Below are 57671 nucleotides of genomic sequence, written 5' to 3'. Positions count from 1 at the left end.
GCGCCGTGCAGAGCGGCCGTGAAGCCGGCGATGCCGGAGTCCGGCCGCTCGGCGAGCTTGGTGGCGCCGACCCGCAGGGCGAGTGGCAGGCGGCCGCAGGCATCCACGAACGACGCGGCGGCGCAGGGGTCGTCGCGTACCCGCTTCGCGCCGATGATCGTGGCGAGCAGCGCGACGGCCTCGGACTCGGTCAGCACGTCCAGGTCGAGGCGCTGCGCGCCGTCGCGGGCGAGCAGCCCGGTCAGCCGGTTACGGCTGGTGATGACGGTCAGCGAGCCCGTACCGCCGGCCAGCAGCGGGCGGACCTGATCAGCGCCGGCCGCGTTGTCCAGCAGGACGAGGACCCGCCGGTGGCTCAGCACCGAGCGGTACGTGGCCGCCGCCTCGTCCACGTCCGCCGGGATCCGGGCCGCCGGCACCGAGAGCGCGCGCAGGAATCGGGCGAGCGCCTCCACCGGGGGCAGCGGCCGGATCGTCGAGCAGCCGTGCAGGTCCACATAGAGCTGCCCGTCCGGGAACCGGTCGGCGACCCGCTGGGCCCAGTGCACGGCCAGGGCGGTCTTGCCGACACCGCCGGCGCCGGTGATCACGACGATCGGCGTCGGGCGCCCCGGTACGGCGTCGAGACGGAACAGCTCGGCCGAGCGGCCGGTGAACCCGGGGGTGCCCAGCGGCAGCTCGGCCGGGCGCGGCGGGCGGGCCGCGGGCGCCGCGGAGGGCGGGGTCGCGGCGTCGGCGTGCAGGATCTCGGCGTACCGGCGGCGCAGGTCGGGACCGGGGTCGACGCCGAGCTCGTCGGCGAGGCGACGGCGGATCGACTCGTACCGGGCCAGCGCGTCGGCCCACCGGCCGAGGCGGTAGAGAGCGTCCATGAGCAGTGCGTGCGTAGGTTCCCGGGTGGGGTGCCGCTGCACCGCGTCGGTGAGCGGGCCGATCACCTCGGCGTGCCGCCCGGCGTCGAGCTCGGCCGCCATCAAGTCCTCGAACGCGACCAGCCGGGCCTCCTCGAGGTCCGCGGCCAGGCTGCGCAGATGGTCGGGGAGCCCGGCCAGCGCCGGTCCCCGCCACACCGCCAGTGCCCGCCGCAGCAGCTCGGCGACCTCTTCGCACCGGCCGGCGTCCTGCGCCGCGCCGAGCAGGTCCCGGAAGCGGCGCGCGTCCAGGTGGGCGTCACCGAGCTCCAGCCGGTAGCCACCGGGGGTGGTGGCGATCCGCGCGCCGTACCGCTGCGCGTTCGCCGCCTTCAGGGTGCGCCGCAGCCGGGAGACGTACACCTGGACCGCGCCGCGGTCCCGCGGCGGATCGTCCGGCCACAGCCGGTCGGCGATCTCGGCCGGGCTGACCGGCCGGTCCGCCTCCAGCAACAGGATGGCCAGGACCGCCGCCTGCCGGGCGCCGCCCAGCGGGACCGCACGACCGTCCGATTCGACCTGGACCTCTCCGAGCACGCGGAATTCCACCGAACCTCCCCCGTTCGAACGATCGTTATGGTCTCTCTCCGTAGATCGGTTGTAAACGATTTGTAAGCGCGACTTCGTAGCTTGGGGACGGCCCGCCAGACCGGCGGGCCGGCTACCGGAGAGCGGGATGTCTATGACGAAGCGTGTGAACAGGTGGGCTGACCGGGTCCTCGGTCAGTTCCTCGGTCATGTCGAGGCCGGCGCGTGTGTTCCCGAGATGGGCGACCTCGTCTGGCGTAACGGCTGCGGAACGTGCAGCTGTGTGGAGGGCCGGCGGTACGTCCGCAAGGACTGTGAGTGCCGGATCAACTGCACCGGAACCTGCGTGAACACCGGCCGTACCCGGTGCACCACCACGCAGCAGCTCTGCTGATCGCCGTAGTTCGACGGTCCGGCCGCCACCGGCGGCCGGACCGCTCCACCGGGAAGGACGGATCGTGCCCGAACTCGACATCGCCTGCCGCGCCCTGCTAGTGACGATCTTCGCCGTGGCGGCCGCGGGCAAGCTGCGCGGACCCGCCGCGTTCGCCGAATTCCGTGCCACCGTGCGCGCCATGGGCGTCCGCCGGCCACGGCTCGCCGCCCTCGTCGCCCGGCTGGTGCCGGTCGCCGAGGCCGCCGCCGTGGTCCTTCTGGTGCCGTCCGGCACGGTCCTGATCGGGTACGGCCTAGGCCTTCTCCTCCTGCTCGGCTTCACCGGCGGGATCGCGCTGACCCTGCGCCGCGGCCGGGTGGTCAGGTGCCGCTGCTTCGGCGCCGGCGGCTCACCCGTCTCGGTACGCCACCTCGTGCGCAACACCCTGCTGGCACTGACCGCGGTCGCCGGTGCCGGCGGTCACCTGGCCGCAGGCGGCACCCTGCCGGGCCCGTTGTCGCTGCTGCTCGCCACGGCGGGCGGTGCGCTGGCCGCCACGGCCCTGATCCGCCTCGACGACCTCGTCTATCTCTTCGGCCGCCCGGCCGAAACCACCACCGCCGCCGGCCGATGAGCCGGCGCCGGGCTTACCGAAGGAGCCGACCTTGACATCTCTGCTGGCCGTCGCCGTGGTCCTGGTAGGAGCACTCGGCGCGGTGAACCTCGCCATCGGCTTCGCGATGATCCGCAAGCTCCGCGACCTGGAGACCCGGGTCGCCCAGGCGCCCTCCGCCGAACACGTCCCGCAGGTGGGACACCGGATCGACCCGTTCGTCGCGGCCACCGTGGACGGCGGGATGCTGTCGCAGGCGGACCTCGCCGGATCCGACACGCTGGTGGCGCTGCTCAGCCCGGGGTGCGGCTCGTGCGACGACGTGCTCGCGCAGCTCGCCGCGGACCCCGGTGACCTCAAGCCGGTGATCCTCATCCACACCGGGGAGCCGGAGGACGAGGAGACGGTGGCGCTCGTGGACAAGGCGCGCGAAGTGGGCCGGGTCGCGGTGGTGCCGTTCGGCCCGGTGCCGAAGGCGTTCGGGGTCGACTCGTTCCCGACCGTGCTCCTGGTACGCGACGGGACCATCCGGGCCGCCGGGTACGACCTGCACGAGGTCATGTCCCCGGCGGGACGGCATTGACCGTGGGGATGTACCGGCGGACCGCCGAGGCGGTACGACTCGGTCTGCGCGCCCGGCCCGCCCTGCTGGCGGGCCGGGTCGGGCTCACCCTGCTCGCCGGGGTGCTGCCGGTCGCCGCCTCCTGGCTGACCAAGCTGCTCTTCGACGAACTGGGCGCGGGACAGGCGGGCGACACGGGGCGCGCCGCCACCTACGCTGTCGGCGCCGCGGCCCTGGGCGTGGGCGCCGTCCTCGCCACGCATGGCGGGTCCTACCTGGCGATGGCGCACCAGCGGGCGGTGGGCCTGGCCGTCGAGGACGACCTGTACGCGTCGGTGAACGGCTTCGTCGGCCTGGGCCGCTTCGAGGATCCCGCGTTCCTGGGCCGGCTCCGGCTCGCCGAGGAGGCGGCGTCCGGCGCACCCCAGTCGATCATCGCCTTCGTGCTGGACGCCGTGCAGACCGTCGTGGTCGTGGCGGGCTTCGTGACCGCCCTGGTCACCATCTGGCCGCCGATGACCGGGCTCATCGCCCTGGCCGCCGTGCCGGTCCTGCTGGTGCAGCTCACGCTGGCCCGGCACCGGGCGGCCGTGCAGGAGGTCACCAACGAGACGTTCCGGCGCCGGATGTTCTACCAGTCCCTGCTCACCGACGTACGCGCGGTCAAGGAGGTCCGCCTCTTCGACCTGGGCGGGCTGTTCCGCCGCCGCATGCTCGACACCGCGACCGCCGCCACCGGCCGCCAGCTCGCCGTCGAACGCCGCGCCATCCTGATGAACAGCTCGCTGGCGCTGCTCGCCGCGATGGTCACGGGCGCCGGCACGATCGCGGTGGTCGTCGGCACCGGCGCGGGCCGGCTGTCGATCGGTGACGTCATGCTCTTCCTGGCGGCCGTCACCGCTGTGCAGGGCTCGCTCGCCGGGCTCGCGGGCCAGGTCGGTGAGACCGCCTCCGCCCTGCGGCTCTTCGGGCACTACCTCGACGTCCGGGCGACGCCGCCGGACCAGCCGGCGACCGGGCTGCCGGTGGCGCCGCTGCGGCACGGGATCGAGCTGCGGGACGTGTGGTTCCGCTACTCCCCCCAGTCGCCGTGGGTGCTGCGCGGCGTGAACCTGTTCCTGCCGGCCGGGTCGGCGATCGGCATCGTCGGTGTCAACGGTGCCGGGAAGTCCACGCTGGTCAAACTGCTCTGCCGGTTCTACCGGCCGGACCGGGGCACGATCACCTGGGACGGCGTGGAGATCGGGGAACTCGACGTGGCGCAGCTGCGCCGGCGGATCGGCGCGACATTCCAGGACTTCATGACGTACGACCTGAGCGCGCGGGAGAACATCGGCGTGGGTGACACCGCCCGGATGACGGACCTGCCCGCCGTCCGGCGCGCCGCCGAGCGGGCCGAGGTCGACGCGATGCTGTCGGCGTTGCCGCGCGGGTACGCGACGCTGCTGAGCCGCGTCTATTTCGACGACGAACCCGGCGACGAACCGGCGGTCACCCTCTCCGGCGGCCAGTGGCAGCGGGTGGCGATCGCCCGCGCCCTGCTGCACGACGACGCCGACCTGCTCATCCTCGACGAACCCAGCTCGGGACTGGACGCCGAGGCGGAGCACCGGATCCACGAGGCGCTGAGCGCGTACCGGGAGGGCCGAACGAGCCTGCTGATCTCGCACCGGATGAGCGCCATCCGCTCCGCCGACGTCATCGCGGTCCTCGCCGGCGGGGTGGTCGCCGAGCTCGGCGACCACGAGCGGCTCATGGCGGCCGACTCGCACTACGCCCGGCTCTTCGGCCTCCAGGCGCGCGGCTACCAGGACGGCCGGGTGGCCACGTGAACCTCCTGAAGCTGCTGGCCCGGCGCTACTTCGTCATCACCGTGGTCGGCGACAGCATGAGCCCGACCATGACGGACGGGCAGCGCTGGCTGGCCCGCCGCACGCGCGGCCGGATCCCGCCGCCCGGCGCGCTGCTGGTCTTCGCGAACCCGCCGGACACGGCCGGTGCCGGTCCGCCCTACCTGATCAAGCGGGCCGTCGCGGTGCCCGGCGACCCGGTCCCCGCCGACGTCGCGGCGCGGGTGGGCGCCGGACGCGTCCCGGCGGGCCAGGTGGTGGTACGCGGGGACAACCCGCGCAGCCGGGACTCCCGGCACTTCGGGTACGTGCCGGCGGACGCCGTCCTGGGCGTGGCGGAGCGGCCGGTCCGGGGGTGTTGGGCTCGGACACGTCAACCCCCAAGCGGGATCTCCACGGCACGGTGACCATCGGTGCTGCGCGATCGCGCTACCCGGTGACGTGCGACCCGCGCTGGTAGCCACCCGCGGCCTGCGGGACGTAGTTCTCGGCCAGATGGCGGCGCAGCATGTCGGTGAAGCCGTCGGCGTCGCCGGCGTGCAGCAGGTCGACGAGGATCTCGTGCTCGGCCAGGATCTCCGTGGACCGGGCGAGCAACCGGTCGCCCTTGCTGAACAGCAGGAACCGCTGCCGGTCGGCGAGCCGGTCGTTGAGCTCGAGCAGGATGTCGTTGCCGGCCGCCTCGACGAAGGCGCGGTGGAAGGCCACCGTCAGCTCGATGAACTGCCGCAGGTCGCGGGCCTCGAACGCGGCGCGCTGCTGCTCGATCGACTGGCGCAGGCGGGCGGCGAGCAGGTCCCGGGCGGCGGCGCCGGCCCGGCTCGCCCCGGTCGACTCCAGCATCAGCCGGGCGTCCTCGAGGTCGGCCACCGCGCGCTCGGTGAGGCCCTGCACCAGCGCGCCGCGTTTGGGGTAGATGACGATCCAGCCCTCGTCCTGCAGGCGGGTGAGCGCGGCGCGGACCGGGGTGCGGCTCACCCCGATCTCGGCGGCGAGGGCCTCCTCGCCGAACATGGTCCCGGCCGGGTGCACACCGTTCAGGATGCCGTCACGGATCGCCTGATAGGCGCGTTCCGCCGCGCTCGCGCTGCCTGCCACCGCCGGTTCCATCCCGGAATTATCCCTTCCGGTCGGCGGCCCGGGCAGGGGGCGTCCGCCGTTTCAGCACCCCTCGCCTTTGTAGGATACATGATGTATACATTACGAACTATGACGACCATCGAAGCGCGGGCCGCGCTGCACCAGCGAACCCTGAGCGTCGTCATGGCGTCGCAGGTGTTCAGCGGCGCCGGACTCGCCGCCGGCGTCACGGTCGGCGCCCTGCTCGCCGAGCAGATGCTCGGCACCAGCTCACTGTCCGGCCTGCCCGCGGGCCTCTACACCGGCGGATCCGCCGCCGCTGCGTTCCTGGTCGGCCGGCTGTCCCAGCGGCTCGGCCGGCGCGTCGGCCTCGCCGCCGGATACGCCGCCGGCGCGCTCGGCGGCGCCGGAGTCGTCGTCGCGGCCGGCCTCGGCAGCGTTCCCCTGCTGCTGGTCTCGCTGCTGGTCTACGGCGCGGGCACCGCCACCAACCTGCAGGCTCGGTACGCGGGCGCCGACCTCTCCGAGCCGCGCCGGCGCGGCCGGGCCGTCAGCGCGGTGCTGGTCACCACCACCGTCGGCGCCGTCATCGGGCCGAACCTGGTGGCGTCCACCGGCCGCGCCGCCGAACACTACGGCCTGCCCGCCCTGGCCGGACCGTTCGCCCTGGCCACGATCGCCTACGTGATCGCCGGCGTCATCCTGTTCCTGCTGCTGCGCCCCGACCCCCTGCTGGTCGCGCGCGACCTGCCCGCCCCGGAAGAGCCGGCGCGGGGCACGTCCCCGGCGCCGGCCTCGTCGGGAGTCGTCGCGGGCGCCGTCACGATGGTCCTCACCCAGCTCGTCATGGTCGCGGTGATGACCATGACCCCGGTCCACATGCGGGCCCACGGCCACGACCTCGCCGCGACCGGCCTGGTCATCTCGCTGCACATCGCCGCGATGTACCTGCCGTCACTGGTCACCGGCGTCCTCGTCGACCGGATCGGCCGGGTTCCGGTCGCGGTCGCCTCCGGCGTCACCCTGCTCGCCGCCGGCCTGGTCTCGGCCACCGCCCCGGACGACTCGGTCCCGCTGCTCGCCCTGGCCCTGATCCTGCTCGGCCTCGGCTGGAACCTCGGCCTGGTCTCCGGCACCGCGATGATCACCGATGCCGCGCCGCCCGCGACCCGCGCCCGGATCCAGGGAACCGTCGACCTCTGCATCGCCCTGGCCGGCGCCGGCGGCGGCATCGCCAGCGGCCTGGTCATGACCGCCACCAGCTACGCCGCCCTCTCCATCGCCGGCGGCGTGCTCGCCCTCGGCGTGATCCCGTTCGTCCTGTCCCGCGGCCGGCGGGCCTGACCACCATCGACGAGGAGAAGACCTCATGGGTACGACGGACCGGATGCGCCCCGGGATGGAGGCGCCGCACGGGCCGGGTCACCCCTCGGCTTCAGGTCGGTCGGGGATTCGGGTGTAATCGCGGGCATGTCTCGTGTGTCTTCGCTGGATGATCTGATCGGGCGGTATCTGCCGCCGGCCACCGAGGCGTGCCCGACGTTCGCGGAGAACTCGCCGTTCGAGCCGATCATCGACGGGGTCACGTACTTCACCGAGCTGGCCGGGCACATGGAGGCGCTCGGGCCCGGGGACGCCGTCTGCATCGCCGGGTATCAGGCTGACCCGCAGCTCGATCTGGCCGGGCGCATGCCCGGCGAGGACGGGTATCGGCCGTTCACCGACGTGCTCGCGGAGAAGGCGGCGGACGGCGCCGACGTGCGGATCGTGCTGAGCGCGGCCGAATATCCCGGCGCCGGGCCGTGGCTGCCGTTCGGGCCGTTCCTGGCCAACACGCTCGCGGCCCGGGTGATCCGGACGTGGAAGCCGTCCACCCGGGACAGCGGCCCGACCCTGCAGAACCGGGTGCTGCTGGACTGGTCGGGTCCGGTGCTCGGCTCCAACCACCAGAAGCTGGTCGTGTTCCGGCATGGAGGCGTGCTCACCGCGTACGTCGGAGGTCTTGATCTTTCGCCCTCGCGATTCGATCATTCGCCGCATCGTCGTCTGCGGCTCGGTCGTCATCGGTGGGGCTGGCATGACGCGGCGGCGCGGCTGCACGGACCGGCCGCGGCGCGGGTGTGGGAGACGTTCCAGTTCCGCTGGCAGAACACCGCCGCCCTGCCGCCCCGGTACAGCGCCACGAGCCTGCTGAGCAGCCGGGAGCGGACCGTGCTCAACCCGCCGGACGCGCCGGTCGACCTGCCGCCGGCCCCGGCGCAGCCCGAGCACCCGGCCGAGGGGACCGCCGTGCAGGTGGTGCGCTCCTACCGGCCGTGGAGCCTGTACCGGCACCGCGGGTGGCGGCGGATGCGCCGGGCGAACGTGGTCCGGGCCGGCATCCAGGAGATCTACCACGCGATGGCCACCGCGATCGGCGCGGCCGAGCGCTACATCTACCTCGAGGACCAGTATTTCCACGAGGCGCCGGGCGGCGATCCCCGGTTCCAGCTGTACGGCGGGCTGCGGGCCGCGGCCCGCCGCGGCGTCAAGGTCATCCTGGTCGGCTCCGGCCGCAAGGACCCGGCCGACGGCGGCGACAGCACGGTCCGCCCGGTGATCACGCACGACCTGCGCCGCCGGGTGCTGGACCGGCTGCCGGCCGTCGACCGCCGCAACGTGGTGATGTACCGGGTCGACAACCTGACCGTGCACACCAAGCTGATGCTCGTCGACGACGTGTTCGCCAGCATCGGGTCGGCGAACTTCTTCAGCCGGTCCATGGTCGGCACCGACAGCGAGATCACCTCCACCCTGGTCACCACCGGCGATCTCGTCCGCGACCTGCGCGTCCGGTTGTGGGCCGAGCACCTGCGCACGCCGCTCGACCCCCGGCTCACCCCGGCGCTGACCGACCTCGACACCGCCCTCGGCATCTGGCGCCGCGAATGGCTGCCGGTCGGGCATCCACCGGACACCTGGCGCCGGGCCGGGCTGCCGGCCGGTTTCGTCCCGGCCGAGTGGGCGCTCACGCCGGCCCGCTACTCCCCCGCCGTGCTGCGCCGGGAACGGCGGGCCGGGTCGTATCGATAACCGCCGTGCCGCGTTGGGAATGGCGGGCCGGGTCGTATCGATAACCGCCGTGCTGCGCCGGGAACGGCGGCGCTCCGGAAAGGCCGGACCTACCAGGGCTCGGCCCCGTCCTCGCTGAAGAAGCCGGCGGTCGGGCCCTCTTCGGGCAGGGTCGCGAGCCGGATCGCGGCGATCGCGCCCTGCTCCGGGGTACGCGGGCCGGCGTGCCCGTTCATGTCGGTGGCGCAGTATCCGGGGTCGGCCGCGTTCACCTTGATCGGGGTGTTCCGCAGCTCGTTGGCGTAGGAGACGGTCACCGCGTTGAGCGCGCTCTTCGACGAGTTGTAGGCCAGCAGCGGGAACTGCGCGTACGGATTCTCCGGGTCGCTGGTGATCCCGAGCGAACCCAGCCCGCTGGACATGTTGACGATGCGCCCGGCCGGCGACCGGCGGATCAGCGGCAGCAGCGCGTTCGTCACCGTCACCACGGCGAACACGTTGGTGGCGTACGTGCGCTCCAGCAGCGCCACCGGCATCCGGCTCGGCGCCTGGCCGCGCTCCACCAGGATGCCCGCGTTGTTGACGAGGATGTCCAGCCGGCCGTGCTCGCGGTCGATGCGCGCCGCGGCCGCCGACACCGACACCTCGTCGAGCACGTCGATCTCCACCACCTCCGCGGTGATCCCCTCGGCGGCGAGCTTCCCCGCCGCCGCCGCACCCCGCGCCGCGTCGCGCGCACCGATCAGCACGACCGCGCCGGTGGCCCCGATGCCCCTCGCCACCTCGTACCCAATGCCCTTGTTTGCCCCCGTGACGAGGGCGACCTTCGGCTCACTCATGGCGCTGAGCCTGCCGCCGCGCCGCCGCCCTGTGCAGAGACCGGTTGAACCACGGATCGGCAGTCCCTGGTTGCCGCGGCGCCCGCCGGTGCAGGATGGCCGCATGGATCGCCGCCAATTCGCCGAGTTCCTGCGCAGCCGCCGATCCCGGGTGCAGCCGGGCGACGTGGGGCTGGCGGCCGGCACCCGGCGCCGCACCCCCGGCCTGCGCCGCGAGGAGGTGGCCGGGCTCGCCGGCATCTCGGTGGACTACTACAGCCGGCTGGAACAGGCTCGTGGCCCGCAACCGTCGCGGCAGGTGCTCTCGGCGCTGGCCCGCGCCTTGCGACTGTACGACGCCGAACGCGCCCACCTGTACCACCTGGCCGGCGAGGAACCCGCCGCACCGGAGGGCCCCAGCCCCGACGTGCCGGCCGGTGTCCTGCACCTGCTCGACCGGCTCGACGACACCCCGGCGTACGTCATCGACGCGAAATACCAGATCCTCGCCTGGAACCGGATGGCCGCCGCGCTCATGGGCGACCCGACGCCGTGGCCCGCCCAACGCCGCAACATCATCTGGAACCTGTTCACCGGCGAGCACTCCGCCGCCGCCCTCGCCGACCCGCACACGGCCGCGTTCGCCGCCGAATGCGTCGCCGAACTGCGCGCCGCCGCCGCCCGCTTCCCGCAGGACTCGGGCATCCACCGGCTGATCGCCGATCTGCGCTTGGCCAGCCCCGACTTCGTCCGGCAGTGGGAGCAGCTGCGGGTATGCGTGCGGCGCGGCACCACGGTGAAACACCTGCGCCACCCGGCGGTCGGGGAGCTGACGCTGGAGTGCGAGGTGCTCGACATCGCCGGCCACGGCCAGCGCCTGATCATCTACAGCGCGGCGCCGGGCAGCCCGGCCGCGGAGGCGCTGAAGCTGCTCGGCGTCCTCGGGACACAGTGGTCGGAGGCGGAGGCCGGCGCGGGGCCGCGCTGATTCGGCTATCCGGACAGCGTCAGCAGATCCGAGACCAGCCGCAGCGAAGCCGGCTCGAGCGCTGCCGACCCGCCCGGGCTGCGGGGGCTGCTGACGTCCTCACAGATGGTCGTCCCGCCGTCGGCACGGCCCCAGGGCACCGGGCCGAAACACGCGTTCTCGGAGACGAGCCACTCGACCAGTTCGTCGAGATCGCCCGACGCGCCGGTCGCCTTCAGCGCCTTCCTGACCTGCTTGGCGGCCTTCTTCGACGAAGCTTTCTCGTCGGCCATCATCGGCAGGAAGACCAGCAGCACGTGCGCCCGCCGCAGCGGATCGGGCTGGCGATCGGCCAGCCCGGCCAGTTCGGCCCGTTCGGCCAGCCCGGCCCGTTCGGCCCGCTCGGCCAGCCCGGCCAGTTCGGCCCAGGAGATCCCCGGGCCGACATGGTTCCCACCGACGGTCGCGAGCAGGATGCAGTCCTGCTCGCCGGCCGGGACGATGAGGAAGTCCATCGCCGCGTCCTCGTCGTAGTTGCGCCAGACCGCGGCGAGCCGCGCGCCACCGCCGAGGTCCACGGCGAAGACCGGCCAGGCAGCCGAGGAACTGAGCCGCTGGTAGGTCGCCCGCACCGTGTCCTCGTCGACGCCCCACGCCTCGGCGAGCAGTTCCTCGTCGTCGACCACGTCACCGAGGTGCGCCGGCCAGAAGCCGGGAGTGGTCACGAGGTCCCACGCGTCGAAGGTGAGCGCGTCCACGTCCACGCCCACGAACTCTTCGGAGTAGCCCCGAAGGATCATCACGCCGCCCTTTCCCGGTTCGAGATGCGTGATCATCGTGGACCACCGGTCAGCGGCGCAGGGCGTCGGCCGGTTCGATGCGGGTGGCTCGCCACGCCGGATACAGGCCCGCCAGCAGCCCGGTCAGCGCGCCCACCACCGGCGCCCCGGCGCTGCGTACGCCGTTGAGCGAGGTCAGCAGGCGTTCCGCGTGGTCCAGGAACCAGGCCCTCACTACAGCAGTGCCCGGGCGAAGCGCGCCTCCAGGCCGGCGGCCCAGCGGGTCACGGTGGGCAGCGTCAGCGCGAAGGCGGCGGCGATGACCAGGTACCAGCTGACGATCGTGAGGTAGCCGTCGCCGAAGCCGAGGAGCTCGGGGAGCTCCATGCCGCTCTCCGGCAGCGACCAGCCCCAGAGCGCCCAGCTCACGCCGCCGACGACGGCGGCCCACCAGGAGACGACGACGGAGAAGGCGACCGTGCTCGGGATGATCCGGAAGGTGGTGTGCAGCAGGTCGCGCCAGCTCTGCGGGTCGCGGACGACGGCGACGACGCGGCTCAGGACGGTGTCGGCGGTGGCGCCGCGGTAGGGGAACGGCGTGGTGCCGATGCGCCGGCGTTCGGTCACGGCCAGGCCGCGGGCGAACATCATGGTGGCGACCAGGATGGGTACGCCGATCCAGAGCACCGCGAGACCGGCGCCGAGGGAGACGCCGGTCGTGGCGATGACGGTGCCGGCCAGGGCGATCGGGAAGCCGGTCAGTACGTATCGGGTGTCGGCGGTGAGCCGGGCGAACGTCGACGTGGAGACCAGGGGCGCATCGATTGTCGTCATGCCTCGACGCTAGGCGCGCGCGGGCTCTCAGCCGACCTGGCGGGCACCCCCATCGGAGGTAGGGCTAGCACCACCAAAGGCACCACCAAAGGCACCACCGAGGGTGGCGAGCGACGCCGCCTGCTGTTCGGCGTAGATGTCCTCCGGCACCCGGATGGTCCGCCCGATCACCTCGGACAGCCAGCCGATGTCGCGCGGCGCCCCGCCCTGCGAGGCGTCCATCGCGCCGGCGTCGCTCAGGTTCGAGGCGAAGATCCCGGCAGCGGACTGCGGCAGGAAGTCCTCGTAGACGATCGGTTCCGCGACGACATCGCCGTCTCCCGAGCCCGCTCCGACCCTGCGGAAGGTGAAGAACGCCAGGCCACGACGCGCCAGCTCGGCCTCCGACGACGGCATGCCCTGCCGCCACACGTCAGCGGCGATCTCCTGCCGCGATCCCTCACCGGCCGCCACCCGCCGATCCACCGTCGCCATCAGGTCGTCGTAGAGACCACGCCCGCGAGGCGTGAGTGCGATGCCGCGCGCTTCGACCTCACCGAAACGTACGCGCAACCGCCCCTCGGTGACGGATCCGTCGGCCTCCCGGAACGTCCGCGGCTCGGCCAGCGCCCGGAACGAGGTCTGGCGCAGCAGCACGTCGGGGCCGGCCCAGCGCGGCGGCCCCTGGATCTCGTCGATCATCGCGATGCCGCGGGCCCGCATCCCGGCGTAGAGCTCGTCGATGTCGAGCACGCGCGGGGTCAGGTGGTTGATGTGGGTGCTGGTCACGCCGCCGATGTCGGCGGCGACCCCGGAGATCTTCTCGAGTTCGGCGTACCAGGCGCGGTCGACCGGCTCGGGCGAGAGCGCGAACGCGGCCGCCGCGAGGTCGAGGAAGCGTGCCGCGTCGGCTTCGGACAGCTCGCTCTCGGCGGAGGCCCGGTCGGCGAGCGCCAGCAGCTCGTCCGGGAACAGCCGCCGGCGTCCGAGGAAGTTCCGCAGCCTTTCCTCAAGATCAGGATCGAAAAAACGACGATCTTCGGGTACGAGCATCGAGGTGAACACCCGGAACGGGTTGCGGGCCAGCTCCGCGGGGTCGGTCGGCCGGAACGCCGTGGAGATCACCGGGATCGGCTGCGGACGGGCGTCGCGCAGGTCGTAGAAGCCGGTCGGGTGCATGCCGAGCGCCCCGAAGATCCGGGCCACCTGGGACAGCTCCTCCGGCGTGCCGACCCGGATCGCGCCGTGGCGTTCGGCGGTGACCCGGCCGATCGAGCCGAACCGTTCGGCCGCGGCGCCGTCCCGGTCGAGCACCCGCTGGTTCACCAGGTGGCACTCGTCGACGAGAGTGGTGTAGGCCGGTACCTCCGTCCCGTACAGGTCGGAGAGCCGGCGTGCGAAGCGGGCCCGGAGCTCGGTGGTCCCCACAGCACTCATGGGAGAAATCGTAGTGTCACGATGGCCCGGCAGCCGGACATGGATGAGACGTGAGCTCTGAGGAACGGTTCCGGCGTCTCTACGCCGTCAACTTCGAGGCGCTGCTCGCCTACGCGATGCGCCGCGTCGAGCAGCCCGAGGACGCCTCCGACGTGGTCGCCGAGACGTTCCTGGTGGCCTGGCGGCGCAGCGGTGACCTGCCACCCGACGACGAGGTCCGGCTCTGGCTCTACGGGGTGGCCCGCCGCGTGCTGGCGAACCACCACCGCAGCGGCACCCGCCGGGACCGGCTCGGCGAGCGGCTGCGCCAGCGCCTCGCCGCGGTCACGGCGGCCGACCCCGGCCACGAGGTGCCGCAGCGGCTGGCCGTCCGCGACGCGCTGAAGCGGCTCGGCGAGACCGATCGGGAGATCCTGATGCTGACCGCGTGGGAGGGCCTCGAGCCGCGCGAGGTGGCCGAGGTGATCGGCGAGAACGCGGCGGTGGTGCGTACCCGGCTGTCGCGGGCCCGGAAACGGCTGCGCGAACTCGTCGGTGACGACCGCGGATCACCCGGACATGTACTCGACGTCCTGACCGTTCCCGCCCCGAAGGAGGGCCGATGACCGACGAACTGCTGAAAGACGCGGACCCCTACCGGCGTGACGTCGCGGCGCGGCTCGACGGGGCGGAGCAGCATCTCCTGGAGGAGATCATGTCCACCCCGAAGCTCGACACCGTGCCGCCGCTGCGGCGCACCCTGGCCCGGCGGCTGACCATGGCGGTCGCCGCCGCGGCGGTCCTCGCCGTCGCCGTGACCGCCGCGACGGTGGCCCGCCGCGAGCCCCTCGAGCCGTACCAGGGCGCGCTCGGCGTCACCGAGGCGGGCGGCCCCGCGGTGAACGGCTGGGAGCTGGACCTCAAGGCCGCCGAGAACCTGCCCCGCCTGGTGATCGACGAGCCGGGCTGGAAGCCGACCTCGGTCTACGGGTTCGCCCGGGAGGACGGCAACATCACGTACCAGAACGGCGACCGCGCCGTCTCGATCGACTGGTACGCGGCCAAGCACTACCCGAGCTACTACAAGGACCGCCTGGAGGTCAGCAAGCCGGAGTGGACCACCCTCGCGGGCGTCGAGGCGAGCGTCGTCACCTACACCGCGAGCGACTTCGCGGCGATGCGCAAGCCGCAGGACGGCACGTTCGCCGAGATGCGCGTGCAGGGCGGGGACTGGACGCGCGCCTCGTTCGACGCGCTGCTGACGAAGGTCGTGAAGGTCGACGCCGAGACGTTCCTGAAGTCGCTGCCCGAGGAGATCATCACGCCGGGTGACGTCCGCGCGGAAGCCACGAAGATCCTGGCCGACGTGCCGCTGCCGCCCGGCTTCGACATCGCCTCGCTGGAGAAGGACGGGGCGAACGACCCGTACCAGTTCGGGGCGTTCGTGGCCGGCCAGGTCGCCTGCGGCTGGATCGGCGAGTTCAAGCGGGCCGACGAGGCCGGCGACGACGGCGCGGCGAAGCGGGCCGCCGCGGCGCTCGCCACCAGCCGGCAGTGGAAGGTGCTCAAGGACCTGGACGCCGCGGGCGACTACCCGGAGGCGGTCTGGGACCTCGCCGACAAGGTCGCCGACGGCGAGGTTCCGGACTGGTACAAGGAGGGCCTGGGCTGCTGACGAAGCTGAATCAGCCGGTGGTCACCCGGTAGACCGCTCCCGCATAGTCGTCGCTCACGTAGAGGGCCCCGTCCGGGCCCTCTACGGCCGCGACCGGGCGTCCCCACCGCGAGCCGTCCTCCAGCTGGAAGCCGCCGAGCAGGGTCTGCTGCTCGCCGAGGGTCCCGTCGCGCCAGGCGAAGAAGGACACCTCGGGGGCGCGCGGCGGCTTGCGGTTCCACGAGCCGTGCACGCCGGCCAGGGCGCCCTCACCGTAGGAGCCGGCCGTGCCGAACGCGAGGCCCAGCGGCGCCGAGTGCGCGCCGAAACCCTGCTCGGTCGGGGGCAGCTTCGCGCAGTCGAGCTTGTCGCCGTCCGGGTTCAGCTGGAAGTCGCGCACGAAGGGCCGGTTCGTCCAGGCGAGCGCGCCGGCCTTCAGGTCCGGGTCGGGGTTGCAGTAGGGCCAGCCCAGCTCGCGTCCCGGCGTCAGCTTCGCGAGCTGTTCCATGGGGTACTCGTTGACGTACTCCTGCAGGACCTTGCCCTGGTCGTTCTCGCCGTCGCCGTCGTAGTCGTCGTCGTTCGGATAGGCGACGTTGTCCCGGTGGTTCACCGCGGTCCAGAGCCCGCCGTCCGGATCGATCGCCAAGCCGGTGCCGTTGCGGACACCTCTGGCGTACGTCGCCGGCTCGCCACCGCCCGGCGGCACCCGCAGGACCGACGCCCGCTCGGGGGTCGCCTCGCGATCGTCCACGGACACGTTGCCGGTCGAGCCGATCGAGATGTAGAGCGACCTGTCCTCGCCGACCGCGACGCTCTTCAGCGCGTGGGCGTATTCGCCGCCCAGCTCCGGGCTCTTCGCGTCGGGCAGGTCGCCGGCTACCACCCGCTCGCCGGAGACCCGGCCGCCGGCGTAGGTGAACGCGACCAGCTGATCGCTCTCGGCCACGTAGAGGGTGTCGCCGTCGAAGGCGAGGCCGTGCGGCTGGTTCAGGCCGTCGAGGAGCGTGGCCTGCGCCGGCGCGGCGTCCCCGGAGCCCGGCGTCAGGATCACCACGTCGCCGGCCTTCGGGCGGGAGACCAGCAACTTGCCGTCCGGGGCCCAGGCCAGCAGCCGTGCCTGCGGCACCCGCGCCCAGGCCGTGACGGTCCACCCCTGAGGCGCGTCCACGGCGCGGTCCTGGTCGAAGGGCGCGTCGGCTGCCAGGCCGGCTGCCACGCGTACCGAAGTGGGTTGAAGATCAATCGCCGATGCCGCAGGCGAGGCCGAAGATTGCGGCGTGGCGGCCGACGCGGCCGTCGGTTTCTCTTCCTCCGGCGCGGAACATCCCGCCGTGAAGGTCAAACCGCCCGTCAGCACCGCCGCCACGATCCGCTTCATTCGACCAGCCTATGCCGACACGAGCGGTTTGAGCGCTTCGCCGACCGCAGTGACCACGCCCGGACGGTGGCCGTTGCGGATCAGGTTGATGGTGATCCCGCCGATGCCCGCGCCGATCACCTGCTCGTGCAGCTGTTCGGCGACCTGCGAGGCCGTGCCGAGGAAGGCCCGGTTGCGGCGGTCCTCCGGAATGGACTGGCCGAGTTCCTTGACCTCCTGCTCGTCCTCGCCGACCAGGCCCATGACCAGGTACGACGTGGCGAGCGTGGCCGGGTCGCGACCGATCTCCTCGCACCGCTCGCGCAGCACCGCGACCTTGCGGGGCAGGTCGTCGACGTCGCAGATGATGTTCATGTGGTCGGCGAACCGGGCCGCCAGCCGGAACGTCTTCTGCTCACCCGAGCCGCCGAGCATGACCGGAATCGTCTCCCGGACGCGCGGGTTGTTCATGGCGCCGCGAGCGGTGTACCACTTGCCGTCGAGCACGCCCGGCTCGCCCTTCAACATCGGCGTGATGATCGTCAGGGCCTCCTCGAGCCGCTCGAAGCGCTGCCCGAACGTGCCGAACTCGAAGCCGTAGTCGTGGTGCTCGCGCTCGAACCAGCCGGCCCCGATGCCGAGGACGGCCCGGCCGTGCGAGACCACGTCGAGGGTGGTGACGGTCTTCGCGAGCAGGGCGGGATTGCGGTACGTGTTGCCGGTGACCAGCGTGGAGAGCTGGATCGTCGAGGTCAGCGACGCGAGCGCGCCGAGGGTCGTGTAGGCCTCCAGCATCGCGTTCTCGGGGGCGCCGATGCCCGGCAGCTGATAGAAGTGGTCCATCACCAGGACGGTGTCGAACCCGGCGGTCTCGGCCTCCCGTGCCTGCGCCGCGACGGTGTCGAAGGTGTTCTCGACCGCGCCGGGATAGGTGAAGTTCGGGATCTGGTATCCGAGCCGAATGGTCACGCTGCCTCCAGATGTAAGAGGGCTCTTACTTGGTAATGTAAGAGCCTACTTACACGGTTGCAAGCGGGAGGCGGGAATGCCGCAGAACTATCACCACGGCGACCTGCGCGCCGCGCTGATCTCCGCGAGCTTCGAGGTGCTGGCCTCCTGCGGCCTGCAGAAGTTCTCGGTCGCGGCGGTGGCGCGCCGGCTCGGCGTGAGCTCGGCGGCGCCCTACCGCCATTTCCCGGACCGGCCCCACCTGCTCAGCGCGGTCTCGGCGGTGGCGGCCCACGACCTGCGCGCGCTGATCGCCGACGCCGGTTCCCTGCCCGAGGCCGCCGGGGCATACGTACGCTATGTCGCCCGCACCGGGGCCGGCTTCCACGTCATCTTCGCGGCCGAGCTGTACGACGTCGCCGACGATCAGCGGCGCGAGGATACGCGGGCGTTGATGGACACGCTGATCGGGCTCGGCACCGGCTCCTCGCACTGGGAGGACATGCTGCTCGTCGAGGCCACGATCGCGGTGGCGCACGGATACACCTCGCTCTTCGCGGACGGGTTCTTCGCCCGCAACGACAGCACCGTCGAGGACATCGCGGCCCGCGCCGTGGAAGCGGCGGCGGCACTGACGCCGCGATGAGTTCGCGCGGCTCGCCGAGTCTGCACGGGCATGATGACTTCCCTGGAACCCTCCGCCGCCCGCCGCGCGATCGTCGAGCACACCCGGCGCCTGGCCGACGCCGCCGTCGCCGCCGGGCCGGCCGCCCCCGTCCCGACGACGCCCGGATGGACGATGACCGAACTGGTCGAGCACGTCGGCCAGACGCAGAACTGGGTCGCCGAGATCGTCGAACGGCGGATCGCCGACCCCGCCGCCCTGCCGGCCGCGATGGCCGCGCTCCCCGCCGATCCGGGTGCGTGGCCGGACTGGCTGGCCGCGGCCGCGCGACGGGTCTCCGCCGCGTTCTCCGACGACGCCCTCGAGGCGCCGGTGTTCAACGCGGCCGGCGACGAGCGGACCGGGGGCCGCTTCTGGCTGTCCAGCGTCCTCAACGAGAGCGTCGTGCACGGCGCCGACGCGGCGGGCCGGCCCTACGACGTCGACCCCCTCATCGCGGCTCCCCTGGTCAGCAACCACTTCGCGATGCTCACCTCACCCACCTGGGCGGCGCTGCGGTCCGCGTCCGCCGACGCCGTCCGGGGCACCGGCCAGACCCTGCGGTGGACGGCCACCGACACCGCGGACTCCTGGTTCGTCGAGCGCCGGCCGGACGGGGCGACGTGGCGGCCCGGGACGGGACCGGCCGATGTGACGGTCACCGGACCGGCCGGATCGCTGCTGCTGATCCTGACCCGGCGGCTCCCGCTCACCGGCGCCGAGGGCGACGTCGCGCTCGCCCGGCACTGGCTCGACAACACCGCCCACATCGCTGACTGACCGGAACGGATTCGTCGCCGATCGCATTGAACCTTGTACGTTACGTCGCCGTACCCTCCACGGAGGATCACGGCGAAGGGGCGCGCGTGGAACGCATGAATCACCCTGGGGAGGAACCTCAGCTGCGCATTGCCGGGTACGTTCCCGGTCACGCGGAGGCGGCGATGGGGTCGCCGGAACCTACCGGGGTCACTTTCCCTGATATTTCGGATTATTGGCCGGACTCCCCGAAACGACGCCAGGCGGCCGCCGAAGCGCGGAAGGCCGCCGAACGCCAAGCCGCCGCCCGCATCAAGCCGCCCCTGCCGCCCGCCCGCGTCCCGGCCCCGGTCGCGCCGCCGCCGTCACCGTCGCATCGGGACTGGAACCTGCGCCCGGTCATGCTCGCCGGCGCGCTCGCGCTCGCCATCGTCGGCGGCACGGTCCTGCTGGTCAAACCGCTGATCCACGAGGAGGAAAGGCCCGCCCCGGTCGCCGTCGCCCCGCCCGCCGCCGCGACCTCCGAGGCGGTCACCGAGGCGCCGGTCGAGATCCCGTCCGCGGCGGCGCCGCCGTCGGCCGCCGCTCCGAGCGTTCAGCCGTCCGCGGCGAGCAAGGCCCCGCCCGCCACCACCGCGCCCACCACTCCGCCCTCCGAGATCCCGGCGACCGCCGTCCCGCCGGCCATCACAGCCGCCCGCTTCGAGCTGACCTCCGGCGTCACCGAGCTCGACATCCGGACCGGCGGCATCGACGACGAGTTCCAGGTGCGGGCCGCCGACGACTCCGGACTCGACGTCGATGCCTCGTTCGACGACGGCGTCCTGCGCGTCTCGGCGACCTCGGACGGCAGCGGCTCGGGCAAGCTCACGGTGCGGCTCAGCGACCGGATCGTCTGGCATCTGCGGCTCTCCGCCGGGGTGCGGCTCGGCGCGTTCGACATGGACTCCGGCACGGTGAGCCGGATCGACCTGGACGGCGGCGCCGAGCGCTTCGAGCTGTCGCTGGGCCGGATCGGTCACACGATCCCGATCCGGATGACCGGTGGCGTGTCGGCCTGGCGGATCGAGACGGCGCGGAAGGTCCCGGTGCGCGTGAAGGTCGGCCAGGGCGCCGGCGACGTGACTCTTTACGGGAGGAGCGAAGGGGGCGTCGGAGCTGGGAAGACGATCCGATCCGGCGACCTCGGCGACGAGGCCGGGCTTGACATCGACGCGGATGCGGGGATGGGCTCACTGGAGGTCAGCAGAGACTGACGCCCGGTGACGGAAGGATTCCGACGTGCGTGCTGCTCACTCCCGGCCACTGCGAGTCCGCTCGGGCAGCCGCGTCGGCCCCGTCGACGCGGGCGCCGTGCCCCGCTTCGCCGGACCGGCGACGTTCGCCCGGCTGCCCCGCATCGACGAGGTGTCCGACGTCGACGTCGCGGTGATGGGCGTGCCGTTCGACTCCGGGGTCAGCTACCGGCCGGGGGCACGGTTCGGGCCCGCACACGTCCGGGAGTCGTCGCGCCTGCTCCGCCCGTACAATCCCGCTCTTGATGTCGAACCCTTCGGCAGGTTGCAGGTGGTGGACGCCGGGGACCTCGCGGTGAACCCGTTCTCGCTGGACGGTGCGATCAAGGAGATCGAGTACGGCGCCCACGACATGCTGGAGCGTGCGGACCGGCTGCTCACCGTCGGTGGCGACCACACCATCGCGCTCCCCGTGCTGCGGGCCATGGCGAACCGGCACGGGCCGATCGCCGTCGTGCACTTCGACGCTCATCTGGACACCTGGAACTCGTACTTCGGCGCCGCCTACACGCACGGGACGCCGTTCCGCCGCGCCGCCGAGGAGGGCCTGCTCGACGGCGCGGGCTGCCTGCACGTCGGCACCCGGGGCCCGCTCTACTCCAGCAAGGATCTGACCGACGACGTCGCGCTCGGCTTCCAGATCGTGCACTCCCACGAGATGGACGACATCGGCGCTCGCGGCGTCATCGAGAGGATCGCCGCCAGAGTTCAAGATCGACCCGTGTACGTCTCCGTCGACATCGACGTGCTCGATCCGGCTTTCGCGCCCGGAACCGGGACACCCGAGGCCGGCGGCCTGACCAGCCGGGAACTGCTCGCGATCCTCCGCTCCTTCGCGGCCCTCGACCTGGTCGGCGGCGACATCGTCGAGGTGGCGCCCGCCTACGACCACGCCGAGATCACCGGGATAGCGGCAGCGCACGCGGGATATGAGCTGCTCTCGGCGATGGCGCTGTTCCCCTCCCGATCTTGTTGATTCCCGCGTATGCCGGCGCTGCAGAAGTTCACAAGATCGCCCCGCCCAGCGCCCTCCCTCCCTCGATCTTGTGAAACCACGCAGCACCATTCCCGCAGAACTTCACAAGATCGCCCCGCCCTGGCGCCCTCCCTCCTCGATCTTGTGAAACCACGCAGCACCATCGGCGCAGAGCTTCACAAGATCGAAGAGGAAGCGGTGAGCGAGATGCCCGGAGAAAGCGGTCAGCGGGAAGGGCGGAAGTCCGCCAGCGAGGCCGCCGCTTCCGGCTCCACCCACTCGAAGGTGCCGCGCAGCAGATCGGCCTGCTGATCGACGACGTCGACCGCGGCGGTGAGATCACCCCACGGCATGGTGACGTGCACGAGGAGCCGCTCGATGCCGTAGGGCAGGGACGGCACGTCGGCGCGCATCAGCAGCCCGTCGGTGGAGACGTCCTCGACCCGGCCGGTGATCGCGACCAGCCGGCGGCTCTCGGCGGTCACGATCTGGGCGGTGCCGGCCACCGGGAACGGTCCCGCGTGGCGCACCGCCGTACGCCGCTGCACCACCCCGGCCGGGGCGTCGCCGATCACCCGGAGCTGGTCGTCGCGCATCTCGCCCTCGACCCAGGTGACGCCGGCGCTGGTCACGAGCTCGAGCACGCCGATGCGGCGCACGCCCGGCCCGTCCAGGCTCAGAACCGGGATCGGCGGCAGGTCGGTGATGAACGGCGCGCTCACCTCGGCGAGGGTGACCAGCACGATGGCCTCCGAGCCGGGGCAGCGCAGCGTCAGGCTGCTACCGGCCGGCACGGTTATCGTGTTTATCGCCACAAATCAGACAATACCGGTTTCATTCGGTGAGGATCGGCAACTTCATCCGTACCTGGAATCCGCCCTCGCTCGTCGGTCCGGACTCGAAGCTGCCGTGCAGGATGTCGGCCCGCTCCTGCAGGCCGACGAGACCCTGGCGGGCGCCGGGCAGCGGCAGCGACGGCCGCGACGGCGGCCCGTTCGTGACCGTGACGCCGACGACCTTGCCGTCGTGCCAGACCTCGACGGTCGCCGACGCTCCCGGCGCATGCTTGCGCACGTTGGTGAGAGCTTCCTGCACGGTACGGTACAGCGCCCGCTGGGCGGGCGTACCGACCGGCAGCGCCAGGTCGCCCGACAACTCCACCTCGATGCCGCTGTTGCCCACCAGCGTACGGAGGTCGGCGAGGGTCGGCTGCGGGGTCAGCTCGGTGGTGTCGTCGCCGGAGGACCGCAGCAGCGTCACCATGGTCCGCAGCTCGTCCAGGGTGCCGACGCTGAGCGAGCGGATCGTCCGGGCCGCCTCCCGGGTCTGCGGGTCACCGGCCGCCACCTGCAGCGCGCCGGCCTGCACCGCGATCAGGCTGACCTGGTGCGACACCACGTCGTGCATCTCCCGGGCCAGCTGGCTGCGCTCGCGGGCGAGAATGGCCTGGGCGTGCAGCACCCGCTCGTGCTCCTTGGCGTCCTCGATCTCGACGAGCCGCTGCCGCAACTCCTGCCGGGCCTGCACGAGCTGGCCGAGCACGACCGGGAACGCCGAGGTCGCCACGGTGTACCCGAAGTAGACCAGGCTGCTGACCAGGTCACCGGGATCCTCGTCGAACGGGGACGGCACCGCGCCGACGATCGACGCCACGACGGCGCAGGCGATCAGCAGCCGCCGGTCCCGGGACTGCCGGGCCAGGGTGTACAGGGCCACGGACGGCGCGACCAGGGCGCCCTGCACGAGCGCGGCCGGCAGGGTGAGCGCCACGACGAGCAGCGGGAACCGGCGGCGCAGCGCCAGGGCCGCGCAGGCCAGGACCGCCACCGCCACGCCGGCCGGCGCGTCGGTGAGCGGATTGAAGTAGATGTCGGCGGCGGCGAGGGCGATCAGGCCGGCGTCGATCGCCCGCGCCTTCACGATCGCTCCTTCTCGAGCAGCCCGGCCCGCTGGGCCAGCAGCGCGGCCTGCACCCTCCCGGACACCCGCAGCTTGGTGAGCAGGGCGCTGACGTGGTCCTTCACCGTGCCGGTGCCGAGGTGCAGGCGTACCCCGATCTCGGCGTTCGACAGGCCCTGGGCCAGCAGCACGAGCACGTCGCGCTCCCGGCCGGTGAGCCGCTGCACCCGGTCCAGCTCGCCGTTCGGGGCGGTGCTCCGGGGCAGGCTGCGCAGCAGGGTACGGGACGCCTTCGGCGACATCACCACACCGCCGGCCGCGAGCGTGCGCACGAGCTGGGCCAGGTGTTCCGGCTCGGTGTCCTTCAGCAGGAACCCGGCGGCCCCGCGGTCGAGGGCGGCCAGCACGTACTCGTCGGCGTCGAACGTCGTCAGCATCGCCACGGCCGGCGGCTCGTCGAGCTGCCTGATCCGCCCGAGCACGGTGAGCCCGTCGACGTCCGGCATCCGGATGTCGAGCAGCACCACGTCCGGCCGGTGCTCGAGGACCGCCGCGAGCGCGTCGCCGCCGGTCGCGGTCGCCACCACGTCGATGTCGGCGGCCGCACCGAGGATCAACGCGAATCCGGAACGGACGAGCGCCTCGTCGTCGACCACGATCACGCGGATCAACCGCCCACCGCCGTTCTCCAGCCCCGTGTCTTCAGCAGCCTATTTCACCGGGTTTGACCGGGTGTCCTCACTCCCCCGACCGGCGGTGCCACCCCCGCCGATCGTCCGTACCCTTGTCAGATCCGGTCCTGAGGGGGTTCTCATGCTCGACGCGGCCATCACCGCCTGGCACGACGCCGTCAACGCCCGCGACCTGGACGCCGCCCGGGCAGCGGTCACCGATCCGGTCGAGGTCTCCGGCCCGCGAGGCAGGCAGTCCATCTCGGCGGAGGCCTTCACCGACTGGATCCTGCGCTCCGGAATCCGCCTCCGACCGCTCGCTCACCAGACCTCGGGCGCAGCGGTGGTCGTCGAGCAGGAGGCCACCTGGCCGGAGACGCCGGCGCCGGCTCGCGTGGCGACCGTCTTCCACCTGCGCGACGGCCGGGTCAGCGCGGTCCACCGCTTCGACTCCCTCGAGGAGGCGCTCGCGGCCGCTCGTGGTTGACGCACGGCCGCCCACAACCCGGCTGTACGAGAGAGCGACAATTCGGGCGCGAACACAGCCCTCGCGTACAGCCAGGCAAGGTTGGCTGTACCACAGGGCGACAAATCGGGCGCGAACACAGCCCTCGCGTACAGCCAGGCAAGGTTGGCTGTACCACAGGGCGACAAATCGGGCGCGGAGGCAGCCCTGGCGTACAGCCGGTGGCCGGTGGCTGTCGCCGCCTCCGGTGGGGTGAGACGGCGACCGGCCGGGGCGGGGGTCAGGCCTCGACGCCGAAGCGGTAGATCGTCGTGGAACGGTAGGTCTCGCCCGGCCGCAGGACCGTCGACGGGAAGGACGGGTGGTTCGGCGCGTCCGGGAAGTGCTGGGTCTCCAGTGCGAACCCGTCGCCCTGGCGGTAGGCCAGCCCGCCCGAGCCGGCGAACGTGCCGTCCAGGAAGTTGCCCGAGTAGAACTGCATGCCCGGCTCGGTGGTCAGCACCGTCAGGGTCCGCCCCGACACCGGCTCGACGACCCGGGCCACCTCGCGCAGCCCTTCGCCGCCGAGCACCCAGTTGTGGTCGTAGCCGCCGCCCAGCAGCAGCTGCGCCTCGTCGCTGCGGATCCGCGCGCCGATGGCGACCGGCGAGCGGAAGTCCAGGGCGGTCCCCTCGACCGGGAGGATCTCGCCGGACGGGATCAGCCCGGCGTCGACCTCGAGGAAGCCGTCGGCGTGGATCTGCATGAGGTGCCCGTACACATCGGAGCCGGAACCGACCCCGGTCAGGTTGAAGTAGCTGTGGTTCGTCAGATTCACCACGGTCGGCGCGTCGGTGACGGCCTCGTAGTCGATGCGCAGCTCGTCGTCGTCGGTCAGCGTGTAGGTGACGGTCACCGACAGCTCGCCCGGGAACCCCTCGTCGCCGTCCGGGCTCACAAGGGTCAGGACCACCCCGCCGTCGACGGCCCGGGCGTCCCAGATCTTCCGGTCGAACCCGGAGAGCCCGCCGTGCAGGCTGTTGGGACCGTTGTTCAGCGGCACCGAGTACGACGCCCCGTCCAGCGTGAACCGGCCCTTCGCGATCCGGTTGCCGTACCGCCCGATGATCGCACCGAAGTACGGCCCGGGATGGTCGGCATAGCCCTGGGCGTCGGCGAACCCCAGCGCCACGTTGGCGAGAACACCGTCGCGATCGGGCACCTCGATCGACTGAACGATGCCGCCGTAACTGAGGACCCGGACGCGCAACCCATTCGCGTTGGTCAATTCAAACTGGTCGGAAGACATGAAGCCGGATCTTACCGGCCCGTCACACCAAGCAGTCCCCGCAATCCGAAGCGTGGACACCACTCAGGACGGCGGGGCGTGATAGCGGGTTCGGACGAAGGTGGCGAGGCGGGTGGCGAACTGCTCGATCGTAGCGGCGGCGGCGTGCCGGGAGTCCCAGACCGCGATGAGGCGGATGCTCAGGTGGCGATCTTCCAGGTCCACGGCCAGGGGGATCAGGCCGAAGCGCGGGTCGTCGGTGGCCACCGCTATGCCCCGGCCGGCCGCGGCCAGGGCCTGCGCGACGGTGCCGTTGGCCGCCTCGACGGCGCGGAACTCGCCGGCCATGGAACCGGCCACCGCGGCGTCCAGGGACTGGCGGGCGGTGGACGAGCGGGGCATGACGATCAGCGACTCCCGCAGCAGCTCGGCCAGGGTGACAGTGGCGCGTGAGGCCCACGGGTGGGACGGCGGGACGTACGCCCAGACCGGCAGCACGGCCAGCGGCCGGGAGCGGAAGGGGTCGCCGGCCGCGACCGTGCTGATCGCCAGGTCGGCGCCGAGGCGCAGGGTCTCGGCCGGGGACAGGCCGTCCGCGCCGAGCACGTCGGCGGTCGGGTCGTCGGCGCGCAGGCCCGCGATGAACGGCGCCACCACGTCGGTGAGCGTCACGGTCGGCGCGCCGATGGTGAGGCGTTCGAGGCGGCCCCGCGCGTGGAAGGCGGCGGCGGCCCGCAGCGCGCCGGCCCGGCCCAGCACGTCCCGGGCCAGCGGCAGCAGGGTGCGGCCCGCCGGGGAGAGCAGCAACCGGCGCCCGACCAGGTCGAACAGGTCGACGCCGAGGTCGCGTTCGAGCTGGCGGAGCTGGCGGGAGAGGGAGGGCTGGGTGACGTGCAGGCGGGCCGCGGCGGCGCTGACCGTGCCGGCCTCGGCGATCGCCACGAAGTAGCGGAGGTGCCGCAGTTCCACCTATGCCTCCGAGGCATGAAAAGGCTGCTCAATGAGTCTTGGACGAGCATAGGTCCGGCGTCCGAGACTCCACGGATGAGCACCTTCGCAGTGATCGACCCGGCCACCCTCGAGACCGTCGCCGACGTCGCGGACCAGGGGCTCGACGACGCGCGCCGGGCCGTGGACGCCGCCGGCGCCGCGTTCCGCTCCTGGTCAAGCACGGCTCCCCGGCACAGGTCCGAGATCCTTCACCGTACGTTCGAACTGATGCTCCGGGACCGTGCGGAGCTCGCGGAAATGATCTCCACGGAGAACGGGAAATCGCTCGCCGACGCGGCCGGCGAGGTCACCTACGCGGCCGAGTTCTTCCGCTGGTTCGCCGAGGAGGCGGTCCGGCCCGGCGGCGACTACGGCGAAGCGCCCGCGGGCGGCGCCCGCACCCTGGTGAGCCACCGCCCGGTGGGCGTCGCCGCGCTGGTGACGCCCTGGAACTTCCCGGCCGCCATGATCACCCGCAAGATCGGCCCGGCGCTCGCGGCCGGCTGCACCGCGGTCGTGAAGCCGGCCGCCGAGACCCCGCTCACCGCGCTCGCGATCGCCCGCCTGCTCACCGAGGCCGGCCTGCCGGACGGTGTCGTCACGGTGGTGACCACGACCGACGCGTCCGGCGTGGTCGGCGCCTGGCTCGCCGACGAACGGGTCCGCAAGATCTCGTTCACCGGCAGCACGGCGGTGGGCCGGGTGCTGCTGCGGCAGGCCGCCGACCGGGTCGTGAACTCGTCGATGGAGCTCGGCGGGAACGCGCCGTTCGTGGTGACCGAGGACGCCGACCTGGACGCCGCCGTGGCCGGCGCGATGATCGCCAAGTTCCGCAACGGCGGGCAGGCCTGCACCGCGGCGAACCGGTTCCTCGTGCACGCCGCGGTGGCCGACGCGTTCGTGGCGAAGTTCGGCGCCGCCGTCGAGAAGCTCACGGTCGGCCCGGCCCGCGACGGGTCGGCGATCGGCCCTTTGATCAGCGAAAACGCAGTCCAGCGGGTCACCCGTACAGTGAAGAAGTTGATCGAAGCCGGCGCCCGGATCACTCACCGCGCCCCCGTCCCGGACGCGGCCGGGCACTTCTATCCGCCGACCGTGCTCGTCGACGCGCCCCACCTGACGGAGGAGATCTTCGGGCCGGTCGCGCCGATCAGCACCTGGACCGGCGAGGAGGAGCTTCTCGAGCGGGTCAATGCGACCGAGTACGGGCTGGCCGCCTATGTGTACGCCGGTGACCTGCGGCGCGCCATCCGGCTCGGCGAAGCCGTCGACGCCGGGATGGTCGGGATCAACAGGGGCCTCGTGTCGGATCCGTCCGCACCCTTCGGCGGCGTGAAGCAGAGCGGCCTCGGCCGCGAGGGCGCCCGCGACGGCCTGCGCGAATTCCAGGAGACGCGGTACCTGAGCGTCGACTGGCCCGCCTAGGGCCGGACCGGGACAACCGGGCTGCACCCGCAATGACATCAACACAGTCCTGCTGACGACCGGCCATCAACCGAAAAGGGGGTGACCCGACAACGAACGACCCCCTGGAGAGGCCCTACATGAGAGTCGCCCGCGTCTGTGCCGCGATCCTGGCATCCTCGCTGATGATGGGCACCCTCTGCACGGCCTCCCCGGCCCAGGCCGAGACCGGCGCCGCCGTCACCGCGGCGGCGCCGGCCACCCTGTCCGGCCGGATGGCGCTGGTGACGACGGCGAAGAGCATGAACTACTACCCGTCCGACGCCGGCTGGTCGGCGATGTGGACCGGCTTCGACGCCGCCCGCATCGACCAGGACCTGGCCCGGGTCGCCTCGCTCGGCGCCGACAACGTCCGGGTCATCGTCTTCCCGCAGACTTTCGGCTTCCCGACGCCGACGTCGACCTACACCGAGCGGCTGCGCAAGTTCGTCAGCATCGCGGGCTCGCACGGTCTCACCGTGAAGCTCACCCTCTTCGACTGGTGGGCCGGCTACGGCGACGTCGCGAACAGCATCTCCTGGGCCAAGGCGCTCCTCGCCCCGTACGCGAACGACCCGCAGGTCATCGCCGTCGAGCTCAAGAACGAGTTCCAGATCGCCAACCCCGACGCCGTCACCTGGGTCCGCCAGGTCATCCCGGCGATCCGCGCCGCCGTCCCCACCATGCCGCTCACCCTCTCGGTCGACGGCAGCACCGGCGCCGCCGGCATGGCGAAGATCAAGTCGGCGCTGTCGGCGACGCCGCTCGACTACTACGACTTCCACTTCTACGGCAACTCGGAGCGGTCCCTCGCCGAGATCCGCAAGGCGCAGGCCGCCGTCGCCCCCTCGCCCGTCGTCATCGGCGAGACCGGCGTCAGCTCGCTGACCGGCGAAGGTGAGCAGGCCGCGTACTTCGCCCGGGTCTTCCGGGCCGCGAAGGAAGCCGGCGTCGGCTCGGTGGCGCCGTGGACGCTCAACGACTTCTCCGACAACGCCATCCCCTCCAACTCGACGGTGTCGACGATCCCGGCGCAGTACCGGTTCGGCCTCTACCGGGCGGACGGCACCGCGAAGCTCGCCGCCACCGTGGTGCGGACGGCGTGGACGACCGGGACGATGCCGAACAGCTTCCTGAACCTGAGCTTCGAGGCGCCGGCCGGGGACTCGCCGTGGCGGCAGAACCTCCCGCAGGCGGGCGCTGCCGAGATCAGCACCGACATGCCGCGCAACGGGCGCTTCTCCGCTCGCTTCTCGGACACCACCCGGACCTCCGCGGGGCTGCCCTCGCTCGTCACGTCGCCGATCACGCCGGTGCAGCCGGGCTACCGGTGGCGGGCCGAGGCGTACGCGCGCGGCATCGACGCCACCGGGACCACGGAGATCGCGCTGAGCTGGTTCGACGTCAACGGCAAGTGGCTGAGCCAGGACCTCTCGAACCGCCTCCCGGCCGGCGACACCACCTGGACGAAGCTCGTGGTCGAGACGGTGGCCCCGGCGGACGCGGCGGCGGTCCAGCTGCACCTGAAGTCCGGCGACAACACCGGCACCGTCTGGTTCGACGACGTAGCCATCTCCTGATCCACAGCAATGGGCTGCAGCCGGGTGACGCCGGCAACAACACGCTGCAGCCGGACGACGTGGGCTGCAGCGTGTTGCTGCCGGGACGGTCGGATCAAGGAACGGGTACGGCGGAGGTCAGGGGGCCACGCGGCCGTGCTTCTCGAACGCGGCGTGGGTCAGGGGCATCAGGGTCGCCCACTCCGACTCCATCCGCTCGGCGACCATTTCGATCTCGCGCTGCGGGAAGGAGGGGACCTTCGCGTTCTCCTTCTTCGTGCGCAGCGAGAGGAAGTGCATGAGGGAGCGGGCGTTGCAGGTGGCGTACATCGAGGAGAAGAGGCCCACCGGCAGGACCGCGCGGGCCACCTCGCGGGCGATGCCGGCCTGCAGCATCTCCTGGTAGGACTCGTAGCTCCGGCGGTACGCCGCTTCCATCGCGTACACGGCCTGATGGTGTTGATCCTCGGTGCCCGCACTGAACTCGTATTTGCCGGGGCGGCCGTGCTGCACGAGTTTGCGATCGGGCGCCGGGGTGTAGAAGACCGGCTGGAGCTCGCGGTATCGGCCGCTCTCCTCGTTGTAGGACCAGCCGGCCCGATGCCGGTGGAACTCGCGGAAGACGAAGATCGGCGCCTGCACCAGGAAGGTCATCGAGTTGTGCTCGAAGGGGGTGCCGTGCCGGTCCCGCATCAGATAGTTGATCAGGCCGGTGGACTTCTCCGGGTCCTTCGTGAGCTCGTCGAGCGACGCCTCGCCGGCCGTCGACACCCGCGCCGCGAACAGCACGTCGGCGTCGGTGGCCGCGCTGCGCACCAGGGTCACCGCGATATCGGTACGAAATACCAACTCTGTCACGTGCTGGAATGCTGCCAGATCATCCCGCTTTTCGACGCAGCGAAACCTTGTGGCAACCCTTCGCGGCTACAGTCGACCGTCTCCGCACGGCTGCCGACCGAGGGCTGGAATGCCATGACATCGCCGCAGCAGCTCCCTCCCGCCGACGACTTCTACCTGGCCGCGCACGACGGCATCGGCGGCCGCACGCTGATCGCCGACCGGGTGCTCGGCGTCGGCCTGGCCGCCGGGCTGCTCGGCGAGCTGATGTTCTGGCGCCGCATCCAGTCGGTGAGCGAGACCGCGTTCCAGGTGGTCGACCCGCAGCCGACCGGTGACCAGGCCGCCTCGGCCGTGCTGGGCCGTCTCGCCGGGACGGCCGGCCCGCACGATCTGCGCCAGTGGATCCCGCACCTGGCCGCCGGTCCCGCCACCGAACTGATCGAGCACCGCCTGCTCGCGGCGGGCGTGCTGCGCCGCGAGACGAAACGCCGGCTGCTCGGCACGAACACGTCCCTGGTCTTCGACGATCCGCGCAGCACCGGGCAGCCCGCCGTCCGGATCCGGACGCGGCTGTCCTATAACCAGCCGCTCGACACGGTGGATCTGATGCTGGCCGGGCTGTTCCTCGCCACCGGCCTGGACGAGATGGTCTTCGACACGCTCAATCCGCGGGACCGGGCGCGGCTGTCCGACCAGTTCCGCCGGAATCTGCCGCAGCCGCTGCATCATCTGGTCGGGTGCGCGCGGGCGGCCGCCATGCCGGCCGCCGTCGGCTCCTGATCCGGGCCGGGTGGCTGCCGGCAACCATGGACCGTCACGCCCGACTCCGCCGGATCGGGCGGAGTCGGGCGCAACGGGTGATCGTCACTTCAGGGCGTAGGCCCTGATGACCGTCTGGCTCACCGTGTTGCCGTGCGAGTCGGCGGCGTTGACCCGCAGCGACGCGAAGCCCTTGCCCTTCGGGTGGTTCACCGAGGCGACCGAACCCTTCAGGGAGGCCTTCTTCCAGGTCTTGCCGTCGTCGAAGGAGACCTCCACCTTCAGCGACTTGATCTTGCCGACCTTGGCGCCCGGCTGGTGCTCGACCACGACCGGGATGTCGAACCGCTTACCGGCCGGCGCCGCGTTCCGCGCGTCCAGTCGGGGCGCGAACCGGACCGTGTGCAGCGGCAGCCGCTGGAAGTCCTCGCCGGCCACGTGACCGGACTTGAACGTCCACACGCCCCGCACGTCGGTCGAGAGGGTGTGCGGCGCGCCGCGGGTGGCCGAGGCCTCCAGCCGGTACGACGAACGGGCCGCCGGCACCTCGAACTCGACGCCCTCGCCGACCAGGGTGCCGTTGCGGTAGAGCTTCGCCGTGTACGAAGCCTGGTACGCGAAGCCGGGGTGCCCGGCGCCGTCACCGTGCAGCGGCACGTTCGCGATGATCAGGTCGCCCTGGCGGGTCACCCAGTACGGGTCGTACGGCGGCTGGGTGACGTTCGGCCCGAACACGCCCTTGTTCCACTGCTGGTGGTACGTCCGCCCGGCCTTGAACGCCTGCGGCGCGCTGATCGCCTCGTCGAGCCAGTCCGACCAGCCCTCCTCGTTGACCGGCAGCTCCTGGTGGAACTCGCCGGACCACTTGACGTCCGGGTTGACGTACTCGGTGCGCTGGAACGGCAGGTCGAACGGGGCGAAGGTGGTCCAGTAGCCGCTCTCCTCGGTGTAGCGCGGCGCGTTGCCCTTCACGCCGTGCACGCCGGTGGCCTCGACGCCGTAGGACGCCTCGATGGTCGCCAGCTCGCGCACCTTCGGCGCCTTGACCAGCCCGTTGAACATCCGGCCGGGGCTGAAGTACGCCAGGTCGGTGGTGTACGGGCTGTTGTGGCTGCTGCCCTCGGCGTCGAGCCTCGCGAACGAGCCGTTGACCGAGCCGACGAAGAACGGCTTGGACACCTTCGACAGCGGGGCCGCGAACATGGTGCCGAAGTCGTCACCGACGAGGCTCGCGCCGTACCCGCCGTCCTCCAGCATCCAGTCCGCGTTGACGGCGGCCAGCAGGGTGCCGGCGTCGCGCTGCGGCGGGGTCACCTTGACGGCCTTCGCCTTGCGGGCGTCGATCGTCAGCGTGCGGTCCCCGTCCACGACCAGCTCGGACTCAGTCAGCATCGACGTGTTCTCCTCGCCCTGGTAGACCCAGGAGAAGAGGCCGTAGCGACCCTTCGGGACGCGGACCGTGCCGGAGCCGAAGAGGTCGAACGCGGCGAACTTGTCGAGGCCGAGCAGCGCGGTCAGGGCCTCCTCGTTCGGCTGGCCGTCGCGGCCGATCACGTTGATCGTGAGGTTGTAGCTCTCCACCTCGTTGACGACGCCGAGCGCCGTCGACACCCGTACGCCCGAAGCGGCCACGGCCGTGAGATAGCCACCCAGCTCGCCCTCCGGCGTGCTCTCGTCCGTGGTGGCGGTGACCGTGGTCGACGCGGTGCCACCGGCCGGAACGGTCAGCGAGCTCGCGGCCACCGAGAAGGGCGCCCCGGAGACGTTCAGGGCGAGCGTGACGGGCGCGCTGCCGACGTTGCGGTAGGTGACCGTACGGGTGATCGGCTGGTCGTCGTCGTGCGGCCAGGCCTGGATGCCGAAGCTGGCGCTGCCCTCGTCGACGGTGACCGTCTGGGTGATCTGCCGGGACACGTCGACCCGGCCCGCGCCCTGGTCGTAGGCGTTGGTGTCGGGCGTGGGCTTCGCCGACGCGATCAGGGTGTTCTTGCGCAGCTTCGACGACCAGTCCGGGTGCTGCTGGACGAGCAGCGCCGCGGCGCCCGCGACGTGCGGGGTCGCCATCGACGTGCCGGAGAGGGCGACGTAGCCGTCAGCGGCCGGGTCGCCGATCTCGCCGTTGGCCGCCTTCGCCGCGACGATGTCGACGCCGGGCGCGGTGATGTCCGGCTTGACCGCGCCGTCCCCGGTCCGCGGTCCCTTGCTGGAGAAGTCCGCGACCTGGTCGTCGCGGTCGACGGCGCCGACCGACAGGGCCGAGTCGGCGGACGACGGCGAGCCGATCGTGCCCCTGTCGAAGGCGTTGCCGGCCGCGATCACGAAGAGCGTGTCGTGCGACGCGGTCAGGTCCTCGACGGCCTGCTCGAGCGGGTCCACCTGGGGGGTGTCGGTGCCGCCGAGGCTGAGGTTGACCACGGGCGCGCGCTCGGCGGCCCAGATCATGCCGGCCAGGATCGCCGACTCCTCACATCCGAACGTCTCGCACACCTTGCCGATCGCGAGCTTCGCACCCGGCGCCACGCCCTTGTACTTGCCGCCCGACGCGGCGCCGCTGCCGGCGATCGTCGAGGCGACGTGGGTGCCGTGGCCGACCACGTCGTCGGTGCTCGGCTCGGTGGTGAAGTTCTCCGACGCGGAGATCTTGCCGGCGAAGTCCGGGTGGGTGGCGTCGATGCCGGTGTCCAGCACCGCCACGGTGACGCCGGTGCCGTCGTACCCGGCCTGGTAGGCCGCCGGCGCACCGATCTGCGGGACGCTGCGGTCCAGGCTGATCTTGCGGTGGCCGTCCAGCCACACCTTCTGCACGCCGGCGCTGAGGGTGCGGGCGTTCTCCGGTCCGGCGGTCAGCGACGACCAGATGCTCGCCCGGCCCGCCATGTCCGCGCGGACCGCCAGGGTGCCGAGCGCCGACAGGTCACGGGTGACCCGCGCCTCCCCCGCCGTAAGCGCGGAGCGGGCGCGCGACGCGCCGGCGTTCGGGTAGGAGACGAGCAGCGGGAGCTCGTCGCCCCTGGTCACCGCGGCCAGCTCGGTGACGTCGAAGAGCCGCTTGTCCAGGCGGCCGTCGCGCAGCAGGGCGCGGGCGTCGGACGGCAGGACGTAGCGGTGGTCGCCCTCGGTCCAGGTGGAGAAGGTGATCTTCTCGCGACCGGGGCCGGGCTGGATCGAGTTGCCGACGACGCGGTCCCCGGTGATCAGGGTGACAGCGCCTTTTCGTACGGATTTTTCGGGATTTAGCGGTTGCCCAGCAGCCGCCGCCGGAGCCGACATCAGCCCCACAGCCAGGATCGAACTGGCCATCAAGGCGGGCAGTCTTCGATGCATGCGATGCCTCCCGTGCCGGGACCATCCCGGCTCGGGATAGACACTTGCAGATGGATGCAACGTCGTCCCCACCTGCGGCGGCGGGATCGTCTACTCTCCCGGCGGGAGCAGGAAACGTCTTTGAAGGGCCCGATGACCATCACGAACGAAGCCCCGGCCGAGGTCCGTACCCCGCGCTGGAAGACCGCGGTCCGGGACGCCATGCCGGCGATCGGCGTCTATGTCTTCCTGCGCCTGGTCAGCCTGGAGGTCATGGCGATCCTGGCCCGCTACGCGCACGCCCAGGACCCCGGGAAGCAGGTCTACCCGGACGGCACGATCAACCAGTGGCGCGGCTACACCTCGTCGATGGACGCGCTCATCTCGTGGGACGCCCGCTGGTACACGCTGATCGCCGGCGAGGGCATCGGCGGGCCGGTCGGCGCGGTCGACGAGAACGGCGTGCCGTACCTGAACCGGCTGATGTTCTTCCCGCTCTACCCGTGGCTGGCCCGCCCGCTCACGTTCCTGCCCGGGATCTCCCCGATCGCCGCCTGCCTGATCGTCTCGGCGATCGCGGCGGTCGCAGCGGCCTGGGGCCTGTACCTGATCGGCCGGCACGTGCACGACCACCGGGTCGGGATCATGCTGGTCGCCGCGTGGGCGGTCGCACCCACCGCGATGACCCAGAACGGCGCGTTCTCCGAGTCGCTGTTCACCGCGCTCGCCGCGTGGGCGCTGTGGGCGCTGCTCACCGAGCGCTGGCTGCTCGCCGGGGTGCTGGCCGGGCTGAGCGGCCTGAGCCGGCCGACCGCGGCCGCGCTGATCGGCGTGGTGGGCCTGGCCGCCATCGTCGCGGCGATCCAGCGGAAGGACTCCTGGCGGCCGTACGCCGCGATGGTCCTCGCGCCGGCCGGGCTGCTCGCCTACGTGGCCTACGCCGGCAGCCGGGTCGGCGGCATCGGGAAGTACTTCGAGGTGCACAGCAACACGTTCGGCGCCTGGTGGGACTACGGCGAGTCGACCACGAAGCTGGTCTGGGACGTCATGCTCGGCAACAGCGAGGACGCGACCAAGCCGATCCGCGTGCTCAACGTGCTGGTGCTGTTCGGGTTCATCCTGCTGATGATCATGCTGATCGCGAACCGGGCGCCGTGGGTGCTGTCGCTCTACGCGGTCGCCACGTTCGTGCTCGCGGTCGGCTCGCACGCGCACATCTCGATGATGAGCCGGCACCTGCTGCCCGCTTTCACGGTGCTGCTGGTGCCGGCTGTCGCGCTGTCCAGGATCTCCAACCGGAACGCCGTCATCCTGCTCGGGACGCTGGCGCTGCTCTCCGGCTGGTATGCCGGATGGCTGCCCTTCATCTCCGGGCAGGCCATCTAGCGCTGTTCGTCGGCTGGGGTTATTTGACGGCCGTCCGACCGGCCCGGCTCGCCGCGGCGATGACCGGGTCGGTCTCGTCGTCGAACTGGCCGATCACCTGCTCCAGGAGATCCTCCAGGGTGACCAGGCCGATGACCTGATCACTTTCAGACACCAGCGCGAGGTGGCTGCGCCGCTGGCGCATCGCCGCGATCGCGTTCACCACGCTGGTGTCGGCGGAGAGCGGCAGCGGCGCCGTCATCATCGACCCGGCCGTGACCGGGTCGCCGTGGCTGGTCGCCCGCGCCGCGTCGCGGACGTGCACGACACCCACGATCGCCCCGGACGCGTCGGTCACGGCGAGCCGGGACCGGCCCGACTCGGTGCTGCGCAGCTCCACCGCGCGGGCGTCGGCGCCCGCGTCGACCGAGACGATCCGGTCGGTCGGGACCATCACCTGGCGCAGCTCGGTCGACTGCACCGCGAGCATCGCGGTGAGCAGCTCGTGCTCGGCGTCGGCGATGGTGCCGTGCTCCTTCGACGTCTCCAGCAGCATCCGCAGCTGCTCCGGGTTGTGCACCTGCGCCAGCTCGTCCTGCGGGGTCACCTTGAACAGCCGCAGGCACGCGTTGGCGAGCCCGTTCAGCGCGGAGAGCACCGGCCGCAGCACCGTGGTGAACCCGACGAACGGGATCGCCAGCAGCTGCGCCGAGGTCTCCGGGTGGCTGATGGCCCACGACTTCGGGGCCATCTCGCCGATCACCACGTGCAGGAAGCCGACCAGGGCGACCGCGAGGACGAAGGCGATCGCGTACGCCACCCCTTCCGGCAGCCCGACGGTCGTGAAGACCGGCTCGAGCAGGTGCGCGACGGTCGGCTTGGCGAGCGCGCCGAGGCCCAGCGTGCAGAGCGTGATGCCGAGCTGCGCGCCGGCCAGCATCATCGACAGGCTGCGGGTGCCGGCGAGCGCGACCCGGGCGCCCCGGGAGCCGTCGCCGGCCGCCTGCTCGAGGCGGTGCCGTTTCGCGGCGACGAGCGCGAACTCGGCCGCCACGAAGAAGCCGTTGAGCGCCAGCAGGAGAAGGGAGATCAACAACGCCCAGGTGGTGCTCACGCGGACACCTCCCGGTTCTCGCGGATCACGCTGAGCGCGATCCTGTCGGGCACGTGCCGGCGGACCGCCAGCACGGTCAGCCGGGCGACGCCCTGCGGCTGCGGGTTGCCGTCCTCGTCGACGAGCGGCGGCAGCTCGATCTCGACCTGCTCCAGCGCCGACGGCAGGTGGCCGAGGCGGGACAGGATCAGGCCGGAGACCGTGTCGTACAGCTCGCCGTCGGGCAGCCGGACCCCGGTCGCCTCGGCGATCTCGTCGACCCGGGCCCGGCCCGGGATCGTCCAGGTGCCGTCGGCGTCCTGCTCGATGACCGGCTCGGGCAGGTCGTCCTCGTCGCGGATCTCGCCGACCAGCTCCTCGGCGACGTCCTCGAGGGTGATGATGCCGGCGAAGCCGCCGTACTCGTCGACCACGATCGCGAGCTGCCGGTGCGCCGCCTTGAGACGGTCGAGCACCTCCGGCAGGCGGGCCGACTCGGGCAGCGCCACGGCGGCGGTGCACAGGTCGCGGACCGGGGTGGTGGCCCGGGCCGCCGGCTCCAGGGTGACCACGTCGGCGATCGCGACCACGCCGATCACGTCGTCGACGTCGTCACCGATCACCGGGAACCGGGAGTGCCCGGTGTCCAGCAGGTCGACGACGCGGGACGCCGGCTCGGAGGCGTGGATGGTGGTCACGTCGACGCGGGGACGCATGGCCTCGGCAGCGGTCCGCGTACGGAAATCAAGCCCGTGGTCGAGCAGCTGGGCGGCCTTGGGATCGAGCGAACCGTGTGTCCCCGCCGCCGCGATGATGCGGTCCAGATCTTCCGAGGTGGCGCCCTGCGGCAGCTCCTCGACGGGCTCGATGCCGACGGCGCGCAGCAGCCGGTTGGCCGTGGCGTCGAAGACCCGGATGAGCGGGCCGACCACGGTCAGGTAGATCAGGGTGGACCGGGACAGCGCCCGGGCCAGCGTCTCGGGCTTGGCGATCGCCAGGTTCTTCGGGGCCAGCTCGCCGAGGACCATCTGCACGACCGTCGCGAACACCAGCGCGAACACCATCGAGATGCTGGTGCTCACCGCTTCCGGTACGCCCGTCGCGCCGAGCAGCTCGGCGGTGCCCTCACCCAGGTAGGGCTCGGCCACGTAACCGGCGAGCAGCGCGGTCACGGTGATGCCGACCTGGGAGCCGGAGAGAACGAAGGAGAGTCGCTGGGTGACCTTGAGGGCCCGCTCGGCGGCGGCGTCCCCCTCGTCGGCCATGGCCCGCAGCCGCTCCCGGTCGACGGCCACGTAGGCGAACTCCTGCGCCACGAAATAGCCGGTCGCCGCGGTGAGCAACACAATGATCAGAACACCAACAAAGATCAGCACCGGGTCATCCCCGGCCTCGTACTACAGCCTTCGGCTGAATCATCACTCACAAATCGGAACTTATCAGGTGGCGCTGAAGGCTTGCTGAAAGGCAGCCGGACCCGGCCCCCGTCGGGCCGGCCCACGGGGGACCGGCCCGGCCGGGAACTAGCGGAGGCCGTTCTCGATGGCCTCGATGATGCGCGGGCGCATCTCGGCCGCCTCGATCACGGCGTCGACCGAGCCGACCTCGACAGCGCGCTGGATGCTGTGCACCCGGTCGAACTCGGCGGCCACCTCGTTCAGCTTCTCGGACCGCACCGACGACCGCAGGCCGTCCAGCTCGGCGAGCAGGGCGCTGCGCTCGGTGCCGGTCACCTCGGTGGCCCGCGCCTCCAGCTCGCGCACCCGCGGGTCGGCCGCGGTCCGCGCGTTCACGTCGCTCGCGAAGACCACCGCCGCGGCCGGGGCGCCACCGAGCACCGAGGCGAACGAGCCGTTGACCGCGAGCACCGTCATGTTCTCGTTGAGCGCCTTCGAGAACACCACGAACGCGCCGCCGTGGTAGCGGGAGATCACGCAGAAGACGATCGGGCCCCGGAAGTTGACGATCGCCCGGCCGATCTCCGCGCCGTACTCGAGCTGCAGCTTGCGCATCGACTCCGGGGAGCCGTCGAAGCCGGACAGGTTGGCGAGCACCACCAGCGGCCGGTTGCCGGAGGCCGCGTTGATCGCCCGGGCCGCCTTCTTCGACGAGCGCGGGAAGAGCGTGCCGGCCGTGTACGTGTCCGGGCCGTCGGTGGGCGGGAAGCCCCGCCGCGGCACCGACCGGGACTCGATGCCGAGCAGGCAGACCGGGATGCCGCCGAGGTGGACGTCCTGGACCACGGCCGTCTCGGCGTCGGCCATGCCGGCCCAGCGCTCCAGGACCGGGTGGTCCTGGTCGGCGAGGGCGCGCATCACCGTACGGATGTCGAAGGCCTTCTTGCGGTCCGGGTTCGTCGCCGCCGAGAAGATCTCGCCGACCGTGGTGAAGTCGCTGCCGGCCGCCGTGTGCGGGAACGTGGAGATGTCCCGGTCGATCGGGTCGCCGGTGGCGACCCGGCGCGGGCCGGTCTCGCCCGGAGCCACGTACGTGTGGTCGTAGTGCGACATCAGCACACCGCTCGCGGCCACCAGGTCGGGCGCCCAGTACTGCGCCTGGCCGTTCGGGCCCATCACCCGGTCGTAGCCGCCGATGCCGAAGTTGTCCTCGGCCGAGACGCCACCGGAGAAGTCGAGCGACTGCTTGCCGGTGAGCACCATGGCCGACTCCGGGGTCATCACGAGGACGCCCTTCGTGTGCATCAGCATGGTGGCCTCGGCGTTCCAGTACGGCTGGGCGCCCACGTTGATGCCGGCCACCACGATGTTGATCTCACCGCCGTCCTGGGTGAACTCGACGATCCGCTTGAGCGCGGCGGCGACCCAGTCCATGTTCTCGGTGCCGGACTCCATCGAGATCCGGGCGCCGGCGGAGAGGGCGTACCACTCCAGCGGCACGTTCATCCGCTCGGCCAGGTCGAGCGCGGCGATCACCCGGCGGCACTCCGGCTCGCTGAGCGCGCCGAGCGCCTTCGTCGGGTCGCCGAGCAGCAGCACCCGGGTGACGCCCTCGGGGTGCCGCACGGTCGGCGTGGTGATCACACCGGCCACGATCGCCGCCCTGTTGCGGCCCTTCGGCCGGTCGACCGGGACGAGCACGTGGTTCTCGTCGAGGTCGTGCTCCACGAAGGCGCCGAGCATCGCGGTCAGCTCGTACGGATAGACGGTGTTGCGCGCCGCCGCCCGCTGCACCTTCTGCTGGTAGTCGTCGAGCGGCTCGACCGGCGCGACCGGCGGCTCGCCGACCGAGAACTCGGGACGGCCGGTCGGCCCGAACGCGATCCGCAGGGCGATCTTGTTGAGGCCGCCGGACTCCCGGTGCCGGCCGATGAACAGGATCTCCGAGAGGCCCGCGCCGGCCGCGGTCGGCGCCACCCGCTGCGCGATCATCTGCAGCTCGGCGACGGTCAGCTCGATCTCCGGCCAGACGTAGATGACGATCCGGTTGCCCTTGAACGCGGCCTTCGCCGGGCGCCGCGACTGCACCCGCCGGATCGAGTCGAGGCAGCTCGCCACGACGTCCTCGGCGGTCGGCAGGGCGACCAGCCGGCCCTCGTGGTCGCGGAACTCGGTGAGGTCGCGGACCTGGGCGAGCGCGACGAGACGCTGGTCGGACTCGTTCTCCCGGGCCACCGCCTGGAAGAGGTGGACCTCCTCGTCGACCGAGGGCAGCCGGGTCAGGTCGAACTTGGAGAACCGCTCCAGCTGGAAGCGGGTGGCGATGTACGGATGCAGCCCGCGGATCAGCCGCTCCTCGCCCATCCCGGTCGACGACGGCCGGAAGGTGAAGTGGTGGTGGGCCACCGCGCCGTGCCGGCCGGCCACCGCGATGGTGACCCGGCGGACCTGGTCGGGCAGCGGCACCGAGCTGACGACGCCGTGCAGCGCGACCGCCATCTCGTCGCCGGACGCCGGCTGGTTCTCCCAGCCGAGGTAGATGTCGGCGACCACGTCACCGCCGCGGGCCAGCTCGGCCAGCCCGCTCAGCGCGCTGCCGAGCTCCTCGTAGGGCACCGCCGACGAGACGACCCGCAGGTCGGTGCGCTCGGCCACGACGAACGCGCAGCCCTCCACCTTGCGGGTGGTGACGCCGGTGAGGCCCTTGTTGCCGTAGTAGCGGCGGGTCAGCACCTCGAGCATCGCCGAGTTGTCCAGGTCGGGGCGGGACAGCCGCTGCCCGAGCAGCCGGATCAGTGGCTCGGTGCTGCGGACCATCTCGGCGATCCGCTCGGCGCGGTCCGCCGCCTGCGGGTTCTCGTCGAGGTGGCGCAGGTGCTTGCGGATCCCGGCGTAGACCAGGGCCCGGTTGCGGCGCAGCAGCGGCTGGCCGAACCAGGCGAAGACGACGCCGCGGGCCAGGTCGGCGAGGACCGGGAAGCGGACCTGGGTGGCCGAGACGACCCGCTCCAGGGCGAGGCCGGCCGGCTCGTGCAGCACGTCGTCCGGCGGCGGCTCCTGCAACCAGGAGCGCAGCAGCGTGGCGATCACCGAGGCGTCGGTCGCGGCGCGCTGCTGGGCCAGGAAGATCCGGAAGACCGCGGACTCCAGCTCCGGGGTCCGGTCCAGGCCGGTGACGCCGTAGTGGCCGAACGCCTTGCTGAGCTTCGCCGTGAACGTCTCCGGCAGGCCGGCCCGCTCGGCGTCGAGGCTCTGCAGGTAGGTGTGGAAATATTCGCGCGGGCTGTGCACCCGCGAGTCGCCGCCGCTCTCGTCGCCGGCCGCCCGGTTGCGGCTCAGCTCGGCGAGGTCGGCGAACGCCTCCAGCAGCTCGATCTCGACGGCCAGCGGGCGGGCGCCGCTCGCGGCCGCCTCGGTGCGCGCGGCCAGGTAGTCGTCGAGCACCCGGCGGTTGTCGTGCGGGTCGGCGTCGAACCCGAGCAGCAGGCTGCGCAGGTCGCGCTGGCCGCGCAGGGCGCGCTCGCGGGCCGAGGCCTCGCCGGGCTCGGCCGGCAGGTCCAGCTCGACGGCCTCGGTGACCTCGACCGCCTCGGCCTCGTCGGCCGCGATCGGCTCGAGGCGCAGCAGCGGCGCGCCGGCGTCGACCTTGCTGCCGACCGAGACGACGAGCTCCTTGAGCCGGGCCTTGAACGGCGCGCGGAGCACCGCCTCCATCTTCATGGCCTCGAGCACCAGGACCGGGGCGCCGGCCTCGACCTCGGCGCCGATCTCCAGCGGGGTCGCGACGACGAGCGCCGGCATCGGGGAGCGCAGCACGCCGCCCTCGTCCCGGCTGATCCGGTGGGTGACGCCGTCGACCTCGACCACGTGGGTGGACTTGTGCGTGCCGGTGAGCAGCCGGTAGCGCACGCCGTTGACCCGGATCTGGCCGGTGTGCCGGTCGAACCGGTCGAGCTCGACGTCGGCGAACCCGGTCTCGGCGCCGGCCTCGATGCCGACCCGGAAGCGCTGCGGGCCGACCCGGGCCACCCGCACCCGGTAGGTCACCCCGCGCAGCTTCAGGTCGAGCGGGCGGCCGCTCTCGTGCTGCACCTGCGGCCGGCCGCCGAACGCGGTGGAGAGCAGGCGCTGCTGCTCGGCGTGCTCCTCCTCCTGGTAGACCTCGATGGCGGCGGCGGTGAGCGCCACCGCGGAGTGCCGGTTGGAGACGAGCCGGCCCTCGCCGCGGACCCGGTCGATCCAGCCGGTGTCGGCGCTCGCGTCGACCACCTCGGGCTGGTGCAGCAGGTCGAGCACGAAGCTCTTGTTGGTGGCGCCGCCCTCGATCACCACCATGGTCTCGGTCATGGCCCGGCGGAGCCGGCCGAGCGCCTCGTCCCGGTCCTTCCCGTACGCAATGATCTTGGCAATCATCGAGTCGAAGTCGGCGGCGATGGTGTCGCCCTCGCTCACGCCGGTGTCGACCCGGATGCCGGGGCCGGCGGGCAGGTCGAGGCGGGCGATCCGGCCGGGCGCCGGGGCGAAGTCGCGGTCCGGGTCCTCGGCGTTGAGCCGGGCCTCGATGGCGTGACCCCGCTCGACCGGCGGCTCACCCTCCAGCCGGTTGCCGGACGCCACCCACAGCTGCGCCTTGACCAGGTCGAAGCCGGTGGTCGCCTCGGTGATCGGGTGCTCCACCTGGAGCCGGGTGTTGACCTCGAGGAAGGCGAGCAGGTCCTCGCCGGGGTGGTAGAGGAACTCGACGGTCGCGGCGCCGCGGTAGCCGACAGCGACGGCGAGCCGCTCGGCGGACGCCTTCAGCTCGGCGGCCCGCTCCGGCCTGAGGACCGGCGACGCCGACTCCTCGATGACCTTCTGGTTGCGCCGCTGCACCGAGCAGTCACGGACGCCGAGCGCCCACGCGGTGCCCTGGCCGTCCGCGATGACCTGGACCTCGACGTGCCGGGCGCCGGTGACCAGGCGCTCCAGGAAGACGATGCCGCTGCCGAACGCGCGGGCCGCCTCCTGGCTGGTCCGCTCGTAGACGTCCTCGAGCTCGTCGGCGCTGCGCACCACGCGGATGCCGCGGCCGCCGCCACCGGCGGTCGCCTTCAGCATGAGCGGGTAGCCGATCTGCTCGGCCGCCTCCTTCGCCGCCTCCAGGGTGGCGACCTCGCCGCGGCTCCACGGCGCGACCGGGACGCCGACCTCCTCGGCGATCAGCTTCGAGCCGATCTTGTCACCGAGCTTGCGCATCGCCTCCGGGCTGGGTCCGACGAACGTGACGCCGACCTTCTCGCACAGCTCGGCGAACGCCGGGTCCTCGGCGACGAAGCCCCAGCCGACCCAGGCCGCGTCGGCGCCGGTCTCGACGAGCGCCCGCTCGAGGACCTTCAGGTCGAGGTACGGCCGGGCGGCGGCCGGACCCAGGTCGTAGGCGACGTCGGCCTCACGCACGAAGGTGGCGTGCCGGTCGACGTCGGTGTACAGCGCAACGGTCTCGATCGGTGTCCCGGTCTCCGCGGCCAGGTCTCTGGCCGCGTGGATGAGCCGCATGGCGGCCTCACCCCGGTTGACGATCACGATACGACGGAACACCGAACGAACCCCTTCTCTACCCCGGGCCGGCAGCGACCGGCCCGGACTGTAGTAAACAGTGCCCGCCGGAAGGCCCTCGCGGTTTGTGCCTACTCGTTAGTAGGACATTCCTTGAAAGAGCCCCGGCCATCTGATTCAACGACTGTCGGCACGACCTGACTCTATGCGCATCGGGCCGTTTCATCGAGGGTCCCGAGATCACCCCATTGACAGGGAGAGAAGGCGCTCCTAGCGTTGTCGAAAACGTTTTCGGGAAGTTTCTGGGGGCAACATGAGCAGTGGACCGGTCGTCCCCACACCGCAAGCGTTGTCGACGCTCCGGCCGCTCGACGCCGGCGCGGTGCGGCTCGACCCGGGCGGGCTCCTCGGCGGCTGGCAGGCACGCAACGCCGCCGTGACGATGCGGCACCATCCGGCCACGGAGGGCCTCCCCTTCGAGGGCCCCGCCTCCGATCTCCTGCGGGCCGCCGTCGCCGCGATGCGCTCCGCCCCGGACGACGCCGCGCGCCACTACGCCGACGTCCCGCCGCCGGACTGCCACCCGGGCGCCCTCGCCGAGATGTTCCGGGTCACCGGGTATCGCCCGTACCTCGAAGCCGCTCTTGAATCGATCGAGAACCGCGGCAAGGGAACGATGGACGGCGGCGAGTTCGGCCCGAGCCACCTGCAGGATCATGTGCCGCTGCGGAAGGCGCGCGAGGTCGCCGGCCACGTCGGAAGTCAGCTGGCGCTGCTGGCCGGGGCCGTGGACGTGGCTGTCGAAATGCATGATCATGAGCTGCTGGAGGCGGTGATCCTGCTGTGGGACTCGGCCATCGAGAGCCGCACCCATCTGACCGGCGGGCAGGGCTCCCGGCACCGCGACGAGGCGTTCGGCGACCCCTACGAGCTGCCGCCGGACCGCGCGCACGCCGAGACCTGCGCCGCCATCGCGAGCTTCCAGCTGTCCTGGCGGCTGCTGCTGGCGACCGGCGACGTCCGCTACGCCGACGAGATGGAACGCGTGCTGCACAACGGCATCGCGGCGGCGATCGGCGTGGACGGCGCCTCCTTCTTCCGGACGAATCCGCTCCAGGCCCGGACCCCGCTCGTGCGCTCGGAAGGCACCTGCTGCCCGCCCCACCTTGCCGGTCTCATGGCCTCGCTGCACGCCTATGTCGCCACTTCCTCCATCAAAGGCATCGAGCTTCATCTGTACGGGACCAGCACCGTGGCATCCGGGTCCCGATCGATTTCGGTCGAGACCCGGTATCCGTGGGACGAGCAGGTCACCGTCACGGTGGAGTCCACCTCGGACGAGCCGTGGACGCTCGCACTCCGGATCCCGGCCTGGTGCGCGGATCTGCGCCTCACCGTGAACGGCACCCCGGCGCCGGCCCGCCGGCTCGTCGAGAAGGGATACCTGCGCCTGCACCGGTCCTGGCACCCCGGCGACCGGATCACCCTGACCCTGGCCATGCCCGCGCGCCGGATCACCGCCCATCCGCGGGTCGACGCCACCCGGGGGTCGGTGGCGCTGGTCCGGGGGCCGCTGGTGTACTGCCTGGAACAGGCCGATCTTCCCGCCGTGGGGAAGCTGGCCGGGGTCGCTCTGGAGGATCTGGAACTGGACCCCTCGGCGCCGCTCGCGGTGGCCTATCACACCTCGGGCATCGCTCCTGTCACGTTGCAGGCGCCGGTGCGGGTGCGGCCGGTCGCGGAGTCGTCGCTCTACCGCAACCTCGTCCCGGCGGCGCCTTCGCCGGCGGCGGCGGTGGCTACGGCGATCCCCTATTTCTTGTGGGCCAATCGGAAGCCGGGGCCGATGAGGGTGTGGATTCCGCTGTCGGGGCAGGCCTGAGGGTTTGGTCGCCGCCTCGGCCTGCGCCTTCTTGCGCTTGCTGCCTCGCCGTGCGCCTTCTTGCGCTTGCCGCTTCGCCGTGCGCCTTCTTGCGCTTGCTGCCTCGCCGTGCGCTCGGTGGCTGGTCCGGGCCGTTTTGCTGCCGCGCCGCTTCCGCTCCTCGGCGCTGGCGCGCTTGCGGTGCGGGTCGGCTTGCCACTCGATGAATGCCGTCGCGGTGGGTGGTGGGTTGCGGTGTCGCTGGTCCGGGCCGTCCGGAGGCTGCGGGTTTTGTTTACCTCTTCTCCGGAGATCCTGTCGCTTCTTTTGAAATCTTCCGGTGGGCGCCGGGGCGTCTTCGCAGGACCATTCATCCATGGAACAGACACGATTCCGCACGACGCCACCGTCACTCTCACCTGGAGTTTTGCGCGGCTGTGGTGGGCCGTCCGGTTGAGCTCCTCCTGTTTCTGGAATCGCTCGACCGGACGGCTGTGGCTCTTTTCTGTCCTCAGTCTGTGTCAGAGGCCGAGTTTTCCGGTTCCCGCACCGGCCGTCACCACTGACTTGATGGTGCTGGCGGTGTCCAGGGTGTAGGCGTAGGTGATCGCCTTGACCGAGCCGTTGGTCTGGGGTGTGCCCGAGTTGACGAAGTGGTTGTTGCGCTGCACCAGGTTGCCGTTCGGGGAGGTGCCCTGGGCCAGGGTGGTGGGGCGCGCGACGTTCTCGAAGTAGTTGCCCTCGACCAGGACGCCCGCCTCGGTCGTCGACGCCACGCCGTAACTGGTCACGCCGTCGTAGTAGTTGTTGAAGACGTGGACCGGGTTGCCGAAGCGGACCCGCGGGTGGCGCTGGTTGGTCCCGTCGAACCAGTTGTGGTGGTAGGTGACGCGCAGCTTGCCGCGGTCGCCGGTGTTGTCGTCGCTCGAGCCGAGCAGCATGGTCTTGTCGTGGCTGCGGGTGATATTCCAGGAGACCGTGACCAGGTCGGAGGCGAGGCGGATGTCGACCAGGCCGTCGGTGGCCGAGGAGAAGGTGTTGTGGTCGATCCAGACGTGGTGCGAGCCGTCCTGGACGTTGATGGCGTCGTCACTGGAGCCGGTGAAGTTGAGGTTCTGGATGATGACGTTGTTGACGCCGGAGAGGGTGAGGCCGCCGCCCTTCAGGCCGGAACCGGAGCCGACGCCCTGGATGGTCTTGTTCGAGGCGACGCGGTGCATGCCGGACAACGAGATCATGCCGGAGACCTTGATGATCCGGGCGCCGGAAGCCTGCAGGGCGGAGTCGAGGTCGGCCGCGGTCGTGACCGTGGTGGTGGAGCCGCCGGCGCCGCCGGTCGTGCCCGCGCCCCAGCCGACGAGTGCCGAGGCCGGGGCCGCGGCGCCGACCTGGGTGAACGACCACTGCTTGTTCGAGTTCGCCGTACACGTCTCCTGAATCATCGCGGCGCCGGAGGCGGTCGAAGCGTCCTTGTCGCTGACGCAGAGGCCGCTGCCGACGTTGATGATCTGGAAGGTGCCGGTCCCGCTGGCGGCGAGCCGCCACTGCTGGTTGGTCTGCGCGCTCGCGCAGCCCCACTGCTGGAGTTGGACGCCGGAGGTCGCCGAGCCGCCCGGTACGTCGATGCACTTGCCGCTGGAGACGTTCTGCAGCAGGTAGTTCGATCCGGCCGCGACGAGCTTGAACTGCTGCCAGTTCGCGCCGTCGGTGCAGCCCCACTGCTGCAGCAGCGCACCGTTGTCCTTCGAGGCGCCGGGGACGTCGATGCACTTGCCGCTCTTGGTGACCTTCAGGGTATAGGCGGCTCCGGCGGCCGGGAGCGTCGCCGCGTCGGAGGGCAGCACCGACCAGCCGAGCAGGGCGAGGGGGACGATCAGGAGAAGCGCGAGCTTTCTCACGGAGGACTCCTCTACAAAGACTCACGGGGATGTCCGGTAGATGCGGGAGCGCTCCCACCCACAACAACAAACCTGCAACTAATTTGGCCCGGATGTTTCTTGCCAGTTAATCGAGACGTCTCTATCGTTCCGAGGAAAGCGCTTTCCTGCACTTGGTCCCCATCCCCCTGAGAAGACCGGTGCGTCCCCGAGCATCGGTCTTCGTCTATCAGAAGAGGCGACGATGAGAAGAGCACTTGCGATCAGCACCGGTGCCGGCCTGGTGGCCGCCGCCGCCCTGGCGCTCCCCCTGGCCCAGGCGAACGCGGCGGCCGTCGGCAGCGCCACCGGGTTCGCGGCGGCGAACGGCGGGACCACCGGCGGCGGCAACGGCACGACGGTCCGGGCCACCACCGGCACGGCGATCCACACCGCGCTGTGCAACCGGGCCAGTGCCAGCACCCCGATCACCATCGAGGTCGAGGGCACGATCAACCACGGCAACACGGCGAAGGTGTCCGGCGACAGCTGCAACACGGCGGCCGGCGTGATCGAGCTCAAGGAGATCAGCAACGTCACGATCATCGGGGTGGGCAGCGGGGCGGTCTTCGACCAGCTCGGCATCCACATCCGGGACTCCAGCAACATCATCATCCAGAACGTGACGGTGCGGAACGTCAAGAAGTCCGGCTCGCCGACCTCCAACGGCGGGGACGCGATCGGCATGGAGAGCACGGTCCGCAACGTCTGGGTCGACCACGTGACGCTGGAGGCGTCCGGCGGCGAGTCGGAGGGCTTCGACGGGCTGTTCGACATGAAGAACGACGTCGAGTACGTGACGCTGTCGTACAGCATCCTGCGCAACTCCGGGCGCGGCGGCCTGATCGGCTCGAGCGAGTCCGACACCGGCAGTGGCAACATCACGTTCCACCACAACAAGTACGAGAACATCGACTCGCGTACCCCGCTGCTGCGCGGCGGCGTCGCGCACATCTACAACAACCACTACGTCTCGCTGAACGAGTCCGGCATCAACTCCCGGGCCGGCGCGAAGGCCAAGGTGGACAACAACTACTTCCAGAACTCGAAGGACGTGCTCGGCACGTTCTACACCGACCAGGCCGGATACTGGCAGGTCAGCGGCAACATCTTCGACAACGTGACGTGGTCGGCGCCGGGCACCGACAACAGGCCGGCCGGGCCGAACGTCACCTCGAACACCACGGTGAGCGTGCCGTACTCGTACGGGCTCGACAACGCGTCCTGCGTGCCGTCGATCGTGTCGCTGACGGCCGGCGCCAACAAGGGCATCAAGTCGTCGACCGGCACCTGCTCGACGACCTCGCAGCCGTCCACGCCGCCGACCTCGCCCTCGACCCCGCCGACCTCGCCGTCGACCCCGCCGTCCTCGTCCCCCACGCCGACCAGCCCGTCCGGCACCAACCTGAGCATCGGCGCCGGTTCGGACGGTTCGAGCAAGGCGAGCGGCACGAGCTACGGCAACGTCCGGGACGGTGACGTCGCTACGTACTGGTCGCCCAGCGGCACGACCGGCGACATCTCCATCAAGTGGGACTCGGCCACCACGATCTCCCGCGTCAACGTCCGCCTGGCGAGCGGTAGCGGCACGGTCGGTTCCTACCAGCTCCTCAACGGCACCACCGGCGCGGTCCTGGCCAGCGGCAGCGGCGGCGGCGTCATCTCCTTCCCGGCCACTTCCCTGACCAAGGTCACCTACAAGATCAACAGCGCTTCGGGTACGCCGCGCGTGGGCGAGTTCGAGACCTACGCCCGCTGACGACACTCCCCCACCGAGCCCGCCGGTCCGCGGCCCCTCCACCCGCGGCCGGCGGGCTCCGGCGCGCCTGCCCCATCCGCCCGCCTCAGCCCGCGCCGTCCACCCGCCTCGGCCCACGCCGTCCACCTCGGCCCGCGCGGTCCGCCCGCCTCGGCCCGCGCCGTCCGCCCACCTCGGCCCGCGCCGTCCACCCACCTCGGCCCGCGCCGTCCACCCGCCTCGGCCCGCGCCGTCCACCCGCCTCGGCCCGCGCCGTCCACCCACCTCGGCCCGCGCCGCCCACCTCGGCGTGTGACCGGCGGGTCCGGGCGCGGTGGCCGGACCGGCTCGATCGGCGCGGGTTCGTCGGGCTGCCTATCCTGTCCGGCATGATCAACCGCCCGGCCGACCGAGACCGCTACCCCGAGCGGGTGGCACACGTGCGCGACCTCGTCGCCCGCGACGACGCCGCCCTCGCCGCCGAGCTGGTAGGTCTGGCCGCCGACAACGACGACGTCTGGCGCTTCGACGGCGCCGAGGTTCGCCGCATCGTGGAGACGTTGCCGCCGGCCCGCCGCGACGACCTGATCCTCCGGGTGACAGCCGTCGCCACGGGCGGCGGGGAGGGTCGTCACCCCGTACCGGTGGGCTCGCTTTTGCATTGGCTCGGTCGAGGATTGAGGGCGGCTGATCTGTCGGGTGCGGCCGGTGCGGTCCTCATCGGTGCTGCTTCACGGCGGCCTACCGGGGTGCCCGCCGAACTGGCGGTTCTCGGTGAGGTCGCGGTGCGGGAGAACGGTGAGGTGCCGCCCGGGCTGCTGGCCGTCATGCGCCGGTCGGCGCGATGGATGGCGCCGCTCGCCGGAGATCTGCGGTCTTTCCTCGACGATCCCGCCGAGCCGCTCAACGCCGGTGAGGTGTGGGCCGAGGCCGCGAACGCCGCCGCCGCGCGGGATGAGACGGTCCGGGCCCTGATCGCGCACGCACTGCGGTCCAAGGGTGCGGCGCCGTCGGCGAAGTGGTCCAAGGAGGCGGTAGCGCTGACCGCCTCGGCCGGGCGGGCGGAGAGCCGGGCGCTGATCCACGGCTGGTTCACGCTGGTGCCGCGGGAGCGGACCATCGCGCTGGGCGGCGACTACGGCTACGACGTCGACGCGGTGCTGGACGTGCACAACGCCGAGGCGCTGCGCGGGCTGCTGCACGTCATCGCGGTCACCCGGGCCGAACCGGGCGACGCCGAGGCCGTCGGGGCGCTCGCGCACCACGCCGCCGAGAAGGTCCCCGGCTACGGCCCGCGCAGCCCGATCGTCGCGAACGCCGCGGTGCTCACCCTGGAATCCCTCGGCGACCGTTCCGCGCTCGCCGAGTTGCGACGACTCCGCGCCGCAGGCCCGATGCCCGGCATGGCCCGCCGCCTCGACCAGGCGATCGCCCGCCGGGCGGCAGCCCTGAACGCCTGACCACCCACCGCCTCGACCAGGCGATCGCCCGCCGGGCCGCAGCCCCGAACGCCCGACCACCCACCAGCACCCGTTCCCGCCCTCGGCCCGCGCCCGCCCGCGCCGCTCTCGCTCCACCCGCGCCGGCCCGCCCCGCGCCGCTCCCGCTCCGCCCCGCTCCACCCGCGCCGGCCCGCCCCCGCGCCGCCCCGCCTCGCCCCGCCTCGCCCCGCCTCGCTCCTGCGCCGCCCCGCCCCTCACCCCTCGCCCGCTCCGTCCAGATCTTGTTGATCTGTGCAGGAACGGGGCGGAGCCAATCAACAAGATCGCGGGTGGGAGGCGACGCGGGAGAGGACGACGCGGGAGAGGGCGACGCGGGACAGGGGACGCGGGATGGAGCGGGGACGGGAACGGCGGTGCTGGATCAGGTCATGATGTTCCACTGCTGGCAGGCGTTGCCCAGCGAGGCCCAGTGCCGGACCGCCACGCCGTCGGCGGCGCCGCAGTTGGTGACGTCCAGGACCAGGCCGTTGTTGCGGTTCGCGATCAGGTAGCCGCCGTTGATCGGGGTGAGGCTCCACTCCTGGCAGGCGTTGCCGAGCGACGCCCACAGGTTGAGGGCCGTGCCGTTGCCGGCGCCGCAGTTGACGGCGTCGAGGACGGTGCCGCTGTTGGCGTTGGTGATCCGGTAGTAGTTGCTCGTCGTCTTCGTGAAGGTCCACTGCTGGCAGGCGTTGCCGAGCGACGTCCACTGCTGGACGGCCGTACCGTTGGCGGTGCCGCAGTTCTGCGCGTCGAGGACCTTGCCGCTGGCCTGGTTGACCAGCCGATAGCGGGTGCCGGCGACCGGGAACGAGACCGAGCCGCCGGGGTCGCCGGAGGGTGCGGTCAGCGCGGTGGAGAGCCGGTCCGGGGTGCCGAGGTTCGGGGTGCCGTCGGAGTTCCAGGTGACCTTCTTGATCCGGGTGGTGCGGGTCGCGCCGCAGCCCTGACCGGTGGTCTCGTTCGCGTGGTAGGCCATCCACGTCTCGGCGCCGTCCGGCGAGGTGAAGAACGAGTGGTGGCCGGGGCCGTAGACGCCGTTGGCGTCGCTGCGCTGGAACAGCGGGGTGCTCCTCTTCGTCCACGACGAGGCGGAGAGCGGGTTCGTGCCGGTCAGCGTCAGCATCCCGATCTTGTAGTCGGGGGTGTTGCAGGAACTCGCCGAGAAGGTGAGGAACGTCTTCCCGTTGCGCTGCAGGATGTACGGGCCCTCCTCGGTGTTGCCGCCGACCTTCTCCCAGTCGTAGGTCGGGTAGGAGATCCGGGTCCCGTACGCGGACACCGTCCACGGGTTGCTCATCGGCGCGATGAACAGGCTCTGCAGATCGCCGACCCAGGACGAGTAGAGGAAGTAGTTCGCCCCGTTGATGGTCGCGACGCTGCCGTCGATGGCCCAGCCGTTGTTAGCCTGAACATTGAGCTGGCCCTTGAAGGTGTACGGCCCCATCGGGTCGGTGCCGGCGCTCTCCAGGACGAACGAGCGCTGGCCGTCGCAGCAGGCCGCCGTCCCGGCCGAGTAGTAGAGGTACCAGCGTGTGCCGTTCGGCCCGCTGAGCTTGTGCATCGACGGCGCCCACACGTTGCAGCAGCTCGCCGCGGCGGTCCCGGTGTGCACGACGGACTCGGTGGCGCCGGGGAGAGCGGCCACCGACTTCGCGCGCTTGATGACGATCTGCGAGTTCCAGGTGGTGGCGGCCAGGTAGTAGTAGCCGTTGTCGTATCCCATCCACGGGTCGGCGCCGTAGGGGGCGGCGGCGACCGGGTTGGTGAACGTCACGGCGGCCCGGCTCGGCCGCGGCTGCACGACGACGACCGCGGCGAGCACGAGGAGCAGGACGAGTCCCGCCTTGGACAAGCGGGATATGGCAAGGGACATGGGGGATGTTCCTTCCACGAAGGGGGACGAGCGGTTGCCCGTTAACATCCCAGAAAAAATCGAAGATTGTTAGCGTGTCCAAGAGAAAATCCCGGTGATCGAGAGCATCACCGGCAGGCAGCCCACCGTGGACAGGAAGATCGCGTCGCGGATCAGCACCAGGTCGCCGCCGGAGCGCTGGGCGTAGAGGTAGACGTTCTGGGCGGTCGGCAGCGTCGCCAGGATGGTCACCGTGTAGGCCGCGTCGCGGGACAGCCCGAGCGCGACGGCGAGCAGGAACGCGACCGCCGGCATCACGAGCAGCTTCAGGGTGACGGCGACGACCGTGGGCAGCCGGTCCGGGCCGGGGGCGAGGACGCGCCGGCCGGACAGCGACATCCCGAACGCGATCAGCACGACCGGCACCGCCGCGTTCCCCACCGTGAGGATCGGGTCGAGGAGCGCCGCCGGTACCCGTACCCCCAGGATGTTGAGAAACGCACCCAGCGCGACCGCGACGACCAGCGGATTGCGCGCGGGTTTGAGCAGCGACGCCGTCGTGCTCTCGAGCAGCGTGAGCGCGAGCGGCGTGATGATCAATAACTGCAGGAAGACGATGGGTACGACGAGAGAGGCGTCCCCGAGGACATAGGTCGCGACCGGGATGCCGATGTAGTTGGCGTTCGTGTAGCCACCGGCCAGGGCGCCCAGCACGCGGGTCCGGCGGTCGCGGCGCAGGAAGATCAGCGCGAAGATCGTGAAGCACGCGACGGCGGCCAGCGTGGACACCAGCAGCGGCCCGCTGACCAGCAGGCGCAGGTCGGCGCCGAGGGTTCCGGTGAAGAGCAGGCAGGGCGCGAGGGCCGTGTACGCGAGCCGGCCCAGCACCGCCTCGGCGTTGTCCGGAAGCGCCGCCCATCGCCGTAGCGCCCAACCGATCAGGACGATGACGGCGAGCAGGAGGAACCCGGACAGCGCGTTGATCACGAGGGCACGGTGTCACAGGACCGGTTCAGGCCGCTGCGGCCGGCATCTCACTCTCCTCGCGGGCGGCGGCCCGGGCCTGCTCGTGCAGACGCCGGGTGAGCTGCTCGCCCTCGACGTCGACGTTCGGCAGGATCCGGTCCAGCCAGCCCGGCAGCCACCAGGCGGCGCGGCCGAAGAGCGACAGCAGCGCCGGCACGATCGTCATCCGGACCAGGAACGCGTCGACGGCCACGCCGAACGCCAGCGAGAAGCCGAGCGACTTGATGATCGTGTCGTTGGCGAGGATGAAGCCGGCGAAGACGCTCATCATGATCAGCGCGGCCGCCGTGACGACCCGGGCCCCGTGCCGCATGCCGCTGATCACGGCGTCGTCCGGCGCGGCGCCGTGCACGAAGTCCTCCCGGGTGCGCGTCACCAGGAAGACCTCGTAGTCCATCGCGAGACCGAAGAGGATCCCGATCAGGAAGATCGGCATGATGCTGACCAGCGGACCCGTCGACTCGACGCCGAGCAGGCCGGCCAGGTGACCCTTCTGGAACACCAGGACCAGCGCCCCGAACGCGGCGCCGACCGAGAGCAGGAAGCCGATCGTCGCCTTCAGCGGCACGAGGATGCTCCGGAACACCAGCATCAGCAGCACGAAGGCGAGACCGACCACGATGCCGAGGTACGGGACCAGAGCGTCGGTGAGCTTCTCGGACACGTCGATGTTGACGGCCGTCGTGCCGGTCACCGCCATGGTCGCGCCGGTCACCGTGTGCCCGCGGATGTCGTGCACCAGGTCCTTGGTCGCCTCGCTGGTCGCGGAGCTGCCCGGGATGACGGTGAGCATCGCGGTGTCGCCGGCCGGGTTCACCACCGGGTCGCCGACGGTGACGACGTCGTCGAGGTCGCCGATCGCCTGCTGCGCCTGGAGCGCGGCACTGCGCGCGGCGCCGGAGGCGGCCTCCACCACGACGATCAGCGGCCCGTTGAAGCCGGCGCCGAACCCGGCGGCGAGCTGGTCGTACGCCTTGCGCTGGGTGGAGCTCTCGGCCGCGGTGCTGTCGTCCGGCAGGGCGAGGCGCAGGTCCATCACCGGCACCGCCACCGCGCCGATCACCACGAGCGTGCCGGCCAGCGCGATCCAGCGGTGCCGCACCACGTTGCGCGCCCAGCGCTCGCCGAACGGCACCTTCGCGTGATGCTCCAGCGCGGCCGGATCGGCGCGGTGCCGGCGGGGCAGGATCCGCGTCCCGCAGAAGCCGAGCACGGCCGGGACCAGACTCAGGGTGATGAGTACGGCCACCGCGACCGTCCCGGCCGCGGCCACGCCCATCGCGGTCAGGAACGGGATGCCGGTCACGCTGAGCGCGACCAGCGCGATGATCACGGTGAGGCCGGCGAAGACCACCGCCGACCCGGCCGTGCCGACCGCCCGGCCGGCCGCCTCGACGCCGCCCCGCCCGATCGCGATCTCGTGCCGGTAGCGCGAGACCACGAAGAGCGCGTAGTCGATGCCGACCGCGAGCCCGAGCATCGTGGCGAGGGCGGACGTCGAGCTGGACAGGTCGAAGAAGCCGGTGGCGATCTGGATGCCGAGCATGCCGACGCCGACCCCGACCAGCGCGGTCACCAGCGGCAGGCCGGCCGCCACCAGTGAGCCGAACGTGATGAGCAGGACGAACGCGGCCACGATGATGCCGATCGCCTCGGCCGCGTGGCTCTCCTCGACGGTCCGGGTGACCTCGCCGGAGAACTCCACGCCGACGCCGTTCCGCTTCGCGGCGTCCCCGGCGGCGAGCAGCCTCTCCCGGTCGGCGATGCTCACGTCGGCGGCCGGCACGTCGTAGGTGACAGTGACGTACGCGGTCCGCTTGTCCGGCGCGTAGACCGGGTCCGCGACGGTCGCCAGCTTCGTCAGTTCGGCGACCGCCGGCGCCAGCGCCTCCTCGGACAGTTCGCCGGTGAAGACGACCTTCGCGGTCGCGTCGTCCGAGGCGGCGCCGAACTTCGCGGCGAGCACCTCCATGGCCCGCGACGACTCGGTGCCCGGGATCGAGAAGGCGCTCGTGGTGGGCCCGGAGAGGGTGGCCGCGCCCACCGCGAACAGGACGAGCAGCACCACCCAGCCCGCCAGGGTCAGACGGCGACGGCGATACGAGAACCGTCCGAGCCGGTACAACAGGGTCGCCACATACAACCGTTCGGCACCGGCGCGGAAACCCTGAGCGGGTGTTAGAAGCCGCTCCAGGATCGGATGTCCTGCTTCGAGACGGATTCACCCGTGGCGCCCGTGAACCCGGCCCATGCCAGGTTGCCGCCCAGGTGCGCGGCGAGGTCCACGGTCTGCTGGATCAGCTGCCGGCCGTCGACCGCGACGGTCAGCCGGTGCGATCCGGCGTCGTAGGTGATCCGGGCCCGGAAGGGGCGCCCGAACAGCGGCTCCGGGGTCTCGGCGACCGCCGCGTGGAAGTCCGGGTTGTTGTTGAGCACCAGCCCGACGTGGTCGCCGGCCGGGTCGCCGACGTTGCGGAAGTCGTCGAACTCGACGGCCACGCTGTTCTTGACGCCGCGGTATCCGAGGCCGCCGCCCCAGCCGCCGAGCGCCCGCGGCCCGGAGCGCTGCAGCAGGAAGGCGATCCCGTCGGCGCCCCGGGTCCCGCGGTGCAGGTACGCGACGAACGTCGTGTCGAACGACAGGGTCACGTCGACCTGATCGGTCGCCCAGGCGGAGCCGGCCTGCCGGAAGCCGCCGCCGGTGAGCCGCAGCACGCGGGCCCGGTCCGGGTTGCCGGTCGCGGTCACGAAGGCGGCGGTGCCGTTGAGGGTGAAGGCGCCGGGGTCCGGAGCGTCCGCGGTGTCCGCCCGCGCCGCGGCGGCCGGGGTCAGGACCACCGCGAGGCACGAGGTCACGAGGGCTTTCAGGGCGAGTGCACTGCGCACGGTTCCGTGCTCCTATCCGTGTGAGGGTTCGAGGCGGCACGGATACCCAGCTTGCCCTAATTTATCGGTTATTTGGTGAAATCCTGGGCCAGGCGCAGCATCTCGTCGACCGACCCCGCCGGGTCGGTGATCGGGAATTGGACGGCCCGGATCGTCGCGGCCGGGTCGACCAGCAGGGTGAGCCGTTTGAGCCGGTCCACCCCGGCCGCCCGGAACGTCGGCAGCAGCAGGCCGGCCGCCAGCTTCTGGTCCTGGTCGGAGAGGAGCGGGAACGGCAGGCGCGCGTGCTCCGCGAAGGCCGCGAGCTGATCGGGCCGCTGCGTGCTCACGCCTCTGACCTGCACGCCGGCCGCCGCGAAGTCGTCGTGGCGGGCCGCGTAGGTGGTCGACTCCAGCGTGCAGCCGGCCGCCCCGGGGATCTCGGTCCAGTGCGGCGGATAGCCCTGGGCGGCCGGGGCCCACGCGCCGGGGAAGCAGTAGAGCACCGTCCAGGCGCCGGTGCGGAATTCGGCGGCCGACACCGTCCGGCCGGCCAGCGCCTGCGCCCGGCGCGCCTCGGCCGAGGTGGCCGCCGCCGTGGCGGTGAGCGAGCCGTCGCCCATGACGTGCCGGTCGCCCCACTCCTGCAGCGCGATCAGCACCGGGAGCAGGCCCTCGCCCTTCGCGGTGAGCACGTAGTCGTACCGCGGCGGCCGGTCGGTGTAGCGCCGCTTCTCCAGGACGCCGTGCTCGACCAGCTCGGCGAGCCGTTCGGCGAGCGCCCGGCGGCTCATCCCGAGCGATCGCTGCAGGGCGTCGAAGCGGGTGGTGCCGCCGGCGATGTCGCGTACGAGGAGAAAGGTCCACCAATCGCCCAGCACGCCCACCGCCTGCGCGATGCCACAGTCCGCGTCCGCGAGGT

47 protein-coding genes (2 of these 47 cut by a window edge) are annotated in these 57671 nt (G+C 71.8%); 22 read left to right on the top strand and 25 right to left on the bottom strand.

Annotated elements, in window-relative coordinates; all coding sequences use genetic code 11:
- Positions 1 to 1460: the 5' portion of a BTAD domain-containing putative transcriptional regulator gene (locus AB0G10_RS33275; protein ID WP_360930814.1), read on the bottom strand. The gene continues 1813 nt to the left of window position 1, outside the view; only the first 1460 of its 3273 coding nucleotides appear in the window; the start codon lies at positions 1458 to 1460; its stop codon lies beyond the left edge, outside the window.
- A 145-nt stretch (positions 1461 to 1605) separates the two neighbouring features.
- On the opposite strand from AB0G10_RS33275, the gene AB0G10_RS33270 reads away from it, so the two are divergent.
- The 5 genes from AB0G10_RS33270 (at position 1606) to AB0G10_RS33250 (ending at position 5247) form a co-directional block, all read left to right on the top strand.
- Complete coding sequence (locus tag AB0G10_RS33270) at positions 1606 to 1833, top strand: hypothetical protein (RefSeq protein ID WP_360930811.1); 228 nt, start codon at positions 1606 to 1608, stop codon at positions 1831 to 1833.
- A gap of 64 nt (positions 1834 to 1897) precedes the next feature.
- Positions 1898 to 2449, top strand: a complete 552-nt coding sequence (locus AB0G10_RS33265; RefSeq protein ID WP_360930808.1) for a MauE/DoxX family redox-associated membrane protein — start codon at positions 1898 to 1900, stop codon at positions 2447 to 2449.
- 31 nt (positions 2450 to 2480) lie between these two features.
- Positions 2481 to 3011: a hypothetical protein gene (locus AB0G10_RS33260; protein WP_360930804.1), complete on the top strand. Its 531-nt coding sequence runs from the start codon at positions 2481 to 2483 to the stop codon at positions 3009 to 3011.
- A gap of 8 nt (positions 3012 to 3019) precedes the next feature.
- Complete coding sequence (locus AB0G10_RS33255; RefSeq protein ID WP_360930988.1) at positions 3020 to 4822, top strand: ABC transporter ATP-binding protein; 1803 nt, start codon at positions 3020 to 3022, stop codon at positions 4820 to 4822.
- Entirely contained in the window at positions 4819 to 5247 is a 429-nt protein-coding gene (locus AB0G10_RS33250) for a S26 family signal peptidase (RefSeq protein ID WP_360930801.1), read from the top strand. The genes AB0G10_RS33255 and AB0G10_RS33250 overlap by 4 nt, the downstream gene beginning before the upstream one ends.
- 22 nt (positions 5248 to 5269) lie before the next feature.
- Here AB0G10_RS33250 and AB0G10_RS33245 read toward each other — a convergent pair whose 3' ends face one another.
- Entirely contained in the window at positions 5270 to 5950 is a 681-nt protein-coding gene (locus tag AB0G10_RS33245; protein WP_360930799.1) for a GntR family transcriptional regulator, read from the bottom strand.
- A 99-nt stretch (positions 5951 to 6049) separates the two neighbouring features.
- Here AB0G10_RS33245 and AB0G10_RS33240 point away from each other — a divergent pair, with 99 nt between their 5' ends.
- Positions 6050 to 7264 carry an MFS transporter gene (locus tag AB0G10_RS33240; RefSeq protein ID WP_360930796.1) on the top strand — a complete coding sequence of 405 codons (1215 nt, stop codon included), beginning with the start codon at positions 6050 to 6052 and terminating at the stop codon, positions 7262 to 7264.
- 126 nt (positions 7265 to 7390) lie between these two features.
- Positions 7391 to 8992, top strand: a complete 1602-nt coding sequence (locus AB0G10_RS33235) for a phospholipase D-like domain-containing protein (protein ID WP_360930793.1) — start codon at positions 7391 to 7393, stop codon at positions 8990 to 8992.
- Between the two features lie 89 nt (positions 8993 to 9081).
- On the opposite strand, the gene AB0G10_RS33230 is transcribed toward AB0G10_RS33235, so the two are convergent.
- Positions 9082 to 9810, bottom strand: coding sequence for an SDR family NAD(P)-dependent oxidoreductase (locus AB0G10_RS33230; RefSeq protein ID WP_360930790.1), 729 nt, complete (start codon positions 9808 to 9810; stop codon positions 9082 to 9084).
- Between the two features lie 103 nt (positions 9811 to 9913).
- Between AB0G10_RS33230 and AB0G10_RS33225 the strand changes: the two genes are divergently transcribed.
- Positions 9914 to 10777, top strand: coding sequence for a helix-turn-helix transcriptional regulator (locus tag AB0G10_RS33225; protein ID WP_360930787.1), 864 nt, complete (start codon positions 9914 to 9916; stop codon positions 10775 to 10777).
- Positions 10778 to 10782: 5 nt separating this feature from the next.
- Here AB0G10_RS33225 and AB0G10_RS33220 read toward each other — a convergent pair whose 3' ends face one another.
- The 4 genes from AB0G10_RS33220 to AB0G10_RS33205 are packed head-to-tail and all read right to left on the bottom strand — an operon-like array spanning position 10783 to position 13785.
- The gene (locus tag AB0G10_RS33220; RefSeq protein ID WP_360930784.1) at positions 10783 to 11559 is read right to left on the bottom strand and encodes a hypothetical protein; all 777 of its coding nucleotides are present in this window, start codon (positions 11557 to 11559) and stop codon (positions 10783 to 10785) included.
- 46 nt (positions 11560 to 11605) lie between these two features.
- Positions 11606 to 11770: a hypothetical protein gene (locus AB0G10_RS33215; RefSeq protein ID WP_360930781.1), complete on the bottom strand. Its 165-nt coding sequence runs from the start codon at positions 11768 to 11770 to the stop codon at positions 11606 to 11608.
- Entirely contained in the window at positions 11770 to 12369 is a 600-nt protein-coding gene (locus tag AB0G10_RS33210; protein WP_360930778.1) for a sensor domain-containing protein, read from the bottom strand. Before AB0G10_RS33210 ends, AB0G10_RS33215 begins: the two co-directional genes overlap by 1 nt.
- A gap of 27 nt (positions 12370 to 12396) precedes the next feature.
- Positions 12397 to 13785, bottom strand: coding sequence for a VOC family protein (locus tag AB0G10_RS33205; protein ID WP_360930776.1), 1389 nt, complete (start codon positions 13783 to 13785; stop codon positions 12397 to 12399).
- A 50-nt stretch (positions 13786 to 13835) separates the two neighbouring features.
- Between AB0G10_RS33205 and AB0G10_RS33200 the strand changes: the two genes are divergently transcribed.
- A complete protein-coding gene (locus AB0G10_RS33200) occupies positions 13836 to 14390 on the top strand; it encodes a sigma-70 family RNA polymerase sigma factor (protein ID WP_360930773.1) in 555 nt (184 codons plus the stop codon).
- Entirely contained in the window at positions 14387 to 15439 is a 1053-nt protein-coding gene (locus AB0G10_RS33195) for a hypothetical protein (protein ID WP_360930770.1), read from the top strand. The genes AB0G10_RS33200 and AB0G10_RS33195 overlap by 4 nt, the downstream gene beginning before the upstream one ends.
- Positions 15440 to 15449: 10 nt before the next feature.
- Here the strand turns inward: AB0G10_RS33195 and AB0G10_RS33190 are convergent, their stop codons facing one another.
- Together AB0G10_RS33190 and AB0G10_RS33185 are read right to left on the bottom strand one after the other, a co-directional pair.
- A complete protein-coding gene (locus AB0G10_RS33190; RefSeq protein ID WP_360930767.1) occupies positions 15450 to 16637 on the bottom strand; it encodes a gluconolaconase in 1188 nt (395 codons plus the stop codon).
- Between the two features lie 171 nt (positions 16638 to 16808).
- Positions 16809 to 17747, bottom strand: coding sequence for an LLM class F420-dependent oxidoreductase (locus tag AB0G10_RS33185; protein WP_360930764.1), 939 nt, complete (start codon positions 17745 to 17747; stop codon positions 16809 to 16811).
- Positions 17748 to 17823: 76 nt separating this feature from the next.
- Here AB0G10_RS33185 and AB0G10_RS33180 point away from each other — a divergent pair, with 76 nt between their 5' ends.
- The 4 genes from AB0G10_RS33180 to speB all read left to right on the top strand — a co-directional run bounded on the left by AB0G10_RS33180 (position 17824) and on the right by speB (position 21420).
- The gene (locus AB0G10_RS33180) at positions 17824 to 18372 is read left to right on the top strand and encodes a TetR/AcrR family transcriptional regulator (RefSeq protein ID WP_360930761.1); all 549 of its coding nucleotides are present in this window, start codon (positions 17824 to 17826) and stop codon (positions 18370 to 18372) included.
- Positions 18373 to 18402: 30 nt separating this feature from the next.
- The gene (locus AB0G10_RS33175; RefSeq protein WP_360930758.1) at positions 18403 to 19170 is read left to right on the top strand and encodes a maleylpyruvate isomerase N-terminal domain-containing protein; all 768 of its coding nucleotides are present in this window, start codon (positions 18403 to 18405) and stop codon (positions 19168 to 19170) included.
- 164 nt (positions 19171 to 19334) lie between these two features.
- A complete protein-coding gene (locus AB0G10_RS33170; protein ID WP_360930755.1) occupies positions 19335 to 20405 on the top strand; it encodes a hypothetical protein in 1071 nt (356 codons plus the stop codon).
- Between the two features lie 25 nt (positions 20406 to 20430).
- Positions 20431 to 21420, top strand: a complete 990-nt coding sequence (gene speB, locus AB0G10_RS33165; protein WP_360930752.1) for an agmatinase — start codon at positions 20431 to 20433, stop codon at positions 21418 to 21420.
- Between the two features lie 224 nt (positions 21421 to 21644).
- Here speB and AB0G10_RS33160 read toward each other — a convergent pair whose 3' ends face one another.
- Genes AB0G10_RS33160 through AB0G10_RS33150 form a run of 3 tightly spaced genes read right to left on the bottom strand, consistent with a single transcriptional unit; the run spans position 21645 to position 23981 of the window.
- Positions 21645 to 22235 carry a hypothetical protein gene (locus tag AB0G10_RS33160; protein ID WP_360930749.1) on the bottom strand — a complete coding sequence of 197 codons (591 nt, stop codon included), beginning with the start codon at positions 22233 to 22235 and terminating at the stop codon, positions 21645 to 21647.
- Positions 22236 to 22254: 19 nt separating this feature from the next.
- Positions 22255 to 23340 carry a histidine kinase gene (locus AB0G10_RS33155; RefSeq protein ID WP_360930746.1) on the bottom strand — a complete coding sequence of 362 codons (1086 nt, stop codon included), beginning with the start codon at positions 23338 to 23340 and terminating at the stop codon, positions 22255 to 22257.
- On the bottom strand, positions 23337 to 23981 hold the full coding sequence (locus AB0G10_RS33150; RefSeq protein WP_360930985.1) for a response regulator transcription factor: 645 nt from the start codon (positions 23979 to 23981) through the stop codon (positions 23337 to 23339). Before AB0G10_RS33150 ends, AB0G10_RS33155 begins: the two co-directional genes overlap by 4 nt.
- Before the next feature lie 151 nt (positions 23982 to 24132).
- Between AB0G10_RS33150 and AB0G10_RS33145 the strand changes: the two genes are divergently transcribed.
- A complete protein-coding gene (locus AB0G10_RS33145) occupies positions 24133 to 24477 on the top strand; it encodes a nuclear transport factor 2 family protein (protein WP_360930743.1) in 345 nt (114 codons plus the stop codon).
- A 259-nt stretch (positions 24478 to 24736) separates the two neighbouring features.
- Here AB0G10_RS33145 and AB0G10_RS33140 read toward each other — a convergent pair whose 3' ends face one another.
- Together AB0G10_RS33140 and AB0G10_RS33135 are read right to left on the bottom strand one after the other, a co-directional pair.
- Positions 24737 to 25744 (bottom strand): aldose epimerase family protein, encoded by a 1008-nt coding sequence (locus AB0G10_RS33140; protein ID WP_360930740.1) that lies wholly within the window; start codon positions 25742 to 25744, stop codon positions 24737 to 24739.
- Between the two features lie 63 nt (positions 25745 to 25807).
- Positions 25808 to 26692, bottom strand: a complete 885-nt coding sequence (locus AB0G10_RS33135; RefSeq protein WP_360930737.1) for a LysR family transcriptional regulator — start codon at positions 26690 to 26692, stop codon at positions 25808 to 25810.
- 75 nt (positions 26693 to 26767) lie between these two features.
- Between AB0G10_RS33135 and AB0G10_RS33130 the strand changes: the two genes are divergently transcribed.
- Together AB0G10_RS33130 and AB0G10_RS33125 are read left to right on the top strand one after the other, a co-directional pair.
- The gene (locus AB0G10_RS33130; RefSeq protein ID WP_360930734.1) at positions 26768 to 28138 is read left to right on the top strand and encodes an NAD-dependent succinate-semialdehyde dehydrogenase; all 1371 of its coding nucleotides are present in this window, start codon (positions 26768 to 26770) and stop codon (positions 28136 to 28138) included.
- 119 nt (positions 28139 to 28257) lie between these two features.
- Complete coding sequence (locus tag AB0G10_RS33125; RefSeq protein ID WP_360930731.1) at positions 28258 to 29736, top strand: cellulase family glycosylhydrolase; 1479 nt, start codon at positions 28258 to 28260, stop codon at positions 29734 to 29736.
- A 117-nt stretch (positions 29737 to 29853) separates the two neighbouring features.
- Here AB0G10_RS33125 and thyX read toward each other — a convergent pair whose 3' ends face one another.
- On the bottom strand, positions 29854 to 30573 hold the full coding sequence (thyX, locus tag AB0G10_RS33120) for an FAD-dependent thymidylate synthase (protein WP_360930728.1): 720 nt from the start codon (positions 30571 to 30573) through the stop codon (positions 29854 to 29856).
- A gap of 114 nt (positions 30574 to 30687) precedes the next feature.
- Between thyX and AB0G10_RS33115 the strand changes: the two genes are divergently transcribed.
- Positions 30688 to 31335, top strand: a complete 648-nt coding sequence (locus tag AB0G10_RS33115; RefSeq protein ID WP_360930725.1) for a GPP34 family phosphoprotein — start codon at positions 30688 to 30690, stop codon at positions 31333 to 31335.
- Between the two features lie 84 nt (positions 31336 to 31419).
- Here the strand turns inward: AB0G10_RS33115 and AB0G10_RS33110 are convergent, their stop codons facing one another.
- Positions 31420 to 34614: a S8 family serine peptidase gene (locus tag AB0G10_RS33110; RefSeq protein WP_360930722.1), complete on the bottom strand. Its 3195-nt coding sequence runs from the start codon at positions 34612 to 34614 to the stop codon at positions 31420 to 31422.
- Between the two features lie 156 nt (positions 34615 to 34770).
- Between AB0G10_RS33110 and AB0G10_RS33105 the strand changes: the two genes are divergently transcribed.
- Entirely contained in the window at positions 34771 to 36003 is a 1233-nt protein-coding gene (locus tag AB0G10_RS33105) for a glycosyltransferase family 39 protein (RefSeq protein WP_360930719.1), read from the top strand.
- A gap of 19 nt (positions 36004 to 36022) precedes the next feature.
- On the opposite strand, the gene AB0G10_RS33100 is transcribed toward AB0G10_RS33105, so the two are convergent.
- From AB0G10_RS33100 to AB0G10_RS33090, 3 genes are all read right to left on the bottom strand, one after another.
- Entirely contained in the window at positions 36023 to 37096 is a 1074-nt protein-coding gene (locus AB0G10_RS33100; protein ID WP_360930716.1) for a hemolysin family protein, read from the bottom strand.
- Positions 37093 to 38451, bottom strand: a complete 1359-nt coding sequence (locus AB0G10_RS33095; RefSeq protein ID WP_360930713.1) for a hemolysin family protein — start codon at positions 38449 to 38451, stop codon at positions 37093 to 37095. The genes AB0G10_RS33100 and AB0G10_RS33095 overlap by 4 nt, the downstream gene beginning before the upstream one ends.
- Before the next feature lie 147 nt (positions 38452 to 38598).
- Entirely contained in the window at positions 38599 to 44049 is a 5451-nt protein-coding gene (locus AB0G10_RS33090; protein WP_360930710.1) for a carboxyl transferase domain-containing protein, read from the bottom strand.
- A gap of 271 nt (positions 44050 to 44320) precedes the next feature.
- On the opposite strand from AB0G10_RS33090, the gene AB0G10_RS33085 reads away from it, so the two are divergent.
- On the top strand, positions 44321 to 45889 hold the full coding sequence (locus AB0G10_RS33085; protein ID WP_360930707.1) for a beta-L-arabinofuranosidase domain-containing protein: 1569 nt from the start codon (positions 44321 to 44323) through the stop codon (positions 45887 to 45889).
- A 500-nt stretch (positions 45890 to 46389) separates the two neighbouring features.
- Here AB0G10_RS33085 and AB0G10_RS33080 read toward each other — a convergent pair whose 3' ends face one another.
- On the bottom strand, positions 46390 to 47766 hold the full coding sequence (locus AB0G10_RS33080; protein WP_360930704.1) for an RICIN domain-containing protein: 1377 nt from the start codon (positions 47764 to 47766) through the stop codon (positions 46390 to 46392).
- Between the two features lie 223 nt (positions 47767 to 47989).
- Between AB0G10_RS33080 and AB0G10_RS33075 the strand changes: the two genes are divergently transcribed.
- Together AB0G10_RS33075 and AB0G10_RS33070 are read left to right on the top strand one after the other, a co-directional pair.
- Entirely contained in the window at positions 47990 to 49543 is a 1554-nt protein-coding gene (locus AB0G10_RS33075) for a pectate lyase (RefSeq protein WP_360930701.1), read from the top strand.
- A 368-nt stretch (positions 49544 to 49911) separates the two neighbouring features.
- Positions 49912 to 50982 carry a hypothetical protein gene (locus AB0G10_RS33070; protein ID WP_360930698.1) on the top strand — a complete coding sequence of 357 codons (1071 nt, stop codon included), beginning with the start codon at positions 49912 to 49914 and terminating at the stop codon, positions 50980 to 50982.
- 403 nt (positions 50983 to 51385) lie between these two features.
- On the opposite strand, the gene AB0G10_RS33065 is transcribed toward AB0G10_RS33070, so the two are convergent.
- The 5 genes from AB0G10_RS33065 to AB0G10_RS33045 all read right to left on the bottom strand — a co-directional run.
- Positions 51386 to 52879 (bottom strand): family 43 glycosylhydrolase, encoded by a 1494-nt coding sequence (locus AB0G10_RS33065; protein WP_360930695.1) that lies wholly within the window; start codon positions 52877 to 52879, stop codon positions 51386 to 51388.
- A 69-nt stretch (positions 52880 to 52948) separates the two neighbouring features.
- Positions 52949 to 53845 (bottom strand): AEC family transporter, encoded by an 897-nt coding sequence (locus tag AB0G10_RS33060; protein WP_360930692.1) that lies wholly within the window; start codon positions 53843 to 53845, stop codon positions 52949 to 52951.
- Positions 53846 to 53870: 25 nt separating this feature from the next.
- Entirely contained in the window at positions 53871 to 56021 is a 2151-nt protein-coding gene (locus tag AB0G10_RS33055) for an MMPL family transporter (RefSeq protein WP_360930689.1), read from the bottom strand.
- Positions 56022 to 56062: 41 nt separating this feature from the next.
- Positions 56063 to 56770 (bottom strand): L-type lectin-domain containing protein, encoded by a 708-nt coding sequence (locus AB0G10_RS33050; protein ID WP_360930686.1) that lies wholly within the window; start codon positions 56768 to 56770, stop codon positions 56063 to 56065.
- Positions 56771 to 56838: 68 nt separating this feature from the next.
- A protein-coding gene (locus AB0G10_RS33045; RefSeq protein WP_360930683.1) for a winged helix-turn-helix transcriptional regulator crosses the window boundary here: on the bottom strand, positions 56839 to 57671 show its 3' portion. 13 nt of this gene lie beyond the right edge of the window; 833 of the gene's 846 nt are visible here — the last part of the coding sequence; the start codon falls outside the window, past its right edge; it ends in the stop codon at positions 56839 to 56841.

This window comes from Actinoplanes sp. NPDC023714, assembly GCF_040639855.1.
GTDB lineage: Bacteria > Actinomycetota > Actinomycetes > Mycobacteriales > Micromonosporaceae > Actinoplanes.
Note: the sequence above shows the minus strand (reverse complement) of the source record. Positions and strands in the feature narration are given on the sequence as shown.

Coding starts and splice junctions, on each gene's coding strand:
- AB0G10_RS33255 (WP_360930988.1), top strand. CDS start 3,020: ATGTACCGGCGGACCGCCGAGGCGGTACGACTCGGTCTGCGCGCCCGG.
- AB0G10_RS33245 (WP_360930799.1), bottom strand. CDS start 5,950: ATGGAACCGGCGGTGGCAGGCAGCGCGAGCGCGGCGGAACGCGCCTAT.
- AB0G10_RS33240 (WP_360930796.1), top strand. CDS start 6,050: ATGACGACCATCGAAGCGCGGGCCGCGCTGCACCAGCGAACCCTGAGC.
- AB0G10_RS33235 (WP_360930793.1), top strand. CDS start 7,391: ATGTCTCGTGTGTCTTCGCTGGATGATCTGATCGGGCGGTATCTGCCG.
- AB0G10_RS33230 (WP_360930790.1), bottom strand. CDS start 9,810: ATGAGTGAGCCGAAGGTCGCCCTCGTCACGGGGGCAAACAAGGGCATT.
- AB0G10_RS33225 (WP_360930787.1), top strand. CDS start 9,914: ATGGATCGCCGCCAATTCGCCGAGTTCCTGCGCAGCCGCCGATCCCGG.
- AB0G10_RS33210 (WP_360930778.1), bottom strand. CDS start 12,369: ATGACGACAATCGATGCGCCCCTGGTCTCCACGTCGACGTTCGCCCGG.
- AB0G10_RS33205 (WP_360930776.1), bottom strand. CDS start 13,785: ATGAGTGCTGTGGGGACCACCGAGCTCCGGGCCCGCTTCGCACGCCGG.
- AB0G10_RS33195 (WP_360930770.1), top strand. CDS start 14,387: ATGACCGACGAACTGCTGAAAGACGCGGACCCCTACCGGCGTGACGTC.
- AB0G10_RS33180 (WP_360930761.1), top strand. CDS start 17,824: ATGCCGCAGAACTATCACCACGGCGACCTGCGCGCCGCGCTGATCTCC.
- AB0G10_RS33175 (WP_360930758.1), top strand. CDS start 18,403: ATGATGACTTCCCTGGAACCCTCCGCCGCCCGCCGCGCGATCGTCGAG.
- AB0G10_RS33170 (WP_360930755.1), top strand. CDS start 19,335: ATGGGGTCGCCGGAACCTACCGGGGTCACTTTCCCTGATATTTCGGAT.
- AB0G10_RS33145 (WP_360930743.1), top strand. CDS start 24,133: ATGCTCGACGCGGCCATCACCGCCTGGCACGACGCCGTCAACGCCCGC.
- AB0G10_RS33140 (WP_360930740.1), bottom strand. CDS start 25,744: ATGTCTTCCGACCAGTTTGAATTGACCAACGCGAATGGGTTGCGCGTC.
- AB0G10_RS33130 (WP_360930734.1), top strand. CDS start 26,768: ATGAGCACCTTCGCAGTGATCGACCCGGCCACCCTCGAGACCGTCGCC.
- AB0G10_RS33125 (WP_360930731.1), top strand. CDS start 28,258: ATGAGAGTCGCCCGCGTCTGTGCCGCGATCCTGGCATCCTCGCTGATG.
- AB0G10_RS33115 (WP_360930725.1), top strand. CDS start 30,688: ATGACATCGCCGCAGCAGCTCCCTCCCGCCGACGACTTCTACCTGGCC.
- AB0G10_RS33110 (WP_360930722.1), bottom strand. CDS start 34,614: ATGGCCAGTTCGATCCTGGCTGTGGGGCTGATGTCGGCTCCGGCGGCG.
- AB0G10_RS33105 (WP_360930719.1), top strand. CDS start 34,771: ATGACCATCACGAACGAAGCCCCGGCCGAGGTCCGTACCCCGCGCTGG.
- AB0G10_RS33085 (WP_360930707.1), top strand. CDS start 44,321: ATGAGCAGTGGACCGGTCGTCCCCACACCGCAAGCGTTGTCGACGCTC.
- AB0G10_RS33075 (WP_360930701.1), top strand. CDS start 47,990: ATGAGAAGAGCACTTGCGATCAGCACCGGTGCCGGCCTGGTGGCCGCC.
- AB0G10_RS33070 (WP_360930698.1), top strand. CDS start 49,912: ATGATCAACCGCCCGGCCGACCGAGACCGCTACCCCGAGCGGGTGGCA.
- AB0G10_RS33065 (WP_360930695.1), bottom strand. CDS start 52,879: ATGTCCCTTGCCATATCCCGCTTGTCCAAGGCGGGACTCGTCCTGCTC.